Below are 56695 nucleotides of genomic sequence, written 5' to 3'. Positions count from 1 at the left end.
GGCCCTTGTTGGGGTGATTCTCGTACGGGACACAGACGTTGCGGCCCTCGGCGTTCCACTCCCAGCCGTGGAACGGGCAGACGAGATTCTCGCCGTCGACGTGACCGCCGTAGCCGAGGTGGGCGCCGAGATGCTCGCAGTAGGCATCGAACACCGAGACCCGACCCGACGCCGACCGCCACGCCACCATCTCGCGGCCGAAGTACTTCATCTTGTGCACCGCACCGACGCTGATCTCGGGTGACCACGCGACCTGGAACCAACCGGTGGGCTCCATCGACAGGGGTGGCGGTGCCATGGGCTACATCCTCCGGCATGTGCTGTGACGGCAGTAACACCACTGAACATAGAACCCTCTACGAAAAAATACAAGAGGGTTCTATGAAAACTGTGGGCCAGCTAGGATCGCGCTCATGACCATGCCCGCGCGCAGAGCGAACAAACGTGGTGTCGCCACCCGCGAGAGCATGATCGAGACGGCCATCGTCGCGCTTGCCACGGGCGATCCGGCGGCGGTGTCCGGCAACCGCATCGCCCGTGAGGTGGGGGTCACCTGGGGCGCGATCAAATACCAGTTCGGCGACATCGACGGCCTGTGGGCGGCGGTGCTGCGGCACACCGCGCAGCGGCGCGGCGACCTGCCCGCCACCAGCCAGGCCGGGGCCACCGTTGCCGACCGGGTCACCGCCCTCGTCGACGGCATGTTGTCAGGTCTGGGCACGCCCGAGGCGCTGGCCATCGAAACCCTGCGCGCCGCACTGCCCCGCGAGCAGGCCGAGCTCGAACGCGACTTTCCTTTGACGGCAGCGGAATTGGCTTCCTGGAAACCCGGCTGGGACGCCGCCTGCGCCCGCGCCTTCGCCGATCTGGCCGTCGACCCGGAGCGGGTGCGCCAGGTGGCTGCCCTGATGCCGGCCGCCCTGCGCGGTCTCACCTCCGAACGCGTCCTGGGCACCTACAGCAACCTCGACGACGCCCGCGCCGGTCTCATCGGCGCCGTCACCGTCTACCTCTCGGCCTGACCAGGTGACCGCGACGACAGTCGCGAGCAGTGAGGGCCGCCGGCGAGATGATCACCTGACGTCACCACTCCGGACCTGACGGAACGGCCGCCGTCCCAGAGCGGGTCGGCGGCCGTTCCATCCTCAGAGATCAGGAACTCTGCGGCACCTGGTAGCCCGCAGGCAGCATTGTCGACTTGTGTTCGATGAAGGCCTCGAGGCCCTCGGGTCCGCATTCGCGGCCGATGCCGGAGTTCTTGTAGCCACCGAACGGGGATCCCGGGTCGATGGCGTAGAAGTTGACGCCGAAGGTGCCGGTGCGGATCTTCTCGGAGATCTCGATGCCGCGTTCGACGTCGGCGGTCCACACGGAACCGGCGAGGCCGTAGTCGGAGTCGTTGGCGATGGCGATGGCCTCGTCGACGGTGTCGTAGGCGATGACAGAGACGACCGGGCCGAAGATCTCCTCCTGTGCGATGACCATGTCGTTGGTGACGCCGGTGAAGATGGTCGGGTTGAGGAAGAATCCGTTGTCCAGGCCCTCTGGGCGGCCACCGTCGAGCACTGCGGTGGCGCCCGCGGCCTTGCCTGCCTCGATGTAGCCCTCGATGCGCTGCCGCTGGCGTTCGCTGATCACGGGGCCGAGCTGGGCGGCCGGATCGTCGGGGGTGCCGACGGTCATCGTCTTGGCGGCGGCCACCATGGCCTCGACGATCTCGTCCTGGCGGCTGCGCGGCACCAGGACGCGGGTCTGGGCGACGCACGCCTGGCCGGTGTTGAACAGGCCGAAGAAGGCGAGCATGTAGCCGTGGGCGGCGATGTCGACGTCGTCGAGGACGATCGCGGCCGACTTGCCGCCGAGTTCCAGCGAGCAGCGCTTGAGGTTCTGCGCGCAGGAGGCGCCGATCGCCTTGCCCGCGGCGGTGGAGCCGGTGAACGTGATCTTGTCGACGCCGGGGTGGTCGACGAGAGCTTTGCCGGTCTCGGCGCCGCCCGGTACCACCGAGATCACACCTTCGGGGACGCCGGCCTCCACCATGATCTCGGCGAGCACGTTGGCGATCAGCGGGGTTTCGGGGGCGGGCTTGAGCACGATGGAGCAGCCGGCGGCGAGCGCGGCGCCGAACTTGTTGCACACCAGGAACAGCGGCACGTTCCATGCGGTGATCGCGCCGACGACGCCCGCCGGTTCGCGGGTGACGCGGGTGACGCCGAACAGGCCCTCGCGGTACTCGACCCACGCGTAGTCGCGGGCGGCCTGCGCGTAGGCGCGCAGCACGCCGGTGCCGGGAAGCTGCTGCAGCGTGGCGACGGCCGACGCCGGTGCACCCATCTCGGCCGACACGAGTGCGGTGATCTCGGCGCTGCGCTCCTCGATCAGCGCGGCGGCCCGGTCGAGGACGTCGGCGCGTTCGGCCGGCGGGACGCTGCTCCACACACCGGAGTCGAAGCTCGCGCGGGCTGCCTTGACCGCGGCGTCGACGTCGGCGGCGTCGGCCTCGGGGGTGGAGCCGACGCGCACGCCGGTGGCCGGGGAGAAGACCTCGAGGGTGGCGGCGGAGTGGGGATCGACCCACTGCCCACCGAGGTAGAGCTGGTTGTGGTCGCCGGCGCCGGGGATGGCGGCCGTTGCGGCCTCGACGGTTTCAGTCATTGAAGTGCGCGCTCCCTTGTGTTGTGACCCACTACACAATTCATAGTAGAACACGTTCTACTTTATGGGTAGGTGTGGGCTCGATGCGACGATTGAACCCATGACCGCAACGCTCGTCGCCAAGGGCCTCGCCGGTGGTTACGCCCACCGCGTCCTGTTCGACAATCTCGATCTGACCGTGGCTCCCGGCGACGTCATCGGGGTGGTCGGGGCCAACGGCGCGGGCAAGACGACGCTGCTGCGCGTCCTGGCCGGCGACCTGGCGCCGCTGGCGGGCACGGTGTCGCGGACCCCGCCCGACGCGTTCGTCGGCTGGCTGCCGCAGGAACACGAACGGGTCGCCGGGGAGACCGTCGCGCAGTACGTGGCCCGGCGCACCGGCTGTGCCGACGCCACGCGACGGATGGACGCCGCCGCGCAGGCGCTGTCGGAACCGGCCGCCCCGGGCGCCGACGATCCCAACGACGTCTACGCTGCCGCCCTCGATCACTGGCTTGCCACCGGTGCCGCGGACCTCGACGAGCGGCTGCCCGCGGTCCTCACCGAACTCGGTCTCGATGCCGAGGGTATCGATCCCGGCTCCGCGCTGATGACCTCGCTCTCGGGTGGGCAGGCGGCGCGTGTCGGGCTGGCCGCGCTGCTGTGTTCGCGTTTCGACATCGTGCTGCTCGACGAACCCACCAACGACCTCGACCTCGACGGTCTGGCCCGGCTCGAAGACGTGGTGCGCGGCCTGCGCGGCGGCGTGGTGCTGGTCAGCCACGACCGGGAGTTCCTCTCCCGCAGCGTGACCCGCGTCCTCGAACTCGACCTCGCCCAGCACACCAACACCGTCTACGGCGGTGGCTACGACAGCTACCTCGAAGAACGCGAGGTGGCCCGCCGGCACAAGCGGGAGGCGTACGAGGAGTTCGCCGAACAGAAGGCCGATCTCGTCGCCCGCGCCCGTAAACAACGCGAATGGTCGAGTCAGGGTGTGCGCAACGCGATCCGCAAGGCCCCCGACAATGACAAGATGAAGCGCCGCGCCGCCACCGAATCGAGTGAGAAGCAGGCGCAGAAGGTGCGGCAGATGGAAAGCCGCATCGCGCGCCTCGACGAAGTGGAGGAGCCGCGTAAGGAATGGGTGCTCGAATTCAGTATCGGTACCGCGCCGCGCTCGAGTTCGGTGGTCGCGACGCTGAACAATGCCGTTGTGCGGCAAGGGGATTTCACCTTCGGGCCGGTGTCGCTGCAGGTGAACGCGGGCGAACGGATCGGTATCACCGGCCCCAACGGCGCGGGCAAGACGACGTTGCTGCGGGTCCTGTTGGGGCACACGGCACCTGACGAAGGATCCGCCACTCTCGGCACCAACGTCGCCATCGGCGAGATCGACCAGGCGCGTGGACAATTCAACGGCCCCGAAACACTGACTGACCGCTTCGAACAATTGATGCCCGACATGACTATCGCCGACATCCGCACCCTGCTCGCCAAATTCGGGCTCAAGGCCGACCACGTCGGCCGCCCCTCCGCCGAACTCTCCCCGGGCGAGCGCACCCGCGCGGGCATGGCGCTGCTACAGGCTCGCGGCGTCAACGTCCTCGTCCTCGACGAACCCACCAACCACCTCGATCTGCCCGCCATCGAGCAACTCGAATCGGCCCTGGACTCCTACGACGGCACCGTCCTGCTGGTCACCCACGACCGCCGCATGCTCGACATCGTCCGCACCGACCGGCACTGGCATGTCGAGAACGGCCACGTCACCGAACGCTAGCCTCTCTGTACGGCACCGAAAGGTTGCTGTCAGTTCCGGATATCGGAGCTGACAGCAATGTCTATGTGCGAGGGCCACGGGCATGTCGAGAACGTCCGCGTCACTGCACACAGTCCGCGCGGCGTGCCAAGACGCATCATGTATAGCGATACTTTGGTACTATCACCACTTGTGATCGATCTATTAGTAGTTGATAGTGGGTAGACAGGAACCGAGTCTGCATCCCGCTGCCCGGGAGGCGCTGCGCGTTCTGGGTGCCCAGGTTCGCGCTGCCCGCATCGAGAAGCGGTGGACCGGCGCCGACCTGGCTCGTGCTGCGGGTGTCTCGCGCTACACGATCACGCAGATCGAGAACGGTGCGCCCTCAGTGGCGGTCGGGAACGTGCTCAGCGTGGCAGCCATCGCCGGTGTGCCATTGTTCGGTGCTGCCGATCGTGCGGAACTCGCAGTGATACGGGCCCGCGCGGAGGATCGCGTCGCCCTACTGCCGTCGCGGGTGGACAAGCCGAAGCGCCGAATGAGCGACGATGCCCTCGACTTCTGAAGCCTTCGTGTGGGTGTGGCTCCCGGGCAGTTCCGAGCCGGTCCCGGCCGGTCGGCTGGAGCTGCGGTCCGACGGACTTTGGTTCGGTTATGGGCGTGGGTATCTCGGCCGGGACAATGCAATGAGTCTGGCGCCGACGTTGCCACTGTGCGCGGACGAGTTCGGGCCGGCGGCGGACCTCGGGATGCCTGGTGCGCTTCGTGATGGCGCGCCGGATGCGTGGGGGAGGCGCGTGATACTGAATGCGCTGACTGCCGCACGGGGCCGCGATGTCGAAACCGGAGATCTCACCGAACTGACCTACCTACTGTCGTCGGGGTCGAATCGTCTGGGGGCAATCGATTTCCAGGCGAGCCCAGCGAGCTACGTCCCACGCGCGGACACCGCGACCCTCGACGAGTTGAGCCGGGCCGCGCAGATCGTCGACGACGGGGGCGAACTGCCGGCGTCGCTCGCCTCAGCACTCGTGCATGGCACCTCAATGGGTGGCGCGCGGCCAAAAGCCCTCATAACTGACGGCGACGCTGAGTATCTTGCGAAATTCAGTACGTCCGACGACATACTGCCTGTCGTCAAATCGGAAGCCGTCAGCATCGAACTGGCCCGTCATGTAGGGCTGAATGTTCCGGCAGCACGGCTGGTGCGGGCCGCCGGACGGGATGCACTGCTCATCGAGCGTTTCGACAGGCCGGGTGGCCGCACTCGTATTCCTGTCGTGTCCGCCTTGACGCTGTCGGGTCTCGGCGAGATGACCGCGAGATACGGCAGCTATGTCGACCTGCTGGCATCGCTGCGCGAATCAGGCTCCGACGCAGGCGAAGAGCTGTTCCGTCGTGTCGCGTTCAATATCGCCATCAGCAACACCGACGACCACCTGCGTAACCATGCCGCGTTCTGGAATGGGCGGACGCTGACGCTCACTCCCGCATACGATCTGTCGCCGATGAGCCGCACCGGTGAAACGGCAAGCCAGGCCATCGCGTACGGATCGGACGGTCAACGGGACAGTAACCTTGCGACGCTGGTGAGGTACTGCGGCGAATACGGATTGACGCATCGGAACGGTCTCGACATCGTCCAGGCCGTCGTGGCGGCGGTGCACGACAACTGGGCCCCTGCCGCCGACGTTGCGCAGCTTACGCAGGCGGAGCGTGCGGCGCTTTTCGGTCGTCAGTTCCTCAATCCGGGCAGTATCCGGGGATTGTGACACAGTTGACGAAAGGCACGTTCGATCGCGGTACCTGCCTGTGTTGAGAACATTGCTATCAGTTCCGGAAATCCGGAACTGATAGCAATATTTGTGCACGACATGCTATTTCGCGAACGCGACCGCGGCGGCGAGGCCGTCGATGGCGTCGTCGAGGATGCGGAGTTGGGTGTCGGCGTCGTCGGCCTCGAGGAGCAGTTGCCTGTCCGAGGAACCGATCGGTAGCCGGGCCGCCCAGCCGGCGACGCCGAGCTCGTCGGGGAGGTCTGCGTCGAGCATCTTCAGGTCGACGATGACGCGTTCGACGGGGTTGAGCGCGATCGCCGCGACGCGACGGTCGTCGGCGAAATCCTCCAGCAGCGTCGACACGCGGGCGCACAGCAACTCGAACGCGGCGCGATGCTCGACTGTCACCGGCGGTGTCGGCAGCGGTTGCACCGTCGCGCGTGGGTACGGGGCCTCGGGCAGCCATTCGACGACGCGGAAACGGTTGCCGCCCACGCAGGTCAGCGCCGCCTGCCCGTCGGGCCGGCGAGACATCTGGCCGATGTCGGCGTAGGTGCCGACCTCGTACCGGGCGTCGCCGCCCCCGACCTCGTGACCCTGGGAGATGAGCACCACCCCGAAGCCGGGCGGGCGCAGGATGGGCATGGGAGTGTCGCGGTCGGCCTCGCGCTGCTCGAGCAGTTCCCGGTACTCCTCCAGGGAGTCGGTGAGCAGTGCCCGGTAGCGGGGCTCAAAAATCCTCAGCGGCAACGACTCCCCGGGTAAGAGCGCGCGGCCCAGCGGGAACATCGGGATGGTCGCGGGCTCCCACCGGTCCACGCATACCTCCTACGCGGTGGGTTTCTGGTCGATCACGACCTCGAACTCGAGAAGATCGGCACCGGAGGCGACGGGGTTGCGCTGTTCGCCGGCGTGGGCCGCGCGTGCCGGGCCTTTGGCCCAGGCCTGGAAGTCCTCTTCGGTCTCCCAGTTGGTCACCACGAAGTAGCGGTCCTCGCCCTTGACCGGGCGCAGGAGCTGGAAACCGAGGAAACCGGGGGAGCCGTCGACGGAGTGCGCGCGGGCGTGAAAGCGCTTCTCCAGTTCGGGGCCCGCGCCCTCGGGAATCTTGATCGCGTTGATCTTCACCACTGCCATGCGATCCACCCTACTGCCGCGAACCCGCACCCCGATAGGTGCGGGAGCCACTTGCGCTCGCACCGGGCACGGGGCGCAGAGTGCCGTGCCCGGGCGTGCGGCGCGCCAGGGTTCGCGGGTGGTGCCGCATCGGCAGCGGAACAAGACGGATGTCCAATATTGTGATGGACGTGACTTCCAGTACGACAGCACCGGCGCCGGAAAAGTCTTGTGCGGATATCGGACTGCTCGATCACGGCGGGGACGACGGTCCGCTCGGCCCGATCGTGTTGCTGCACGGCCTGATGGGACGCGGGCGCACCTGGCGCAGGCAGATCCCGTGGCTGCGGCGCTACGGGCGGGTGTTCACCTTCGACGCGGCCTTCCACACCGGCGCCGGCGTCGACTATCCCGACGACCCGCGCGAGTTGTCCACCGAACGTTTCGTCGCCGATGTCGCCGAGATCCTCACGTGGATCGACCTCGGCCCGGCCGTACTCATCGGCCACTCGATGGGTGGCCTGCACGCCTGGTGCACCGCCGCGGCCTACCCGGAGATGGTGACCGCTCTGGTCGTCGAGGACATGGCCCCCGACTTCCGCGGCCAGACCACCCGGTCGTGGACGCCCTGGTTCAACAGCTGGCCCGACCGGTTCGCCTCACTCGGGGCGGCGGAGCAGATGTTCGGTCCTGTCGCGGGCCGCTACTTCTACGAGGCATTCGACGACGGCGCGCTGCACGGGTCCCTGGACATCTGGGCCGACATCGCCGAGGAATGGGGTGGCCGGCACTTCTGGGACGAATGGGCGGCGGTTGTCGCGCCGACGCTGGTCATCGAGGCCGGATACAGTGTCGCCCCGCCCGGCCAGATGGCGCGCATGTGCTCGACCAATCCGAACGCCCGGTACTTGAAGGTGCCGGGGGCCGGGCATCTCGTCCACGACGACGCCCCCGAGGTGTACCGCGGTGCGATCGAGGCGTTCCTGTCGATGCGGGAACCGCACTGAATCGGCGCCCGCGACGCTCGACTACGGAGTAGGTGACCACCGGGTGGCTCTCTGCCACCGTCGGTGCTGGTAGGGACCGCCGGGTGGCGTAGCGGGGGCGGTTGTTCGGCCACCCGGCGGTCTGGTGGAAGGTGCCTGTTTCGGCTCCGGAATAACTATCACCTGACCGGCGATCGGAGGCACGAGTAGAGCACTACCTGTGTTGTCGCTGGGCGCTACCTGTTCCGGTGAGTCGCCGGGGGCTGCCGGGCAGGTGTGACGAAAGATCCCGGTGCCATCAGGCACCGGGATCTGTCGGTAAGGCGGACCGCTGAGGCGGTCGGTGGAAGCCGTCAGTATGCGGCGGGAGCGCCGGCGACGGGTGCGATCGGTCCGCCGGTCAGGCGCCGGTAGCAGTGCACCAGGAACAGCTGGGCGACGGGCAGCGCGGCGATCATGCCGATACCGCAGAGCAGCGCGCCGACGAAGCTGATCGCCCACACCACCAGCAGCATGATGACCGCGTCGCCGATGTTGTTCTTGACCAACTCGAACGACGCCTTGATCGCGTCGACCGGGGACAGCCCCTTGTCGATGGCGTAGACCATGGCGAACTGGCAGAAGAACATCACGATGATGCCGCCGATGAACACGATGCTGCCGATCAGGACACCGACGATCACCAGCAGGGTGGTGAGGAACGCGGGCCCCAGGTTGCGGGGCACGAACACATCGGCCACGGAGATGTTCGCGCCGTCGGCGACCTTGAGGACTCCTGAGGTCAGACCCACCTGGATGACGAACACCAGGACCATGATCAGGAAATAGACCAGGAAGAAGCCGATCATGCCGCCGCCACTTGCGGTGCCGTCGTCGTTGGTCGAACCCAGCAGCGCGCCGAATGCCACCGCGTAGAGCACGATCATGCCGACGATGAGGGCGATCCCCGGCAGGATCAGGACGCCGAGTTTGGAGGTGAACTGCGACCACGACCAGCTGAACGCGGTACCCACGTCGACCTTCTGCGGGGTGCCCGGACCGCCCGGATAGCCACCCGGTGCCCCGTACTGGGGGTTGCCGTACGCGGACTGCCCACCCTGGGGAGCGCCGTACTGGCCGCCGCCGAACGAACCCTGGCCGTACTGGCCACCCGACGGCTGGCCGTACTGGCCCGGATTCGGCTGTCCATACTGGCCACCGCCGGGCTGTCCGTACTGGCCGCCACCGGGCTGACCGTATTGGCCGCCGCCGGGTTGGTTGCCGGGCTGACCGTATTGGCCGCCGCCGGGCTGACCGTACTGGCCACCGCCGGGCTGGCTGCCGGGCTGACCGTACTGGCCACCGCCGGGCTGGCCGTAGGAACCGGGCTGTCCGTACTGCCCCGGATTGCCGCCCTGGTAGGGATCATTGCCCCCGGGGTTGGAACCCGACGGCGGAGGAGTTGGGGGGTAAGTCATAGCTCGCGACAGTATCAATATCTGTGAGCCGGTGGGTAAACCCGACAAGGCAATTCATTCGATCGTGGCCAAACTGGACAACACAGGTCGGTGCTGTGGTAGCGATCACCGGCCGTCACCCTCTCCTACCAGGCAAAACAGTCCGGACTTCGTGATCTCGACGAGCCCGTCCGACAGTAACGAATCGAGTGCCCGGTCGCGCTGGGCGGTGTCCGAGGTCCACACCACATCCAGACTTCCCCGCGGTACCGGATCCGCCGATCCGCGCAGCACGTCCAGCAGCAGGCCCCGCACCTGACGATCGGTGCCCGCGAACTTCTGCGTCCTGCGCGGCGGACCCGTATGCGCCGGCCGACCGCGTCGGACCCACCGGCAGTCCGTCAGCGGGCATTCGTCGCACCGCGGCTTGCGGGCCGTGCACACCAGCGCGCCGAGTTCCATCAACGCCGCCGAAAACACCGGCGCATCAACCGAATACGAGCCGTCGGCGGCCCGCGGCAGCAATACCTCGGCATCGTCGAGATCGCGCTTACCCGGATTACCCGGCTCCGCCCGCCCGTGCACCGCGCGCGCGATCACCCGCCGCACATTGGTGTCGACGACCGGCACCGCCTGCCCGTACGCGAAGCACGCCACCGCCCGAGCCGTGTAATCGCCGATCCCCGGCAACGACAACAACGTCTCCACATCGTCGGGCACCACATCGCCGTGCTCGGCCGCCAGCACCTGCGCGCACGCATGCAGCCGCAGCGCCCGGCGCGGATAGCCCAGCTTGCCCCACGCCCTCAGCACATCACCCGGTGATGCCGCGGCCATCGCCGACGGCACCGGCCAGCGGCGCACCCACTCCGACCACGGATCCAGCACCCGCGCCACCGGCGTCTGCTGCAACATGATCTCGCTGACCAGGATCTCCCAGCCGCTGCGACCCGGCTCCCGCCACGGAAGATCACGTTTGCTGACATCGAACCAGCCCAGAAGAGTGGCCGGTGGCACACTATTTGACATGACCGAAGGACTCAGCCCAAGAGAAGCCTGGCAGGTACTGCGAGCAGGCAACGAACGTTTCGTGTCCGGGGAATCGATACATCCCAGCCAGGGTATCGAGGATCGTGAACGCCTCGTCATGGGGCAGCACCCCCACGTCGTCCTGTTCGGCTGCGGCGACTCCCGCCTTGCCGCCGAGATCATCTTCGACCAGGGCCTCGGCGACATGTTCGTCGTCCGTACCGCCGGACACGTCATCGACTCCGCCGTACTCGGATCGCTCGAATACGCACCCGAAGTCCTGTCGGTCCCGCTGATCGTGATCCTCGGCCACGACAGTTGCGGCGCCATCGCCGCCACCCTCAGCGCCCTCGACGACCTCCAGATCCCGACCGGCTACATCCGCGACGTCGTCGAGAAGGTGGCCCCCAGCATCCTCGCCGGCCGCAGCGAGGGCCTGTCCCGCGTCGACGAATTCGAGGCCCGTCACGTCGTCGAGACCGGCCGCATCCTGATGCAGCGCAGCCGCATCATCGCCGACCGCGTCAACTCCGGAAAACTCGCCATCGTCGGCCTTACCTACAACCTCGACCAGGGCAAGATCCACGTCCGGGGTGTCTTCGGCGACATCGGCGAAGTGACGATCGAACCGGTATAGGATGCGGCGGGCCTGAGTTTTCGGCCCCTTGACCCCCGTTCTTCCTCCCTCGCTCGACGGTCGCAAGCTCCCTTACTCGCTCAGTCGTCCAGAACGGGGCGGGTCCAAAAACTCAACCCGCCTGGGCGGCCAAGCATGTGGTCGGCCAGGCATCGGCCTCTTGCTGTGTTTATGCGGCGGGCCTGATCTGGGCCCTTGTTCCCAAATCAACCCGCCTGGGCGGCCAAGCATGTGGTTGGCCTGGCATCGGCCTGTTGCGGCGCTTCTTGTGGGGTGGGGTCTGTTGTGTCGGCTAATAGCGCATGGTTGTCCCAATTCACTCTCGACACGCCGTGTCACGTCAGCGAGGTAGTCGGGGGTGGCCGATAGCGTTGACCGGGTGATCGAACCGAACGGCCCGCTGCCTCCCGAAGTGTATTGGCGACGACGTATCCTCGCCGGCGTCCTCGCGCTCGGTGTCGTGGCCGTGATCATCGGACTGATCGTGTGGACCACCACCGGTGGAGGCGATTCCGGACCGGGCAACACCGCGAACTCGGCGTCGGCGTCGGCCTCGAAACCGCCCGCCACCACCGAACCCGCGGACGAGAGCGTCGACGAACGCGTCACCGGCGGCGGCACCGGCGGGGGCGCGGCAGCGGGCGGATCGGCCGAATCGACGACGCCCAGCGCCACCCCGTCGAGCACCACCACCAGTGCACCCGCCCCCGGGCCGGTACCCGCGTCCGGAATGTGCCCCGACGAGAACATCTCCGTCGTGCTCTACACCGACAAGCCCACCTACACCGTCGGCAGCCAGCCCGTCTTCACCATCGTCGTCACCAACGCCGGCCTCAGCGAATGCTCCCGCGACGTGGGCAAGTCGGCGCAGAACGTCGTCGTGCGCACCCTCGACGGCACCCGCACCCTGTGGACCGCACGCGACTGCTCCCCGGTCAAAACCCCCGACAACCGGACCCTCAAACCGGCCCAGCAGGTCCGCGACACCATCACCTGGTCCGGCACCACCAGCAACCCCGGCTGCAACAAGCCCCGCGTCCCGGTGCCCGCCGGCCAGTACCAGGCCGTCGGCAAGATCGGCGAGAAGGAATCGTCCCCGATCACCTTCAACGTGGTGAAGCCCGCAGAGCGCTGACGTGGTGCTGATGCGGTGTTGATGCGGCGGGCCTGATGTGGGCCCTTGTTCCCCTGTCTTCCTCAGTCGTTCGCGCAGGCTCCTTCGTCGCCTGGCTCACTCCTTCGTCCAGACAGGGGCCGGGCCCGAATCAACCCGCCGTGCTGATGCGGCCAAAACATGGTGTCGCCCTGGCAGCGGCCTGTTGCTGATGCATGACGTGTGAGGTCATCGACCCGCCTCACTTGTGGTCATAGCCTGGGATCACGACAGGTGAAGGGAGCGAACGATGTTGGGACGGCGAACCCAGGCTCGGGTGTTGTGGATGTTCGTGCACGCGGACAAGGTGCTGACCAACTTCTACATCGTGTACGCGCTGACCGCGGCACCGGCGGTCCTGGTTCTCACCGACAATCCCGTGTTGCACCGCGCGATGTGGTGGTCGCTCATTCTCGGTGCCATCGCGCTCGCGGTGCTCGGCGTCATCATGGCCGTCGGCATGGGTGTCATCGTCAGCAGAGGTGAATCACTCGACTTCGACTGGTTCCGCAGCCACTTCGTCCCGGACACCGAAAACGGCAGCGGTCAAGCCTATTCCGGGCCGGGACGAGTGGACGGGATCGGTGAGGCCGCCTCATGAGGAGGCGGGAACCTGCCGAGCCGTGTAGATGTCGAGCCAGGCCAGGGTGATCGTCGCGATCGGACCGGCAAAGGTCACCAGAATCCATACGACGACGGGCATATGGCCGTGGATGCCGCCACCGGCGGTCCTGCTGATCGACTCCGCCAGGCCCCACACCCCGGTGAACGCGATGCACACGGCGGCCAGATCCCGGTGCGCCTCGGCGAGCCGGAACTGGTGCCGCACACCGAGGACGCACGCGCCGATGAACGCGCCGGTCATCGGCAGGAAGGTGAGGATCAGCGCCACCTTGAGGAGCGGATGCGTGTAGTCCGCGGAACTGAGGTATCCGACAAGCAGAATGGCACCCAGCGAGCCGATGCTCGTGCCGATCGCGACGGCAGGGCCGCCCAGCCGCCGGATCAACCACAACCGGTCCGACGTCACCCGGTGCGCCGGCCAAAACAACGACACCACACCGCTTCCGGCGACAATGACCGCCGAGATGACAAAGACCTTGAGGACAGCGATCCACGCGGACTCCATCAGATCACCCATGCTGATGGTCGCGCCGTCCCAATACCAGTAGGCCAACGCGGTCGCGGTCACGCCCGCGGCGCCGGCGGCGACCCGAAGGGGGCTGGGCGGCTTGATGACTCGTGACGTCATTCCGACGGCCGCGGCATTCCAGCCCAGCCCGAAAGGCCGCGCGACAAAGATTCTGAACAGACCCGGCTCCGCCATGACAACATCCCCCGATGCGTTGTGAAAACGTATTCTGGTGCGTCCGTACCGTTTGGTACAGGACACGGTGCAACCATCAAAACAGAGTCACGGAGCCGCCTCAAGCGCGTTTTCGGATGAACCGCAGAGGTGTTTCAGGTGCGTCGGCAATCTGACGCGTGGGTATTCTTTGTGGGGACTGGCTATTCGTACCGTTCGATGCTCGACTCGGCGAGCCGGGACAGGCCCTCACGGATGTGGCGCGCCCAGATGGAGCCGATGCCCTCGACGGCCTGCAGGTCGGCCGACGAACTGGCCAGCAGTGCCTGCAGGGAGCCGAAACTGCGGACCAGGCGGTCGACGTGCGCGAACTGCAGCCGCGAGATCCGGGCCAGCAGCCGGTAGCCCCGCGGGCGCATCGCGGTGTCCTGGGCGTCGATGGTGGTGGGATAGCCGAACGCGCCGGCCAGCAGAGTCAGGTCGAGCAGGTCGGCGTCCGAGAGCGCCTCGATGGTTTCCAGGGCCTGCCGCACCTCCTCGGTGGTGGCCGGCTCGGGGCTGGCGTAGTAGTCGCGCACCAGCAGCTCCCGCATGGTGTCGTTGTCGTGGATCAGTTCTTCGAGCTGCAGGCTCACCTGGCGGCCGTTGACGCCGAGTTCGAGCACGTACTCGTCGATCTCCACCGACACCCGGCGCACCATCTCCATGCGCTGCGCTGTCGACATCGCGTCGCGCAGCAGCACATAGTCCTCGATCTCGGCGCGCGATAGTGCCGCGATCACCTCGTCGAGACGCGACTTGTAGCGTTCGAGCGTCGACAGGGCGACGTTGGCGCGGGACAGGATCGGGTCGGGGCTTTCGACGACGCGCCGCACACCGTCGACGTAGATGCTGACGATCGACATCGATGCGCTCACCGAGATCACCGGATGGCCGGTCTGTACGGCGGTGCGTTCGGCTGCGCGGTGGCGGGTTCCGGATTCCTCGGTGGGAATCGACGGGTCGGGCACGAGCTGTACGTTGGCGCGCAGGATCCGCTCGCCGTCCGTGGACAGCACCACCGCGCCGTCCATCTTGGCCAGCTCACGCAGCCGGGTGGGGGCGAAGGCGACGTCGAGGCGGAAGCCGCCGTCGCAGATCTTCTCGACCTCCTCGTCGTGGCCGAGGACGATCAGGGCGCCCGTCCCGCCGCGCAGAATCCGTTCGAGGCCGTCACGGAGCCCGGTGCCCGGCGCGACACGGGCCAGGGTTTCCCGCGTCAGTGCGTCGCGGGCCGTCCCGTGTTTGTCAGTGTCGGGCACCTTGTGCCACCTCCTTGTGAGTCGGCTAATAGCGTATCCACTCATGAGAAGTGAATTCGCTGTGCCCGCCGACCTCGACCCGGTGACCCGCCACCCCAAGGCCGCCAAGCCCGGCGAGCCGGTGGGTATGCACAACGCCACCTGCTACGGCTGCGGCGACAGGTCGCCGCACGGCCTGAACATCGTCAACATCGCCGGGGAGGGCTTCACCGTGCACGCGGACATGCGGGTGGAACCGTGGATGGAGGGCGGCCCCGGCGTCATCCACGGCGGCCTGCTGTCGACGGCGTTCGACGAGGTGATGGGGGCGGTGCCCAAACTTGTCGCCGGGGCGGCCGTCACCGGGCACCTCGAGATCGACTACCTCAAGCCGGTGCCGGTCGGCTCGGTGGTGCGCATCGACGCCGAACTGCTGGGTATGAAGGGCCGCAAGATCTACACCAAAGGCGTTGCGCACCTTGTTGACTCGGATGAACCGCTGGCGATCTCGCATGCCCTGTTCATTACCATCAAAGGGCGCGAACACTTCTCGGCCTACGTGGAGAACAGCCAGGCCGCCGACGAATACCGCCCTTACTTCGCGCCCTGAAAGCACGTTCGCAACAGGCCGACGCCAAGGTAACGACATGTTTGGTCGCGTGGTCAGATCAGGCGGAGCGACCCGTTCTGGAGCGACGACACGCGAGCGAGGTACGAGCCCCGCGTGGTCGGAGTGAAGAACGGGGCCGGCGGAGCCTGATCTGACCGTACAGATTCACCGGTCAGATCAGGCGGAGCGACCCGTTCTGGAGCGACGACACGCGAGCGAGGTACGAGCCCCGCGTGGTCGGAGTGAAGAACGGGGCCGGCGGAGCCTGATCTGACCGTACAGATTCACCGGTCAGATCAGGCGGAGCGACCCGTTCTGGAGCGACGACACGCGAGCGAGGTACGAGCCCCGCGTGGTCGGAGTGAAGAACGGGGCCGGCGGAGCCTGATCTGACCGCAATCACTAGAGCCAATCCCGGCGGCGGAAGGTGAGATACAGGATGGCCACGGTCGCGACGATCAGGGCCGAGCTGACGATGAAACCCGTGGTCGACGAGAAGCCGGGGAACGGCACGTTCTGGCCGTAGAAGCCGGTGATCGCGGTGGGCACGGCGACGATCGCCGCCCACGAGGTGAGCTTCTTCATCACCGTGTTCAGTCGGGCGTCGGCCAGGGACAGACTGGTCTCGAACACGGTCGCGATCATGTCGCGCAACGATTCGGTCCATTCGGCCGCGCGCAGGGCGTGGTCGTACAGGTCGGAGAAGTGCGGGTCGAGTTCGGGTGGCGCGTGGTTGTCGATGCGCCGCCGCTGGATGGTGGCGAGAACCTCGCGCATCGGTAGGACGACGCGGCGCAGGATCACCAGGTCGCGCCTGACGTTGTAGCTGCGGCGCTGCAGGTCATGGGAGCGGCCGTCGGCGTCGAAGAGCAGGTCTTCGAGGTCTTCGATCTGGTCGTCGAGGACCTGGACGGCGTCGAAGTGTCCGTCGACGACGAGGTCGAGCAGTCCGTGCAGGAGTGCCCCGACTCCGTACTGCTGTCCGCCGGTGTCTTCCCAGCGGCGCATCAGTTCGTCGAGGTCGAATCCTGGGCCGCGGCGCACGGTGATGAGGGCGTTGCCCTTGATGAATACGGAGATGCGGTGCAGGTCGAAGGTTTCGGCGCGACGGGACCCGATCGCGCCACCGCGGTTCGGCGAGAACTCCGAATCGTCCGAATCATCCTCGGATGCAGGGAATTTGGGGGACACCGCGTACACCATCAGGAAGGTGTGGGTGGCGTAGGCGACTGTCTTGACCCGTTCGGCGGCCGACAGCGTGTCCTCAATGGCGAACGGCGACAGGTCGAGCTCGGTGGCCAGTTCCGACAGCGTCGCATGCGTCGGGTTCTCCAGGTCGGCCCAGACCAGCACGTCCGGGTCGTCGCGGTACCGGTCGATGGTGTCGAGGGTGAAGCCGTCGACGCGGGTGCCGCCGCGCCAGATCTGGCCCCGGATCCGTTCGTCTTCAGAAGGGGGCATCGGCGACCTCCGGCGCGGTGCCGTCGGTGGACTGCTTTCCGTTGACGCGCCGCGTCGCGCGTCCGCCGCCCGCGATGATCGCCTCGCCGAGGTTGTTCACCCGGGTGACCCTGATGCCGGCGGGGAGCTTCTCGTCGGTGCCGGCCGGGATGATGGCGCGGGCGAAGCCCAGTCGTTTGGCCTCGGCGAGACGCCTGGCGATGCCGGTGACGCGGCGCACCTCGCCGGCCAGGCCGAGTTCGCCGATGACGACGGTGTCCTGGGGTACGGGGGAGCGTTTGACGAACGAGGCCACCGCCATCGCGGCGGCGAGGTCGACGGCGGGTTCGGTGACCTTCATGCCGCCGACCGTCGACACGTACACCTCCTGCTTGCCCACCTTCGGGTATCCGTTGGCCTGCAGGACGGCCAGGATCATCGCGATGCGCTGCGCGTCGAGACCGGACACGGCGCGGCGCGGGTTGTGCAGGTCGTCGCCGTTGGCGAGGGCCTGTACCTCGCCGACGAGGGCGCGTTTTCCGTCCATCGTGACCATCGTGACCGACCCGAACACGTCCGCACCCCGCTGGTGCAGGAAGATCCCCGACGGGTCGGGCACCTCGTGGATGCCGTCGTCGTGTTGTTCGAAACAGCCGACCTCGTCGGAGGCGCCGAAGCGGTTCTTGATGCCGCGGATCATGCGGAGCGTGGAATGCTTGTCGCCTTCGAATGACAGGACGACGTCGACGAGATGTTCCAGGGAGCGCGGACCGGCCAGGTTGCCGTCCTTGGTGACGTGTCCGACGAGCACCACGGCGATTCCGCGGTTCTTGGCCAGTGACACCAGAGCTGTTGTGACGGCGCGGATCTGGGTGACGCCGCCGGTGACGCCGTCGACGCCGGTGGCCACGACGGTCTGAACGGAGTCGACGATCAGCAGGGTGGGGGCGACGGCGTCGACGTGACCGAGGATGGTCGACAGGTCGGTCTCGGATGCGAGGAAGATGTTCTCGTGCACGGCGTCTGTGCGTTCGGCGCGCAGTCGGACCTGCCCGGCCGACTCCTCGCCGGTGATGTACAGCGCCGTATTGCCGCGCCGTGCCCAATGTTTCACTGTTTCGAGCAGCAGCGTGGACTTGCCGACGCCGGGCTCTCCGGCGAGCAGGATGACCGAGCCGGGCACCACTCCCGAGCCGAGAACGCGGTCGAATTCGCCGATCCCGGTGGGCACTGCGACGGATGTGGTGGCGTCGATGTCGGTGATCCGCCGTGCCGGGCTCGACGGGGCGACGGAGGTTGCCGAGCGTGATGTCGGGGCCGGGCCGCTCTCGGCGATCGTGCCCCAGTCGCCGCATTCCGGGCAGCGCCCGACCCATTTGGGCGGCGTGTACCCGCATGCGGAACAGGCGTAACTGATCTTCGGTTTGGCCACCAGATCACCCTAATCGCCGCCTACGACAGAGCCGTCCCGACAGGACCCCGGACACGAAAAACCCGGTGAGACGACATTGTCATCTCACCGGGTTTCGAGGCTCATCGCCTGGCGGCTCTTCACACCTCAACCAGCGGTTACACGTCACGACCCCGGACCCGCGAGTGGGCGCCGAGAACCCGCGATCCGCGAGCGGGTGCCGAGAACCCGGTCCGGCGGGCCGTCGTGTTCTGGACTGAGGAGCGGGAGGGAGCTTGCGACCGAGTGCGACGAGGGAAGAACACGACTCCCGGCCCGCAGGACCCGCGATCCGCGAGCGAAGCGAGCGGGCGCCTACAACTCAGTGTTCAGCGTCTCCGCCGCGGACCTTGTCCTGGCGTTTGAGGTTGGGGCCGCCGTTGAGGGGGACGGGGACCCTGACCTCGCCGGCCTTCTCGAACTTGAAGACGAGTTGGGTGCTGATGCCCGCGCGGACGGTGTCGCCGGCGCCGGTGAGGGTGACCTTGAGCTTGTCGGCCGATTCGTCGGAGGCCTCTTCGGTCGAGGTGGGGCTCGCCGAGGTGGAGGTGGGTGCGGCCGATGAGCTGGGGGTGCTCGTCTCGGTCGTCTCCTCGCTTCCGGGGATGGCTTCGGGGTCGCCGGCGAGCAGCGCCTGCCCGGGGTTGATGGTGGCGTCGCCACTGATGGTGACGGTGCCGCGGGGCGCGGTCACCGATACCAGTTTGTCGATGACGGTGGCGCTCTGGTTGCTGATGCTGAAGGCGATGTCGTACGGACCGCCGGCGTCGGCGGTGGCCTTGGCGTCGCCGGTGGGCCAGACGATGGTGACGTCGCGAAGCAGCAGCGGGCCGAGTTTCGCGGAGCCGCCGTTGACGGCGGGTTCCTGACTGGTGGTCTGTGACACCTGACCCGCGCTGCAGGCGGAGGTGCCCAGCGCGATGGCCAGGCCGAACGCACCGACCGCGGCGGCGCTCATCAGACGCCGTGTCCTGTTGTGAAGCTGTGACACCCGTTCCTCCAAGGTCCTCAGATGAAGGTGGTGTGCGAAACGCGCACACTCTGCACTACGCAGCGTAGTGGGCGGGTGGAGGGTTAGTCCTGCCGGGTCACAGATTGGTCGCCGGATTGTTGTCCCGAGAGCGCTTTGAACAGTCGTGAAACAGGCACTTGCGTGGCGTGGGTCACGGTGGTATGCGACCTTGGGAAACCTGGGTGAAAGCGCCTGTGCGGCAGGCCGTCAGTGCCTTGACCTGCACTGTTGGTGAACTGCTCTGAACGGGGCGTGTTAGACTGGCCTCACTCGAAAGGGGCATAGAACATTGAATTTCAAAGTTGGCGACACCGTTGTGTATCCCCGTCACGGTGCGGCTCGTGTTGCGGACATCGTGACGCGGACCATCAAGGGTGAGCAGATCGAATATCTCGTTCTCAAGGTGGCCGATGGCGACATGACGGTTCAGATCCCGTCGTCGAAGCTTCAGGATGTCGGTGTCCGCGACGTCGTGGGGCAAGAGGGTCTCGACAAGGTCTTCCAGGTTCTGCGGGCCCCGCACACCGAGGAGCCCACCAACTGGGCGCGCCGGTTCAAGGCCAACCAGGAGAAGCTCAACTCGGGCGACATCATCAAGGTTGCCGAGATCGTGCGTGACCTGTGGCGTCGTGAGCAGGATCGGGGTCTGTCGGCGGGTGAGAAGAGCATCCTGACGCGTGCGCGCCGGGTGCTCGTGGATGAGCTGTCGCTGGCGCAGAACACGGACGACGAGAAGGCCACGAGCATTCTCGACGAGGTTCTGGCCGCGGCTTCGTAGGTTTGGTGTCTGACGCCGGACTGGCGGGCGGTTCGGCCCGCGTAGGGGTGATTGTTCCGGCCGCCGGATCCGGTGTCCGGCTCGGGGAGGATTCCCCGAAAGCGTTTGTCGATCTCGGCGGTTCGACGATTCTGGAGCGTTGTGTCTCCGGCGTCGTCGGCGCCGGGATCGACGCATTTGTGGTGGTGGTTGTTCCCGCCGAGTTGGTCGGTCATGCCCGTGAGTTGTTGCCGGGTGTGACGGTGGTGCCCGGTGGTGCCCATCGCAGCGAGTCGGTGCGTGCCGGTCTCGACGCATGCGGCGACGCCGATGTGATCCTGGTGCACGATGCGGCCCGTCCGCTGACTCCGCCGGGGGTGTTCCGCCGGGTGCTCGACGCGGTGCTGGCCGGGCATGAGGCGGTGGTTCCCGGGCTGCCCGTCGTAGACACCCTTAAACGAGTAGACACCCTTAAACGAGTCGTGCCGGGCGACGGTGCCGAGGCCGTCACCGAAACCGTCGACAGGGAGCCGTTGCGCGCCGTTGCGACCCCGCAGGGTTTTACCCGTGACGCACTGCTGCGCGCCCACGCCGACGACGGGGGTCTGGCCACTGACGACGCGGGGCTGGCCGAACGCTGCGGGATCGAGGTAGCGGTGGTGCCGGGTGATGCGCTGGGGTTCAAGATCACCACGCCGTGGGATCTGCGGATCGCCAGGATGTTGGTGTCGTGAGAGCGGGTGTGTTGTGAGGGTCGGTATCGGGACGGACGCGCATCGCGTCGACGCGGGGTCCGACTGCTGGATGGTCGGTCTGCTTTTCCCGGGGGAGCCGGGTTGTGAGGGACACTCCGACGGTGACGTGGGTGCGCACGCGCTGTGTGATGCGGTGTTGTCGGCCGCGGGGCTGGGCGATCTGGGGTCGGTGTTCGGCACCGGGCGCCCCGAGTGGGCAGGGGTGAGCGGTGTCGAGATGCTCCGGCATGTGGCCTCGCTCGTCGATGCCGCCGGGCTCGTGGTGGTGAACGGCGCGGTGCAGGTGATCGGGAACCGGCCGAAGATCGGTCCGCGTCGCGAGGAAGCGCAGCGGGTGCTCGGCGCGGCGCTCGGCGCACCGGTGTCGGTGTCGGCAACCACCACCGACGGTCTGGGGATGACGGGCCGCGGCGAAGGGGTGGCAGCGATGGCCACCGCTCTGGTCACCGAGTCGGATACTTCCGGGCGATAAGTTTCCAGAGGTCGTGTTTAGGTCTCACGGCCGCCGGGTATGCCCCCGAACATGACACTCATAGATCATGAACACCACGACAGTGAAAACTACGGCACCGGAACCGGTCTGAGCCGGGTGGACAGCCAGACCGTCATCGCCACGCTGCAGGAGCGGCTCAGCGCACTCAACGACCTGCACCTGACACTCAAGCACGTGCACTGGAACGTCGTCGGACCCAACTTCATCTCCGTCCACGAAATGCTCGACCCGCAGGTCGCACTGGTACGTGGCTACGCGGACGAGTTGGCCGAGCGGATCTCGACCCTCGGTGGTTCGCCCGACGGCACGCCCGACGCCATCGAGAAGGATCGCTCGTGGGACAACTACGAGTTGCGGCGGGCCCCTGCGCAGAAGCATCTCGCGGCGCTGGATGCGGTCTACGCCGGCATCATCGCCTCGCACCGCGCCGCCATCGACGTGACCGGCCCCATCGATCCGGTGACCCAGGACATCGTCATCACCCAGACTGCGGAATTGGAGAAATTTCAGTGGTTCATCCACGCGCATCTGGCCCGGGATGCCGAGTGACCGCGGGGTTCGGCCCTATTGAGGACGTGCCGAGTCAGGGAAGGGAGAACGGCAATGCGTGAACAGCCCGACCGTCGCGCGGCGGCCTTTCTGGTCGCCCCGGAAGGTACCGAGCAGGTCGAACTGACCGAACCATGGCAGGCTGCCGAGGAGGCCGGAGCCGGGCCGCGGTTGATCTCGACCGCACCCGGGAAGATCCAGGCGTTCAATCACCTTGATCGTGCGGACGAATTCACCGTGGACCAGACCGTCGACACGGCCGACCCGGCGGACTACGACGTACTGGTGTTGCCCGGAGGTGTCGCCAACCCCGACTACCTCCGGACTCAGGACGCGGCGCTCCGGTTCGTCCGGGGATTCTTCGAACAGGGCAAACCTGTCGCGGTGATCTGCCACGGTCCGTGGACGTTGATCGATGCCGGGGTGGTCGACGGCCGGACGATGACGTCGTGGCCGAGTCTGCGCACCGACCTCACCAATGCGGGTGCCACCTGGGTCGACGAATCCGTCGTGGTGTGCACAGAAGGGCCCAACGCACTGGTGTCGAGTCGCCGGCCCGACGATCTGCCCGAGTTCTGTTCGGCACTGCGGGTTCAACTGGCGTAGCGGGTCCGGCCGGTATGCGTCCGTGGCCTCGGGTGGGGAGCTGACCGGGTAAGATTGCGCGTCGTGACCTTGCGCCTGTTTGATTCCGCTGCCCGGGAGGTACGTGACTTCGTTCCGTACCGCGACGGATTGGCGTCGATCTACCTGTGCGGCGCAACGGTTCAGGGAGTTCCGCACATCGGTCACGTGCGCAGCGGTATCGCGTTCGACGTTCTGCGCCGCTGGCTGGCGTACGGCGGTCTCGACGTGCTGTTCGTGCGCAACGTGACCGACATCGACGACAAGATCCTGCGCAAGGCCGCCGAGGCCGGCAGGCCGTGGTGGGAGTGGGCCGCCACCCACGAGCGCGAGTTCACCAGCGCCTACGACGCGCTCGGTGTGCTGCCGCCGTCGGCGGAGCCGCGGGCCACGGGCTTCGTGACGCAGATGGTCGAGTACATGCAGCGCATCATCGACCGGGGGCACGGCTATGCCGCCGACGGCAACGTGTATTTCGATGTGCGTAACCTGCCCGACTACGGGGCGCTGAGCGGGCACCGGCTCGAGGACGTCCATCAGGGTGAGAGCGTGGGCACCGGCAAGCGTGATCCGCGTGACTTCACGCTGTGGAAGGCGGCCAAGCCGGGCGAGCCGTCGTGGCCGACGCCGTGGGGTCCGGGCCGGCCGGGCTGGCACCTCGAATGCACCGCGATGGCCACCTCACTGCTCGGTGAGCGGTTTGACATCCATTGCGGTGGAATGGATCTGATCTTCCCGCACCATGAGAACGAGATCGCGCAGGCCCGTGGTGCCGGCGACGGTTTCGCGAACTACTGGCTGCACAACGGCTGGGTCACCATGGGCGGCGAGAAGATGTCCAAGTCGCTGGGCAATGTGGTGTCGATCCCGGCGATGCTGCGCAAGGTGCGGCCGGTGGAGCTGCGCTACTACCTGGGCAGCGCCCACTACCGCTCGATGCTGGAGTACTCCGATGGCGCGCTGGCCGAGGCCGCCGCAGGGTACCGGCGCATCGAGTCCTTCCTGCACCGAGTGGCCGAGCGGGTCGGCGAGGTGAAGGTCGGCGAGGTGTCGGCGGAGTTCGCGGCGGCACTCGACGACGACCTCGGGGTTCCCGCCGCACTTGCCGTGGTGCACAACGCGGTTCGCCACGGCAACACCGAACTCGAATCGGGCGACGGTGCGGCGGCCGCGCAGACCGCGTCGGCAGTGCGGGCGATGACCGGGGTGCTGGGCGTCGATCCGCTCGACGAGCGGTGGGCGGCGGCGGGCGACGATTCGTCGGCGACGTCGGCGCTGGACGTGCTGGTGCGGGCCGAACTCGACCGGCGGTCGCAGGCTCGTGCCGAAAAGGACTGGGCCACTGCGGATGCGGTGCGTGACCGGCTGGCGCGGGCGGGTATCGAGGTCACCGACACACCCGACGGGGCCAAGTGGTCCCTCAAGGAACCGACTCTGAAGGGGAACGTCTGATGGCCGGTAACTCCAAGCGGCGCGGCGCGATCCGCAAAGAGGGCACCAAGAAGGGGCAGGTCGCGGGGTCCGGCGGTCAGCGCCGGCGTGGTCTGGAAGGGCGCGGTGCGACGCCCAAGGCAGTCGACCGGCCGTACCATCCGGCCCACAAGCGGGCCAATGCAAACGCGAAACGTGCTGCGGGACGCCCTAATACGCGTAAGTCCGAAGGTGGTCCCGAGTACGTCGTCGGCCGCAACCCGGTGCTGGAATGCCTGCGCGCGGGGGTGCCGGCGACGGCGCTGTACGTGGCGATCAACTCCGACCCGGACGATCGGGTGTCAGAGTCGGTGGCCCTGGCCGCGGACAAGGGCATCGCGATCCTGGAGGCCACAAAGCCCGAACTCGACCGGATCTCCATCAATGGTCTGCATCAGGGTGTGGCACTTCAGGTTCCGGAGTACCGCTACACCCATCCCGACGACCTGATGGCGCAGGCCCAGGCCAGCGGCACGCCGCCGCTGCTGGTTGCCCTCGACAACATCACCGACCCGAGAAACCTTGGCGCCGTGATCCGTTCGGTGGCCGCGTTCGGCGGGCACGGGGTGCTGATCCCGCAGCGGCGCAGCGCCAGTGTCACCGCGGTCGCCTGGCGTACCAGCGCCGGTGCCGCCGCCCGGCTGCCCGTCGCTCAGGCCACCAATCTCACTCGCACACTGAAGGATTGGGCGTCGAACGGGGTACAGCTCGTCGGTCTCGACGCCGGCGGCGATGTGACCCTCGACGAGTACGACGGTTCTGGGCCCACCGTGATCGTGGTCGGCTCGGAGGGCAAGGGGCTCTCACGTCTGGTGCGCGAGAGCTGCGATTCGATCCTGTCGATCCCGATGGCCGGTGAGGTGGAGAGCCTCAACGCTTCCGTTGCCGCCGGCGTGGTGCTGGCCGAATTCGCCCGGCAGCGGCGCCTGTCCTGAACCCCACCGATAAGCCCTGGCATCACAATAATTGCGATGCCAGGGCATATTCGTGGGGTTTGTGACCGGTTGCGATTTCGGCGACCTACTCGGCGTCGATCAGCGCCTTCTCCATCGTGCCCGAAGTCTTCCCGTTCCAGCTGCCGTCGAGCGACACGACCGAGATGTGGCCTTCGCCGATCGCGGTGCTGTCCGCGTTCTTCACGGTCTCCTTGCACGGTGCGATGGCGCCGAACTCGTAGGTGCCGCCGTTCTTGCCGACAGCGGTGGCGCTCGTGGGGGTCTTGGCGCCGAAATTGATCGCGGTGCACTTGCCGAGCACGTTCACCTGGGTGGACTTGGGCGCCTGGCCGGCCTCGAGATGCGGGTAGTTCACGTTCAGCAGCAGCGACGGGGTGATCAGCTCACGTTTGCGGAGTTCGCCGACGAGGCGCACCGAGAAATCGGCGGCACCTTTGAACTGAGGGCAGCTCTTGCCGGTGGTGAGGCAGGCCAGGGTGAGCACCTCGCTGACCGCGATCGCGGGCTTACCCAGCCGGTTCGCCACGACCGCCGCGTTGGTTGTGCCCGAATGGACCGCGGTCACGGTGTCGTTCTGGCCGAAGTTGACACCGGACAGCACGATGTCGGGGCCGTCCGGCCAGTAGTTCTTCGGGAGGAACTCGCTGACGGCGAGCGCGGCGGAATCCGAAGGCGAGGCACTCGGCGAGCCCTCGGCCGCCGTCGTGGGTGCCACGCACGGCGCCTTCGCCGCGCAGACACCGAAGACCTTGCCGCCGGACGGGGCTGAACCGCAGTCGCTTTCGAAGCCCTTGGGCGGGGTGACGGCCTGGACGGTCACGGGACCGGTCAGTGTGAGCCTGCTGCCCTGCCCGCTCTGCACCGTCCACGGGCCCACCACCAGCACGTCGGCGCCGGCCGAGCAGAAGGCCTTGCGCAGGTTGTAGATGCCGAGGCCGTCGCTTCCGGTGGGGGACTGCCCCTGGATCGAGTCGTCGTCGACGAGCATCACCTTCAGCCCGGACACCCCCTCACCCTGGGAGACGGTCTGCGATGCCCCCGACTGGGATGCGGACGAAGAGGAATCGTCCGACGACCCGCAGGCCGCGAGCGCCGCCGCAGCGAGTAGGACGGCCGCGGCCGCTGACAACGGACGTGCTACATGAAACATAGAATCACCTTTTCCACTCACCCGACCCGTTCATTACGCGTGGCTAATGTATCGGCGATGTGATGCTCTTCAAGTGAAAACCAGCCAGTAACTTGGAGTACGTTTCAAGTTTTGAGTGATCCTGCCGGGATAACCGTGACCTGCGTCGATGCGCATTTCGGCGCTCGCGGGCCGGTGTCGGAGTTGCCCGGGTTCCCGATTCTCGGCGCGGACTCCGGTTTCCGGTGCGGGCGCGAATTCGCCGGGATATACATTTGACTGATGACAACGCTCAGCAGCATCGTGTCCACGGACCTCGGCCTGGTCGAGGGCGTCCACGGGCGACGCACTCGCAAGGGGACGATCAGCTGGAAGGGTATTCCCTTCGCGGCAGCCCCGATCGCGGCCAACCGGTTCCGCGCACCGCAGCCCGCGGCCCCGTGGACCGGGGTGCGCCCGGCCAAGGAGTACGGCAAGGCCGCCGTCCAGGACAAGCGGTTCACCGCGATCGGCCCCGGCAAGTACCAGCCGACCGGGGAGGACTGCCTCACCCTCAACGTGTTCTCACCCGCCACCGTACGTTCGACGCCGCGGCCGGTGATGGTGTTCATCCACGGCGGCGCCTACATCCTCGGCACCACCGCCACCCCGCTGTACGACGGCGCCGCACTCGCCCGCACCCAGGACGTGGTGGTGGTGACCGTGCAGTACCGCTTCGGCGCGTTCGGCTACCTCGACTTCTCGGCGTACTCCACCGATGAGCGCACCTTCGACAGCAACATCGGTATCCGCGACCACATTGCCGCCCTGGAATGGGTGCAGCGCAACATCGCCGCATTCGGCGGCGACGCGGGCAACGTGACCGTTTTCGGCGAGAGCGCCGGCGGATCCGCGGTGCTGGCGCTGATGGCCAGCCCCGCGGCCGAAGGCCTGTTCCACGCGGCAATCGCCGAAAGCCCGGCCCCAGAACTGGTCGTCAAACGTGCCGACGCCCGCGTCTATGCCGACGCGTTCCTGCGGATCCTGGAGAACCCCGAATACCGGGCGGGCGGCCGCGACGAGGAGCCGATCAGCCCCGAACGGGCCCGGCAGTTACTGACCAAGGCGTCGTCGGCGGACCTGCACAAGGCCGGATCCCGGCTGATGGGGTACGCCAAGGACACCGACGTCGTCTCACCGGTTCCCTACGGACCGGTCGTCGGTGACGATGTGCTGCCGACGGCACCGCTGGCGGTGGCCCAGGAGGGCGGATTGCTGCCCGTGCCGCTGATCATCGGCACCAACCACGACGAGGGACAGTTGTTCGCCAAGGCCTGGAACATCCTGCCGTCGGCGGAGAAGACGGTCATCGACGCCGCCGGCATCGACAGCTGGAACGAGATCTCGGCGCTGTACGAGACCGGCGGCCCCGACGGCATCCGGTTGTCGGCGGACGCGGTGTTCTGGGCGCCATCGGTGACGATCGCCGACGGCCACAGCGCCGTCGCCCCCACCTACGTGTACCGGTACGACTACGCCACCAGGGTGCTGAAGAAGACCGGTTTCGGTGCGACGCATGCGATGGAACTGTTCGCGGTGTTCGGGGCGTTCCGCAGTGCCCTCGGCGCGGGAATCGCGGCCGGGTCGTGGCGTTCGGCCGAGCGGGTCACCCGCACCGTGCAGCGGCACTGGGGCAGCTTCGCGATGTCGCACGCGCCTGTCGCCGGTTGGCCCAAATACACGACCAACCAGCGTCGTGTCCTCGTGATCGATGAGCGGCCGCACGTCCGGACCGATCCCGGCGGGGAGCGGCGCCAAGCCTGGCAGAAGGCGCATGCGGCACGCGTGTCCTAGGTGGTCCCGCGTCTGTACAGCTTGGCAGAAGGCGCATGCGGCACGTGTGTAGCTGCCTGTGACGCCCGGAGCCGGGCGTCACAGGTCGTCGTGGGTGGACCTGGCGAGTTCGTTGATATAGGTGGCATCCGACGGGGGATCGGCGGCCAGGAACGACAGCACCAGCGGGTTGAACAGTTCGGGGGACTCGGCGGGCAGCAGATGCGTCCCGGGCAGTACCGCGAACCTGCCGTGCGGCAGGGTACGGGCAAGCTCCAACCCGTGCCCGACATCGATTCCGCAGGTGTCCGAGGCGACGACCAGAGCGGGCGCCTGCACGCCCGCGAACTCGGCGGTGCTGTACGCGGGGCCAGGGAGCATCAGGTCGACGGCCTTTGCCAGATAGCTCTCGAAATGCCTGGGACCGTCGGGTGAGAACTGTTGGTACAGCTCGCTGAGCAGGTCGACGAGGATGGGGTCGCGGCGGGCCAATGGCCGCAGGAACTCGTCGAGGTCGACGCTGTCGGAATTGATGTAACCGCAGGTCATAACCAGCTTGCGGACCAGCTCGGGCCGGGCCTGCGCCACCAGCAGGGCCACGCACGTACTGTCGCCCCAGCCGACGAGGTTGGCCGGTTTGCCGACGACGGTCTCTAGATAGGTGATGATCTGCCCGGCTGTGCCGGCGAAGGTGTATGGGCCGTCGACGTCGGGGCTGTGACCGTGCCCGATACGTTCGGGGACGTACAGATCCAGCCCGGCGTCACCGAAGTCGAGGATCTGCGCCGCCCACGCCGCCGACGTCGAGAACACGCTGTGCAGCAGCACAGTCGCCGGTCCCGCCGGGTTGCCGGTGTGCAGGTGCCAGATAGGGTTACCGCCGATGTCGACGTACTCCCCACCGTCTCGGCGCTCGCCGATTGCCACGGACATGACGACCATGGTGACAGACGCTGGAGTGCCGGTGGAACACGATTGTGGAAAGAACCGGCAACTATCGTGATCGACATGCGAAACACGCGGAGGACAGAGGCGGTGCGTCGGCGTGTCCGGGTGTCGGTGGCGATCGCTGCCGTGTGCGTCGTGTCCGGCGCAGCCGCGTGTGGTGACTCGGGCGACGACACCGCGGATACGGGTCTCTCGGTGGCCACTTCCTCCGCGGCGCCGGCGCCGACCGAATCCTCTGCGGCGCTTACGCCGACCGAACCCCCCGTTGAGCCGTCCCCCGCGCCGGTGTACAAGCCGCCGTACATCGACCATGTGCAGTGGGTCGAGACGGAGGTGGGGCCGAGCCTGCAGATCTATCCGACGGTCTCGGGACGCAACACCTCCGATCCCACGGCGGGGGATGAGGCGTGGTCGGAGGTGCGCAAGCTCGACGCGAGCGCCGACAGTCCGGGGATGCGGGCACAATTCGACTGTCATTGGACGTTCGCGCGTCTGGTCGACCCGGACAAGACGAGCTGGAACCTGGAGCCGCGGCGGCCAGTGGTCACGACTGACGAAATGATCTCCGCCAGATGCAATCCCGGGTTCGCTGAGGAGCCTGGAAACTGATCGGACCTGCACGGTCGGAGGTGGTGGCGTCAGGTGTCGAAAGGTCACCGGACCCTTCGCGACGCTCGCTCGTTCCTCGCATCGCCCTCAGGGATCAAGAGGGGTGGTTGGGTCGGCCACGGTGATCAAGGTGGTCGGCGCTGGGTGGTTACTGTTCGGTGTTCCAGTCGATCTGGGCGGCGAGGTCGAGGAGACGACGGCGGCGGGTGGGGTTGGTGGCGCCCACCCAGGAGATGAGGCCGTGGACGTGGGCGCGGAAATCGGGGTGGCCGTGGTGGTTCTGGCTGTCGGGGCCGTGGTGAACGGCGTTGTGCAGCAAGGCGCGTAGGGCGTCGTAGTCGGCGCGGGAGACCTGGGGGCGGTCGTTGACAACCAGGCCGGCCAGGCGTTGCTGCTGGTGGGCGTACATGATGCGGACCTTGCCGGGGTGGGCGGTGAAACCGCAGTCCTCAACGATGGCGAGCACCACCCGGAGCGTCTTGTGGGCGTCGATACTGTCACCGGAGACGGCGATGTCGTCACCATATCGGGTGTACTGCAGGTCATTTCGCTTCGCGTAGCCGTCGATGCGGCGGTCGAGTCTGCGCAGCACCAGATTCGCCAGGTGTGGGGAGGTGGGAGCGCCCTGGGGAAGATGACTGCGGCGCAACAGGTCCCGGTGCTCCCAGTCGATGCCGTGCAGCTGATCGGCGGGAGTGGTGGTGGTGCACAGGTCGGCAAGCACCCGGGCGATGTGTGGCGGATAGCCCGCCGAGGTGAACACCGCGCGCACCGCCGATATCCCGATCGACTCGAAGCAGTGTCGCAGATCGACCCGTACGACGGCGGCACGGTCGGCGTGCGGCCACGCGAACGCCGCCGTCGACGAACCGCGCACAAAGCCGCGGGCCGCCGGATGCGCCGGGATGTGCTCGACGACGCGCCGCAGAAGACGCCGCTGCGTTTCGCGTAGCAGGGGTTTGGGGGCTTCGATGATCCGGTGCCCGCCACGTTTCTCGCGGCGGGTGATGCGGTAGTGCTGCAACGGGTATCGCGCGTGCTCCAGCCACCGCCCGCGGTCGGCGAGCCAATCCAGTTCGCCCACGGTCAGATTGAGCCAGAATGCCAGCTCCTCGTAGCCGGCGATGGGTGGCAGGCCGTGGCGCATTCCCGTAGGTGGTTGCGGTTCAGCGGGTTGCAGCCGCAGCCTGGTGTCCGGCGGGGGCGGCGGTGGGTCGGGCCGGCGCCACGGTTGCAGCGCCTCACCGATGAACGCCGCCACATTGTCCGGCCGGTCGGGGGACAAGGCCAGGGCGTCGGTGGCGACCCGGTCGGCGACCACGTGCGGCAGTGCGAAGCGCCGGGGTGTGGTGGCGGCGAGAGCGGCGTGGACAGCGCCACGGATCCGAGGGTAGGTCCAGTCGGTGATCGCGTCGGCGGCATGGGTTGCGACAGCGCGCAACTCATCGCCTGACAGTTCATTCGGTGTCATGGCCGGGTCCCGGTCGGCACCCAGGGCCCCGTCCGTCTCCCCTCGCTCGGGGTCGCAGGCTCCCCGCTCACCCGGTCGTCGAGACGAGGCCGGCCCGGCCGAACTCATCATTGTCACCCTCCCCGTCGGTCCTGAGACGATCGTCCGAGTGCGGAGTCCGGGTGCTGTGACCTCACACCGGTGTTCGCGGTGCCATCCGGCACGCACAGCGTGCGGCGTGGCTCCGGCCGCGGGGTCTTGCTGTGAACTGCACCCAGGGGTTACCCCTGAGACGGATCTCTCGATCCACTCTCACAGCACCCGGTCTCCACCCGCAGACCCTACCGGCTCCGTCGTTCGGCAAGTCGGTGAACCAGTGCCTGTGTCCAGTACAGTAAGGCCGATGGTAGCCATGGAACGTGTTGTCGCCACCGAGTCGGGGCTGGTCGGGGGCCGTCGTGGTCGCGGCAAGAGCATCACCTGGCGGGGAATCCCGTTCGCCGCTCCGCCGCTCGGCGAGAACCGGTTCCGGGCCCCGCAGCCGGCGGACCAGTGGCGCGGGGTGCGCGAGTGCGATGCCTACGGCGCCGCGCTGTTCCAGGAGAAGTACCTGACGCTCACCACCCCGCTCAAGCTGCAGCCGATGAGCGAGGACTGCCTCACCCTCAACGTGTTCTCACCCGACTCGGTGCCGTCGGCGCCGCGGCCGGTGATGGTGTTCATCCACGGCGGCGGGTTCCTGATGGGCATGGCCGCCACCCCGATCTACGACGGCACCCACCTCGCCCGCAACCAGGACGTGGTGGTGGTGACCATCCAGTACCGGTTCGGGCCGTTCGGCTTCCTCGACCTCACCGACTACGCCACGCCCGATCGGCCGTTCGAGACCAATCTCGGGCTGCGTGATCAGATCGCCGCGCTCGACTGGGTACGGCGCAACATCGCCGCATTCGGCGGCGACCCCGGCAACGTCACCGTGTTCGGGGAGAGCGCAGGCGGCACCTCGGTGACGGCGCTGCTTGCCGCACCCGCCGCGAAGGGACTGTTCACCGGCGCGATCGCCGAAAGCCCGGCCCCCGAACTCGTCGTCGAACAGGACACCGCTCGCATCATCGCCGCCGAGTTCCTGCGGCTCCTCGATGACCCGGCCCGCGTGCCGGGAGCACCGCACGACGGGCGGCCGTTTCCCGCGGAGCAGGCCCGGAGGTTGCTGTCGCGGGCGTCGGGGCGCACCATCCATGAGACCGGCAAGAAGCTGATGGACTACGCGCAGAAGGTGGACATCGGGGTGTTCCTGCCACTGGCCCCGATCGTCGGCGACGACATCCTGCCGCAGTCCCCGCTGCAGGCGGCCTGTGCCGGTGTCACCCACCCGATTCCGCTGATCATCGGCAACAACCGTGAGGAGGGGGCGCTGTTCTCCCGCTTCTTCGACCTGACGCCGGCGGTGGAGAAGACGGTGCACAAGCTCGCCGGGACCGAGGGCGGCGATGCGATCCGCGCCGTCTACAGCGCGGAGAAAGGCGACAGGTCACGATTGGCGGGGGACTTCCTTTTCTGGGGCCCCACCAGCGTGTTCGTCGACGGCCACAGCGCGGTGGCACCCACCTTCCACTACCGCTACGACTACGTGACCCGGCTGCTCAAGGCCAGCGGGTTCGGCGCCACCCACACCACCGAGATGCTCGCGGTGTTCGGGTCGCTGAAGACGTACGTCGCCGGGTTCCTGGCCATCGCCGACTGGCGGTCGGTGAGCAGGCTGGTCGGCGAGGTCCAGGGGCGGTGGGGCGGGTTTGCCCGGCATCGCGACCCCGGCCGGGACTGGCCCGCCTACACCACCACCGATCGGCAGGTCATGATCATCGACGACCCCAGCCGCGTCGACGCCGATCCCGACGCCGGTCGTCGCGAGGTGTGGCAGCGGCTGCATTCGTCGGACGTGCCCGGCTGAGCCACGCTCAGCGGGTGGCCCAGACCCGGCGGCGGCCGATGATGCGGCAGACGGCGTAGATGATGAACGAGATAGTGGTGACGAACACCGACACCGGCAGGCCCGGGGCCAGGGAGAGCACCACTCCGCCGATCGCGGCGACCTCGGCGAACAGGACCGCCAGGCCCGTCACGACAGCCGGGTTGGCGCTCACCCGGGAGGCCGCGGCGGCCGGGGTGATCATCAGCGACATCACCAGCAGCGCGCCGATGATCTGCACCGCCTGCGCGACCGCGAGGGCCATCAGCACCGCGAACACCACCGACAGCAGTCGGATCGGCACGCCGTGCGCCTGCGCGACGCGCGGGTCGAGGGAGGCGAACAGCAGCGGCCGGTAGATGATCGCCATGCCCACCAGCACGATCACCGTGGTGATCGCCGCCGCCACCAGCCCGGAGGTGGTGACACTGACGACCTGCCCGGTGAGCAGTGCGAACGCGGTGGTGGTGCGGCCGTCGTAGAGGGCGATGAACAGCACGCCCAGACCGAGGCCGAACGCCATCAGGACGCCGATCACCGAGTCGCGTTCGCGGGCCTTGTTACCGAGGAAACCGAAGATCGCCGCGGCCACCACGGCGCCGCCGACACCGCCGATGTTGACGCTCACCCCGAGCAACAGGGCGGCGGCCGCGCCGGTCAGCGACAGTTCACCCACCCCGTGCACCGCGAACGACATCTGCCGGACCACCACGAGCGGCCCGATGATCCCGCCCATCAGCGCGACCAGCGCCAGCGCCAGCAACGACTGGTGCACGAAGTCGCGTTGCAGCAGGTCGGCTGTCTGCGAGAAGTCCCAGAACTGGTGCAGTTCGACGCGGGAGGCCGCGAGCGGCGCGCTCATGCGGCACCGTCGGAGTGCTGGGCGTCGCCCTGGCAGTGATGGCTGTACTCGCCGCCGACCACCAGCAGCCGGCCGCCCACCCGGATCACCTCGATGTCGCTGCCGTAGAGCTCCGAGAGGGTCTCGGTGGTCATCACCTCGTCGGGCGGTCCGATGCGGAACTGCCCGCCCACCAGGTAGAGCACCCGGTCGACGTGCGGCAGCACCGGGTTGATCTCGTGGGTCACGAACACCACGGCGGTGTTCGCCGACCGCCGCCGGGCGTCGATCAGGTCGACGACCAGTTGCTGGTTGGCGGGGTCGAGACTGGCGAGCGGTTCGTCGCACAGCAGGAGCGTCGGGTCGGCGGTGAGGGCCTGGGCCACCCGCAGGCGCTGCTGCTCGCCGCCGGAGAGCACCCCGAGCGGGGCGTCGGCGTACTGTCGCGCACCGACCTGTGCCAGCGCGTCGTCGACGAGTCTGCGGCGCCGGGCCCAGCCACGCAGCCCGACCCCCCACGCCCCGCCGTCGACGCCGAAGCCGACCAGGTCGCGGCCGCGCAAGGCCATCGCATCGGAGTCGTCGGCGTGCTGCTGCGGGATATACCCGACGGCCTCGGTGACCTCCACGGTGCCCGAGCTGAGCGGGTATTGGTGCAGGAGCGTACGCAGAAACGAGGTCTTGCCCGAGCCGTTGGGGCCGAGGACGGCTATCCACTCGCCGGGTTCGACGGTCAGGTCGAGGCCGTCCCACAGGACGCGGTCGCCGAACGCCAGTCGCGCTTGATGGAACCGGGCCACATACTCGTCGGGCTGCTGGGGTGAAGGGCTGTTCACGGGACTATTGTGCGGTGCCGAGCGCGTCGGTGAGCGACCGGATCTGTGCGCGCTGCCAGTCGATGTAGCTGATGACACCCTTCGGCAGGGTCTCGGTCAGCTCGACCACCGGCACCTTCGCCGACCTCGCGGTCTTCATCAGTGCCTCGGTAACAGGGTCGATCGCCTGCGCGTTGACGACGAAGGCCTTCACCTGACGGCTGCGGAGCAGGTCCTCGAGGGCGGCGCGGTCGGCGGCCGAGGGGGACTGGCCCGCCTCGACCGACTTGGTGAAGCCGGCGGGCGCGACATCCGACAGCCCGGCCTCGGTGAGGAGATATCCGGCCAGTGGTTCGGTCTGGGCGACCTTGGCGCCGCCGTGCGCCTCCTTGATGTCGTCGAGGGCGTCGCTCAGCGTCTCGATCTGCTTGTCGAAGCGGTCGGCGTTGGCCCGGTAGGTGGCCGCGTCGTCGGGATCCTTCTCGGCGAGGGCATCGGCGAGCTTGTCCGCGACGTCGCTCACCAGGTCGAGGTCGTAGAAGACGTGTTCGTTGGCGGTTCCGCTGTGGTCGTGATCGTGGTCCTCATCGTCATTGTGGTCGTCCCCGCTGTCGCCGCTGTGGAGCTTGAAGGCGTTGACGACGGTGGCGTCGCTGCTCGCGGACGCGTCATCGAGGTACTCGTCGTAGTGGCCGCCGTTCATCAGGATGATGTCGGCGTCGGCCACCTCGGCGGTGTCGGAGGCGGGTGGCTCGAACTCGTGCGGGTCGCCCTGGGCGTTGCTGAACAGGGCCGTGACCTTGGCCTTGTCGCCGGCGACTGCCGTGGCCACCGCACCCCACACGTCGGTGGAGGTGACGATGGTGGGGGTGCCCGACGCCGCTGTGCCGCCGTCGTCGCCCGAACATCCGGACAGGGCCAGTGCGCCCGCCCCGATCAACGCCGTCGCACCGACGAGTGCCCGCCGCTTCATGCTTACCGCCTTACGCAAATGAAAACCGTTACCGAGAACAGTGTAGGGGACGAAAGGCCCGCCGACGAATCGGGCAGGAAGATTGCGCCGGGCTGTGACATGCGCCGGGCCTCGGTTCGTGGGCCCTCGGGTCCCCGTTCTTCCTCCGTCGTTCACGCGGGCTCCTTCGTCGCCCGGCTCACTCCGTCGTCCAGAACGGGGCGGGCCCACCAACCGAACCCGGCTGGATCCACGTGGGCTATTAAGGTGGTGGACATGTCCGTGCTCCCGGTGCCGCGTCGTGTCGCACTGATCTCCGTGCACACCTCGCCGCTGGCGCAGCCCGGAACCGGCGACGCCGGCGGGATGAACGTGTACGTGTGGCAGACCGCCACCCGGCTGGCCCGGCGCGGAGTGGAGGTGGAGATCTTCACCCGCGCCACCTCGTCGTCCGACGCGCCCGTCGTCGAGGCAGCGCCCGGCGTGCTCGTGCGCCACGTGGTGGCCGGCCCGTTCGAGGGTCTGGACAAGCAGGATCTGCCCGGTCAGCTGTGCGCGTTCACCGCCGGTGTGCTGCGCGCGGAGGCCATGAACGATCCCGGCTACTACGACCTGATCCATTCTCATTACTGGTTGTCGGGGCAGGTGGGTTGGCTGGCCCGGGACCGCTGGAGCGTGCCGCTGGTACACACCGCGCACACCCTCGCCGCCGTCAAGAACGCCTCCCTCGCCAAAGGTGACACCGCCGAACCGCGCCTGCGGGAGATCGGCGAACAGCAGGTGGTGGACGAGGCCGACCGTCTCGTCGCCAACACCGCCACCGAGGCCGCGGAACTCGCCGCCATGTACGGCGCCGACCCCGAACGCATCGACATCGTCACCCCCGGCGCCGACCTCGACTGCTACACAACGGGTTCCAAGGCCAAGGCGCGTGCCGAACTGGGCCTGGACCCGGGGGAGCGGATCGTCACCTTCGTCGGGCGCATCCAGCCGCTCAAGGCCCCCGACGTGCTGCTGGCCGCCGCGGCGCCGCTGATCCACCGGTCGTGGCAACCCGATTCGGGGGTGCCGCCACTGCGGGTGCTGATCGTCGGCGGCCCGTCCGGCACCGGACTCGAACGTCCGGGCGTCCTGATCGAGCAGGCCGCGCAGCTCGGCATCTCCGAGGCCGTCACCTTCCTGCCGCCGCAACCGTCGGCACGGCTCGCCGACGTGTACCGGGCATCGGATCTTGTTGCCGTGCCCAGTTATTCGGAAAGCTTTGGGCTGGTTGCCATTGAGGCGCAGGCCTGTGGCACACCGGTGATCGCGGCCCGCGTCGGCGGTCTCGGGGTGGCCGTCGCCGACGGGACCAGTGGCCTGCTCGTCGACGGTCACGAGATCGACGCCTGGACTTCGGCGCTGGAAAGCCTGCTGTGGCAACCTGATCGGCTGGCGGAGCTGGCGGCGTCGGCACGCGGGCACGCCGAACAGTTCTCCTGGGAACACACCGCCGACCGGTTGCTGCGCAGCTACGGGCAGGCGATGCGGTCCCTGGAGTCGTCGAAACATGCTGTGCTGAAAGAGCATCTGAATCACAAGGGAGCCCTCGGGCTCGACGGCATCGGGCAGCGGGTGCGCCGCAGCTGGCTGCGGCGGCGGAATCGCGTCGGTGCCTGATCCTGTCGGCGCGCACGACGCCCGAACCATATCGTCGAGAGGGAACGGAATCCTTATGGGATACAGGGAGATCGCCCAGGTTGTCGAGGCCTCGCTCACCGAACGTGAGATCGACTACAGCACAAAGAGTTCCGGTGGTGCTCAGGCCGAGCATTTCGTGGTCGAACTGCCGGGGGAGAAGAAGCTCAAGACCACCGTGCTGCTGACCGCCGAACAACACGGGCTGCGGGTGGAGGCGTTCGTGTGCCGGCGTCCCGACGAGGATTTCGAGGAGGTGTACAAGTACCTGCTCAAACGCAACCGGCGCATCTACGGGGTCGCCTACACCCTCGACAACGTCGGCGACATCTATCTCGTCGGCCGGATCTCGGCGGCAGCGGTGACCGGCGACGAGATCGACCGCATCCTCGGCCAGGTCCTCGAAGCCGCCGACGGCGACTTCAACGTCCTCCTCGAGATCGGCTTTCATACCTCCATTCAGCGCGAATGGGCGTGGCGGGTCTCCCGCGGCGAACCCCTGCACAACCTGCGCGCCTTCGAGCACATCATCGACAAGGACGCGCTGCCCGCCCCCGGCGAACCGCTGCCCGGCGAGACCGGCCACGAGAATCTTCCGATATAGGGACTGCCGAGGGCAATATGCCCTCGGCAGTGGCTATATCGACAGAAAGTTGCAGGCAGTGGGCTGGCGGGTGTCCGGTTTGCGGTACTCTCGCGGCGGTCTGCGTCACATCGTTGCAATCGCTGTTGATACGATTGCCACCGCGAAACCCACTACTCGGAGGTCTGATGAGCTTCAAGAACCCGTATCCCGACGTCGAGATCCCCAACGTCAGCGTGTATGACTTCCTCTTCGGCTCCATCGCCGACGAGGACCTGGATCGGGTCGCACTCGTTGATCCCAAATCGGGCGCCGAGACCACCTACCGGGCGCTGATCGGGCAGATCAACGCCGCCGCCGGCGCGCTCGCCGCCCGCGGCATCGGGGTCGGCGACGTCGTGGGCATCCTGTCGCCGAACGTTCCCGCGTTCGCCACCGTGTTCCACGGCGTGCTGCGCTCGGGCGCCACCGCGACCACCCTGAACGCGCTGTTCACCGCCAACGAGATCGAGAAGCAGCTCAAGGACTCCAAGGCCAAGCTGCTGATCACCGTCTCGCCGCTGTACGAGCACGCCGCCGAGGCCGCCAAGCGGGTCGGGCTGGCCGACGAGAACCTGATCGTGCTCGACGGCGAGGGCCTGGAGAAGTCCGGCCACCCGAACGCGGTCGACCTGCTGGCCCCGAACCACCCCGCCCCCGAGGTGTCGTTCGACCCCGCCACCCACATCGCGGTCCTGCCCTACAGCTCCGGTACCACCGGAAACCCCAAGGGTGTCAAGCTGTCCCACACCAACCTGGTGGCCAATGTGGCGCAGATCCAGCCGCTGCAGGCGATGAACTCGGACGACGCCATCATCGCGGTGCTGCCGTTCTTCCACATCTACGGCATGACGGTGCTGCTCAACGCGGCGCTGTTCGCTCGCGCCCGGCTGGTCATCATGCCCAAGTTCGACCTGGTCGAGTTCCTGGAGAACATCCAGAACCACAAGGTCACCTACGCGTTCATCGCGCCGCCGGTGGCCGTCGCGCTGGCCAAGCACCCGATCGTCGACAACTACGACCTGTCGTCGCTGCACACCATGCTCTCCGGCGCGGCCTCGCTCGACGCCGAACTCGGCAACGCCGTCGCCAAGCGCCTGAACCTGCACATGCTGCAGGGCTACGGCATGAGCGAGCTGTCGCCGGTCAGCCACCTGATCCCCACCGACTCGCGGGCCGTGCTCGGCAAGGACGAGCCGCCGCTGTCCTCGATCGGCTGGGCCGTGCCCAACACCGAGAACAAGCTGATCGACCCGGCCACCGGCAACGAGATCAGCATCCCCGAAGAAGGCGTCTCCGAGCCCGGTGAGCTGTGGGTGAAGGGCCCGAACGTGATGCTCGGCTACCTGAACAATGATCAGGCCACCGCCGACACCATCGACGCCGACGGCTTCCTGCACACCGGCGACATGGCCACCGTCGACGCCGACGGCTGCGTCTACATCGTCGACCGGCTCAAGGAGCTCATCAAGTACAAGGGCTACCAGGTGCCGCCGGCCGAGCTCGAGGCGCTGCTGCTGACCAACGACAAGATCGCCGACGCCGCGGTCATCGGTGTCATCGAGGAGGAGACCGGCGAGGAGATCCCGAAGGCATTCGTGGTTCGCCAGCCCGGTGCCGAGATCGACGAGGCCGAGGTGATGGCGTTCGTCGCCGAGCGGGTCGCCCCGTACAAGAAGGTCCGCGTCGTCGAGTTCATCGACGTGGTGCCCAAGTCGGCATCCGGCAAGATCCTGCGCAAGGACTTGCGTAAGTAGGTTCTTGCGTGTCGATGGCGGGTGATCTGTGTAGATCACCCGCCATCGATGTCGCAGGTTCTGCTATCCGAACACCACCCCGGCGGCAGGAGCCGGCCCGCTCTGCGGGATAAGCAGCACCGGAGCGAAGAGGTTGACGGTCATGGCCTTCTTCGGTGGCCTGCCAGGTACCGCCGTACTGACCGTCAACGTCGAAGGACGCGCCGGTCATGTACTCGCCGCCCTCGGTGATCAGGTAGACCGCCAGGATCCCTTCGCTGTTCGGATTGCGGTGGGTCAGCCTTGGCCGAGTGTGGGTAATGCCGCCATGTCGACTCCTTGAAGACCGCTGATCTGTTCGTGTTCTCGACGGTAACATACCACCGGTCTTTACATAAGAGGCTGGTGGTCTATACGGCGGGGTGTACTCTTACGTGCCTCCGGGGATCAGGCCGTGAACGAAGTCGCCCACGGAAGGAACGCGCGTATGACGACGACCGGCTTGACGCGGTCGACGTGCACGACGCAATCCCAGCCGTAGACGGTGCCCAGATTGCTCTCCCCGCTGACGAACGGACCGTCGGGCGTAAGCGAACGAAGTTCCGGCGCGACATCGGGGGTGTCCGGGACTTCGGGGGTTCCGGTATCACCGAGCGTTGAGCGCAGTTCCTGAGCGACATCGGGGCGAACCTCGACGATCGCGCTGAGCACGGTCGACGGCGGGCTGGGGAGTTGGATGCGGTCCGTCGACGTGCTGTCCGGGTTGCCCTTCAGCCAACTCGCCGATATCGGTACCCCGAGATCGGGAAAGTGCTTCCGGAACGGGGCGGTTTCATGGCCGACAGGCCCCCAGGCCGTAGTGGTCTCCGGTGCCGACTCCGGTTCTCCGGTCGAGCATGCGGTGAGGGCCAGGGCCAAGCACGTCAATACGACCTTGGCAGTGGTGCGGAGCTTCACGATCGGTGTCTTCTCCTCGGTGATGGTGTCGCTATGCGACTTAAGCGGCAAGCACTGACTCGGTGAAGGCCTCGATGCGGCGGGTCAGGTCGGCGATGCGCTCGGCCCGGATGGCGTCGAGGTCGGTGCCCTTGTGATAGGCGGGTGGGAGCTGGCGGGCGTTGCGGGAGCAGCGGAACGTCTTGCAGACGAGCACGCCGACGGTGTCGCCGCGACGGCCGGCGGGACCGGCCCGGCGGGCCGAGTACAGGACTGCCTCGTCGGTGAGGTTGACGTCGTGACACCACGAACACATCGCCCGCGCACGGGGTTTGGCGTCGGCGCGGGTCAACAGCAGGGTGACGACGCCGTCCTCGCGCGGGACGACCACGTAGGAGCGTTTGGGCAGCTTCGGGTCACGCCAGCCGTAGAACTCGAGCGTGTCGAAGTCGACGTCGTCGAAGTCGGGGGCGAAGGTGACCTTCTTGACCTCGCTGCGCGTGGCGCCCTGGAATGAGGACAGGATGTCTTGGCGGGTAACAGGTTTCATGACAGATCCGTTCGATGGACCCGGTGGCCGGTGCCGACTCGGGTGAGTGAGGTGAGGACAGCGTCGCCCCGCCGGCCCGAGGGGCCGGCTGCGGGGCGCGATCATCTGCCGAGGGCGCACGCGGCGCCGGCGGACTCCTCAACTCGAACGAACATCACCGGATCAGTGTAGACCGCATCGGTAGGGGCCGTCGGGGTGCCCGGCCGGGACCTGTGGTGGCGTCGTGCGGTCGTCTCGCCGGACCCTTCGAGACCCTTGCTCCTTCGTCGCTTCGGCCTCAGGGATCAAGATGTGTGGTCGCTTCGGGCTCGGGGATCACGATGGAGGGAGTTCGTCGCGGGTGGGCGGACGTTCGGTGGACAGTTCCTCGAGAGAACCCTCGGGGGTTCCGGTGCGCTTGTGATGCCAGTACGTCAGCGCCCACAGGATGACGCCGAGCAGCAGCAGCCAGCCGGCGACCTTGTACTGGTCGGTATCGCGGCCGGTGATCGGCAGGGTGAGGTAGAAGCACGTGACGGCACCGGCGGCGGCGACTCCGGTGTAGGTGTGGAAATGCTTGTGCTCCACCTTGTCCCGGCGTAGCACCAGCACCGAGATATTGACGACGGTGAACACCGCGAGCAGCAGCAACGAGGTCGTGCCGCCGAGCAGGCCCACCACCGAACTGTCCGGGTCGGCGCTGACGTACACCAGCAGGCACAGGGCGACGACCGTGGTGAAGACGATCGCCGCCACCGGGGTGCGCCTCCGGGGGTGCACATACGACAGGAATTGCGGCAGCACACCATTTTTCGACATGCCGTACAGCAGACGGCCGGCCATCATCATGTTGATCAGTGCGGTGTTGGCGACGGCGAACATCGAGATCCACGGCAGCAGATCGCCGATCGGGAAGTCGGGGGCGGCGGCCTTCACCACGTCCGACAGCGGTGTCTCACTCCCGGCCAGATCGCCGACCGGGACGATTGCGACAGCCGCGATGGAGATCAGCACGTAGATCACCGCGGTGATCCCGAGACCGGTGAGCATCACGCGCGGGAAGATCTTGACCGGATCCTTGGTCTCCTCGGCCATATTCACCGAATCCTCGAAACCCACGAGTGCGAAGAACGCCAACGACGTGGCCGCGGTGACCGCGATGAACGCGTTCTTGTCGCCGGGGGATTCGAAGGCGACCACCGAGCCCCAGTCGGCGCCGTCGCCGTCGGTGATCAGGAACCACCATCCGATGCACAGCACCAGCGCCAGCCCGCTCAGCTCGACGAGCGTCAGCACCACGTTGGCGCCCACCCCTTCGGCGACACCGCGGAAATTCACGAACATCACCAACAGCAGGAATCCGATGGCCAGGAACATCAGCACCGGATCGTCCTTGGCGGGTGTGTCGCCGTCGCTGAACGCGGTCATCGTGAAATTGGCAAACGCACGGGAAGCCGTTGCGGCGGAGGTGATTCCCGAACACATCACCGTGAACAACACGATGAAGGTGACAAAATGGATGCCGAACGCCTTGTGCACATAGAGTGCGGCGCCGGCCGCCTGCGGATACTTGGTGACCAGTTCCAGGTAGGAGAAGGCGGTGAGGGTGGCGACGGCGAAAGCCACCAGGAACGGCAGCCAGGCGGCACCGCCCACCTCCCCGGCGACCTGGCCGGTCAGGGCGTAGACACCGGTGCCCAGCATGTCACCGACGATGAACAACAACAGAAGTTTTGTTCCGATAACGCGTTTCAGTTCGGGTTTGGCGGCGTCAGGCGCGCCGGTGTCCGCGCTTGTGCTCATGGGTTGAAACGCTAGACGCGCTTCGCGTGGCTCAACACCTCTGTGCACAAACGTGACGATGTCTTTACTTTTCGCGGATGGAATCGGTCTATGCAGGTGCATAGGGGGATCTCAACGTCGGGTAGACGCCGTGGCGGGTTTCTGCAGCGATCGTTGAAGCATGAACACGGAAACCGCGAATACACCGACTGTTGATTCTCCGCGAAAAGCGCTCGCGATAGAGGCTGTGGGACTGACCAAACGGTTCCGGTCCCGAACGGCCGTCGACGGTGCGACGCTGAGCATTCCGGCGGGGACCGTCACCGGTCTGGTCGGCCCCAACGGGGCGGGAAAGACCACGCTGCTGGCCATGCTGCTGGGACTGGTCCGCCCCACCTCGGGCACGGCTAGCGTACTCGGTGAACCGGTGTCGAGGCCGGCACGGTACCTACCGAAAGTCGGGTCGCTCATCGAGACCCCCGCATTTCATCCGGCCGTCGGCGGGCGCGACAACCTGCGCGCGCTCGCCGCGCTGACCGGGCAACCCCCGACCGACCTCGACGACCTCATCGACCTCGTCGGCCTCGCCGGTCGTGGCAACGATCCGGTCGGCAGCTACTCGCTCGGCATGAAACAGCGTCTCGGGATCGCCGCCGCGCTGCTCGGCGATCCCGAACTGGTGATTCTCGATGAACCCACCAACGGGCTCGATCCCGTCGGTATGGCAGATGTCCGCGACATCGTCACCACCATCGCCGCCCGCGGCGCCACCGTCATCGTCTCCTCGCATCTGCTCAGCGAACTGGAACAGATGTGCGACTGGCTGGTGATCCTGCGCCTCGGCGGGCTCCTCTACGAAGGTCCGGCGTCAGGATTCACGGACGGCGGCGCCGTGCTGCGTGCCGTCCCCGCCGATCCGGCCGGCATCGCCGAACTGTCCCGTATCGCAGTGGGATTCGGTTTGCCGGTCACCGACGACGGCGACGGATTGCGTATCGACGTCGCCGGTGCCGAGGACCCGTGCCAGGTCGCCGCGACGCTCAACGAGCGCGCGCACGGCCACGGAATCATCTTGCGCGAGCTGCATATCCGGCGCCCGGACCTGCAGAGCCGGTACCTGGAACTCGTCGCGTCCTGAAATCGCTCGCATCCCGAATTCATAAGAGCCGTAAGGAAACCGAGACAATGTTCACCGCACTCACCCGATCCGCCCACTCCGAGTGGATACTGCTCGACCGGCCGCGGCTGTGGTATTCGGTGCTGCCGCTCGCCGCCGTACTCGCCGTCGGCGCCACCTGGCTGGTCACCGCCGCCGCGGGTGACGGTCCCCGCGGTATCGCCGCCGTCGACGGCGCGACATCGGCGGTCATGTCGGCCACCGGATTCGTGGCGCTGCTGGTGGCCGCGGCCTTCGCGGCACCGGCCGGCAATCAGATCGACCGCGGCCTGACCCGGGCGGCGCTGACCCGGCAGCCCCGGCGTATCGCGCTGGAAACCGGCAAGCTCACCAGCCGGCTCGGGGTCGCCGCGATCACCGCGGTCACCGCCCTGGTGGCGGGCGCGGTCACCGCGCGCGTCGTCGCCCCGCACTACGGTTATTCGACGGCCGGCTGGTTCGGCGCCGACGGCCTCGGGGACATCGCCTCCGACGCCGCGCGACTGGGGCTGTTCATCCTCATGTACGCCGCCATCGGCACCACGCTCGCCGTGATCATCCGGTCCACCCCCATCACCCTGGCAGTGCTGCTGCTGTGGTTCGGCCCCATCGAGAACGTCCTCGGCGAGGGCCACGACTGGGCGCAGCGCTGGTTTCCCGGTCTGGTGATGCGCAGCCTGGTGAACCCCGGCGCACCTGACTCACTCGCCACGCACACGGTGCTGTGGACCTCGGCGATCTACCTGGCCGTGTGCGCGGTCGTCGCCGGTGTGGTGCTGGCCCGCCGCGACGTCACGAACTGAAACAGCCCAGAACCCTTAACGGCCCAGAACCGAAACATGAAGGAACCCGATCATGTCCACGCACACCTCCGGATCCCGGAGACTCTCCCGCAAAGCCCGGCGCGGTGTCCTGATTGTCCACATCGTGAGCAGCGTCGGCTGGATCGGCGTCAACCTGGCGATGCTGGCACTCGCAGTCACCGCAGTCACCAGTGACTCCGGCGCGACGGTCTCGGCATCCATCATGGCGATCACGGTGATCGTGCCGCCGGTGGTGCCCGCGCTGGCCGCCGTCACGCTCGCCAGTGGGGTGGTGCTGGGGCTCGGCACGTCGTGGGGTGTTGTCACCTACTGGTGGGTGGCCGTCAAGCTGGCCATCTCGGTGATCCTCACCGTGCTCGTGGCTGTGCTGCTGACACCGAACGCCCTGACGATCGACGTGCCGGACCCGGTGGGTACCGGCGGCGACGTTCGAGGTGCCGTCGCGGTCACCGACTTTCTGTTCCCGCCGGTCGTGTCCACCGTCGCGCTGCTGGTGGCCACCTGGTTGTCGGTGGTCAAGCCGGGTGGCAAGGTCGGACGCGGCAGCAAGTCGGGCGGCAGGGCGCACCCGGTCCGGCGCCGTGACGTCCGCGCCGACTCGGTCGCATGATCCGGGTAGGTGCCAAGATGAGAAGCATGTCCGACGTCGAGGCGATGCGACCGGACCGGCGCGCGGGGCTGAGTCCGGTGGCCGTCGACGGCGCGATCGCGGTGGTGCTCGTTGCCCTCGTCGCCGGCGCGTCCCAGTCCATCGCCGGCGTCACCGCAACCGGGGTGGCGTTCGGTGTGGTGGGGGCGCTCGCCATCACCGCCACCGCCTACCTGCCGATGGTGCCGGCGGTCGTGGTGCCCGCCTGTCTGTTCGGCTACCTGGCCACCGGGAATCCCGGTGGACCCGCGCTGCTCGTCGGACCGGTCACCATGGCGATCCTCGGCTATCGGGCACCCAAACCCATTGTCGCGGTGGGGGTTGTGCTGGTGATCGCGGCCGTCGCCGGTGGCCGCGTCGTCGGCTTCGCCGAACTCGGTCCCATCGGCACCGCCGGACCCGCCTGGGCGATCGCGGTGGCGTTGGTCGGTGTCACCGTCCGCACCCAGGTGGACAGGCGAGCCGAACGCCGCAGGCAGCATGACCTGCTACGCCGTCAGGCGGTGACCGGTGAACGCCTGCGCATCGCCCGCGACCTGCACGACTCCGTCGCCCATGCGCTGGCCAGCATCAACGTCCAATCGACCGTGGCCGACCGGCTCCTCGAGCGGGATCCGGCCAAGGCCCGCGAAGCGCTCGCCGCCATCCGGGGCGCCTCCGGCGATGCCCTTGACGAGCTCGGCTGGCTGCTGAATTCGTTGCGTGAGAACAGTGTCGACGAGGACGCTGTCGACGAGAATCACGAACCCGGCGCAAGTATCGACGGCATCGGTGAGCTGATCGCCCGCGCCCGCAACGACGGACTCACCGTCACCTACCAACGCGACCCGGCCGTCGACGGTCTACCTATCGCGCGGCAGGTCAGCGCCGCCGCATACCGGGTCGTCCAGGAAGCGCTGAGCAACGTGACCCGGCATGCGGGTCCGGCTGCCAGGGTGCGTGTCCACGTCGAACATCACGGCGCGACCTTGCGTGTCGGGATCACCGACGACGGGCGGGCCGGGGGACCGGCCGCACCACGCGGGACCGGCGTCGGACTCATCGGAATGGCCGAGCGGGTCCAATCGACCGGCGGCACACTCGACGTGGGACCACGATCGCCGGGCTTCGCCGTGCAGGCGACCTGGCCGCTCCCGCACGTGGGGGCGCCATGATCCGGGTCCTCGTCGTCGACGATCAGACGTTGGTGCGCACCGGTTTTCGTACGGTGCTCGACCTCGAAGACGACATCGATGTCATCGGTGAGGCCGCCGACGGGGATGAGGCGCTGGCGCGTACCCGTGCACTGCGCCCCGACGTCGTCGTGATGGACATCCGGATGCCGCGCACCAACGGCATCGAAGCGACCCGGCAGATCACCGCCGACCCCGGCCTCGCCGGCGTCAAAGTCCTCATCCTCACCACCTTCGAAATGGACGAATACGTCTTCGACGCACTCGACGCGGGAGCGAGCGGCTTTCTGCTCAAACACGCCTCGGCCGACGAACTCATCAATGCCGTCCGCACCATCGCCACCGGTGAGGCGTTGCTCTCGGCGCATCAGGTGCAGCGGCTGGTGGCCGCGTTCGCCTCCCGTAACCGTGCGGCCGGGGCGGGTCCGGGTGTCGCTGCTCTCACCGACCGCGAACGCGAGGCGGTGCGCCTGGTCGCGGCAGGTTCGACCAACGAACAGATCGCGCAGCGCTGGGTGGTCAGTGCCGGGACCGTCCGCACCCATCTCAGCCGGGCGATGACCAAACTTCACGCTCGCGACCGTGCCCAGCTCGTGGTCATCGCCTACCGGACAGGTCTGGCCGAACCGCCCGGGTGACCGCTCTATTCGCCGAGGATGCCGGCGATGCGGGCGCCCCAGTGTTCGTGTGCCGACTGTCGTGGCACGCCGACGGCCCGGCCGATGGTGGCCCAGCTCGTGGACATCGTGCGCAGGACCAGGACGGTCTCGGTGCCGTCGAGTCCTGCCGCATCCTCCGAAAAGGAGCTCCGCCCGAGTCCGAGGTGGTGCCGTCATGGAGGAATCTCGCCGGACCCCTCGCTCGTACCTCGCTTCGGCCTCGGGGATCAAGTTGGTGGGTTGTTTGTTCCCGGCTTCGGTTTCGGGGATCAAGAACGTGGGTCGCTGGGCTTCTGCACCGTCGTCGGGGTCGCCGACGTGGCGTTCGGCGCTGTCGGGACGAACCCGTCGGCCGATGTGGGCAACGCCGATGTGGAAAACTCATCGGCATGAGCAACGGCACCCTGATTTTGATGCGGCATGGCGAGAGCGAATGGAATGCGTCCAACCAGTTCACCGGCTGGGTCGACGTCGCGCTCACGGAGAAGGGCACCGCGGAGGCGGTGCGGGCGGGTGAACTGCTCGTCGAGCACGACCTGCTGCCCGACGTGCTGTACACCTCGCTGCTGCGCCGGGCCATCGCGACCGCGCAGATCGCGCTCGACAAGGCCGACCGGCACTGGATTCCGGTGGTCCGGGACTGGCGCCTGAACGAACGCCACTACGGTGCGCTGCAGGGGCTCAACAAGGCCGACACCCTGGAGAAGTACGGCAACGAGCAGTTCATGCTGTGGCGCCGCAGCTACGACACCCCGCCGCCGGCCATCGACGCCGACGCCGAGTACAGCCAGAGCCACGACCCGCGGTACGCCGATCTCGACGAGGTGCCGCTGACCGAATGCCTCAAGGACGTCGTCGAACGACTCATCCCGTACTTCACCGAGACCATCGCCGCCGACCTGCGGGCCGGTAAGACCGTGCTCGTCGCCGCCCACGGCAACTCGCTGCGGGCACTGGTCAAGCACCTCGACGGCATCTCCGACGCCGACATCGCCGGCCTGAACATCCCCACCGGCAACCCGCTGCGCTACGACCTCGACGACGACCTCAAGCCGCTCAACCCTGGCGGCACCTACCTCGATCCGGAGGCAGCCGCGGCCGGTGCCGCAGCCGTCGCCGCCCAAGGCCAGAAGAAGTAGCTGCCCAGAAGAAGTAGTCGCGGAGAAGTAGCCGCGGAAGAAGTAGTCGCAGAAAGCAGCGCTGTCCGCGACGTCGTGATGCCCCCGCCGGTTGTCCGGTGGGGGCATCACGCTCTCGAGCCTCATCTGCAACATCAACCGGGCCGCACGGTGGTGTGATGCGGGCTACATTGGACGTATGGGCGAAACGGGGACGGTTCAGATCAAGCATGTGCCGGCGCAGGAGCGATATGAGGCTTATGTGGCGGCGGAGGACGGTACCGATGTGCAGGTCGGCTACCTCGATTACGTAACGGAGATCGAGCAGGTGGTGCTCACCCACACGGTGGTCTTCGAGCGGTTCAGCGGACACGGATACGCGGGCCAACTGGTCAAGGCGGTGCTCGACGACATCCGGCCCTCGGGTAACAAGGTGGTCCCCGTGTGCTCCTACGTGGAGTCCTACGTCGGTAAACACCCCGAGTACGCCGACATGGCGGTCTCGGTGCCCCGCTGACGCGGCTCGGGTGCCCGGAACGGGTTGACGCCGCGCGGGCCGGAGAGATCCGGGCCTTCCGGGGTGCCTGAAGGATCTCGTGGGCGCTTTCGGGGTGTGCAGGGCGTCCGGGATCTTGTGGGTTGTGGAACTCTACGTGAACAGCGGCCGAACTCGCCCGCATGGCGTGCGTCGGCCGTTCGCCGGGCCGTAAGGTGCAGATTGTGACCGTTGCTTTGGTTCTTGGCGCGATCGCACTGGCATTGGTTGTCGGCGTTGCTGTCGGTGCACTGGTCGTGGGGCCCCGCTTGGGAGGCTCCCGCGGCGCGGCCCCGGCCACCGTGCAGCCCGTACCCGCCATCGTGCATCTCGAGGCGGCCGACTCGCCGCGGGCGGTTCCCGAGGAGGCCGAGCTGCGCGAGGCCGACGTCATCGGCCTCACTCCCGACGGCCGCATGACCCGGGCGGGCCTGCTCGGGCTGATCCTTCGCAACTCCGAAACGGCGGTCGCCGTCGTCGACGAGTTCCGCGATGTCGTGCTGTACAACCATCGCGCCGTCGAACTGGGTATGGTGCGTGACCGGCTGCTCGCCGAAGTCGTGTGGCGAGCCGCCAAGGACGTCCTTGACATCGCCTCGTCGGACATCGCCTCGTCGGACATTGCCTCGTCGGGCACCGCCCAGTCGGACACCGGTTCCTCGGGGACCACCGCGGAAAAGCGGTTCGAGTTCACCCCCAGCCCGTCGACACTGGGATTCGTCTCCACCGGCCGGGCCACCGCCCGCAACGTCGACTCCGTGGGATGTCTGGTCCGGCTCGCCGTCGGCGGCGACGGCAAACACGACGAACGGTACGCGGTCGTGTACGGCGTCGATGACACCGAACACGCCCGGGTGGAGGCCACCCGCCGCGACTTCGTCGCCAACGTCTCGCACGAACTCAAGACGCCTGTCGGTGCCATCGGCCTGCTCGGCGAGGCACTGCTCGAATCGGCCGACGACATCGACGCGGTCAGCCATTTCGGCAAACAGGTGGTGGGCGAGGCCGCCCGGCTCGGCACGATGGTCAACGAACTACTGTCACTGTCGCGGCTGCAGAGCGGCCGGACCGAGGAGCTCAGCAGCGTCGACGTCGACGAACTGGTCGACGAGGCGCTCGAGTCCGCGGCTCTCACCGCGGACGCCGCCGGAATCAAGCTGCAGGCCGACGCACCGATCGGGCTCACCATCCGCGGCGACCGGATGCTGCTGCTGACTGCCCTCAACAACCTCATCGTCAACGCCATCGCCTACTCGCCGGAGAACACGATGGTCTCGGTCAGCCGCAGGCGCACTGTCACCGACGGCGTCCCGATGGTGTCGATCGCCGTCACCGACCGCGGCATCGGAATCGCGCCCGCCGACCAGCAGCGCGTGTTCGAGCGGTTCTTCCGCGTCGACAAGGCACGGTCGCGGCTCACCGGCGGCACCGGGCTGGGGCTGGCGATCGTCAAACACGTCGCGGCCAACCACGACGGGACGATCGCGCTGTGGAGCAAACCCGGCACCGGGTCGACATTCACGCTCAGCATCCCGCAGGAAGTCCTCGGCCCCGACGACGGTGACCCCGACGACGATGACCCTGACGACGATGACCTCGGTGACAACAGCGTCGGCGCTGACCGTGCGGACGGGGACCCCGCCGGGGCATCCCGGGCCGCTGACACCACGGGCGGGTCGGTGCCGGCCAAGTGATCAGCGACGCCCGCCCCCGATTTTTCCCGAATTTTTGATCAGAGGACAGAAGGAATCTATCTGTGACGCACGTATTGATCGTCGAGGACGAGGAAGCCTTGGCCGATCCGCTGGCATTTCTGCTGCGCAAGGAGGGTTTCGAGGCCAGCGTGATCAACGACGGAGCGCAGGCGCTGGCAGCGTTCGACCGGATCAACCCCGACATCGTGCTGCTCGACGTGATGCTGCCGGGGATGTCGGGCACCGAGATCTGCCGGGCGCTGCGGGCCAAGTCCGGTGTCCCCGTGATCATGGTGACCGCCCGTGACTCGGAGATCGACAAGGTCGTCGGACTCGAGCTCGGCGCCGATGACTATGTCACCAAACCGTATTCGGCACGAGAACTGATCGCCCGGATCCGGGCGGTGCTGCGCCGCGGCGGCGACCCCGCCGATGACGAGACCGCCGTGGTGGTGCTCGAGGCCGGGCCGGTGCGGATGGATGTGGACCGGCACACCGTGGCCGTCAACGGGGATCCGATCACGTTGCCGCTCAAGGAGTTCGACCTCCTTGAATACCTGATGCGCAATGCCGGCCGGGTGCTCACCCGGGGTCAGCTCATCGACCGGGTGTGGGGCGCCGACTATGTCGGTGACACCAAAACCCTTGACGTGCATGTGAAACGGCTCCGCGCCAAGATCGAGCCCGACCCGGGGTCACCCAAGCATCTGGTGACCGTGCGGGGGCTGGGGTACAAGCTCGAGCCCTAGGCATTCTCGGACCGCTGCCATCCTTGAGCCGTTGCCGAGTTGGGAGCCTCGTGTCGCCGGACCCAACGCGTCCCTCGCTCCTTCGTCGCTTCGGCCTCAGGGATCAAGATGTGTGGTTGCGTCGGGGTCGGGGATCAAGGTGTGTGGTTGCGTCGGGGTCGGGATCAAGAGGTGTGGTCGCTTCGGCCTTGGGATCAAGGTGTGTGGCTGCGTCGGGTTCGGGGATCGAGGGGACTCAGTCGTCGAGGCGTTCGTACTTGATGTCGGTGTCGCGGCGGTTGGTGGCGGCGGCGGTGGCGGGGTGAATGGCGATGAGGCCCAGCCCGTTCCGGCGTTTGCAGACTTCGGCGAGGGCGTCGTAGGCGGCCTGGCCGATGAGTTCGATCAGCTCGGGCGCGTACGACTGCCACACCTGGGTGGCCCCGACATGGGCGTCGGGTGAACCCGAGCAGTACCACTTCAGGTCGTGGCCGCCCTCGCCCCAGCCGCGCCGGTCGTATTCGGTGATGGTGGTCTTGAGGACCTGGGTGCCGTCGGGCCGTTCCACCCAGTCCTGTTCGCGGCGGACCGGAAGTTGCCAGCACACATCGGGTTTCACGGTCAGCGGTTCGAGTCCCTTGCGCAGGGCCATCGCATGCAGCGCGCAGCCGGGGCCCTTGGCGAAGTCGGGCCGGTTCAGGAAGATGCACGCGCCCTTGTAGGTGCGGGTCTTGAGGGCCGGTTCGTCGTCGAGGTCACCCTCTTCGAGGTAGCCGCGCGGGCCGACCGGATCTTTGCCGGAGCCCTTCTTGTAGAACTGCCAGTCGTCCTCGGTCAGCATCGACATGCCCTTGGCGAGCCGTTTGCGGTCGGCCTTGTCCGACAGGTACGCCCCGTGTGTGCAGCAGCCGTCGGATTCGCGCCCGTCGACGATGCCCTGGCAGGCGGGGGTGCCGAAGACACACGTCCAGTGCGACAGCAGCCAGGTGAGGTCGGCGCTGATCATGTGTTCGGGGTCGTCGGGATCAGCGAACTCATACCATTCGCGCGCGAAGTCGAGGCCGACTTCGGGGGTGGGGCGCATGCGTGCGCTCGTTCGGGTGTTCGCCACGGTGACAACGGTAACGCCGAGGGTGCGGTGCGTGCCTAATCAGAGGGGACCCGACCACCTGATTCGCAGGATTCGGCCCGGTTGCGGGCGATGTCCGATTCGCGCGAATCTGCCGGGCATTTCGCGAGCCGCTGTTGTAACGGCGGTACGACGCAGTAGCGTTGCCGGAGTGCGCTTAGGAGTACTCGATGTGGGCAGTAATACGGTCCACCTGCTGGTTGTCGACGCCCATCGCGGCGGTCATCCCACCCCGATGAGTTCGACGAAGGCGGTTTTGCGCCTCGCCGAGCAGATCGACGCGGACGGAAGGCTCACCGACCGGGCTGCGGGCAAACTCGTCGAGTCGGTCGACGAGTTCACCCACATCGCCACGTCATCGGGATGTGAGCAGATCATGGCGTTCGCCACTTCCGCGGTGCGCGATGCGACCAACTGTGACGAGGTTCTCGCCGAGGTCGCCGCCAAGACGGGCGTCACGGTCGACGTGCTGTCGGGCACCGACGAGGCGCGGCTGACTTCGCTGGCCGTGCGCCGCTGGTACGGCTGGAGCGCGGGCCGCATCCTCGCCCTCGACATCGGCGGTGGTTCGCTGGAGATGTCCAACGGTGTCGACGAGGAACCGGATGTCGCGCTGTCGCTGCCGCTCGGCGCGGGCAGGCTCACCCGCGAGTGGCTGCCCGACGACCCGCCGGACCGCCGACGGATCTCTGTCCTGCGCGATTGGCTCGACGCCGAACTGAAGGTCGCCGCCAAACAGCTCTCGGACTGCGGCAAACCCGATCTGGTGGCGGCCACGTCCAAGACGTTCCGCAGCCTGGCCCGGCTCACCGGCGCGGCGCCCTCGAGCGCCGGTCCCCGGGTGCGGCGGGAGCTGACCTCGAGCGGGCTGCGGCAGCTGATCGCGTTCATCTCGCGGATGACCACGTCCGATCGCGCTGAACTCGAAGGCGTCAGCAGCGACCGTGCCGGCCAGATCGTCGCGGGCGCGCTCGTCGCGGAGGCCGCGATGCGGGCCCTGGACATCGATACACTGGAAATCTGCCCGTGGGCTCTGCGGGAGGGAGTGATCCTGCGGCGGCTCGATACAGGGCTTCAGTAGGTCTGGACTTCAGTAGGCCGGGGCTGCGGAAGAGCCGGGTTCGACAGGCCGGGTTCCAGGTGTGTCGGCGGGTGATCCGGCCGGACTTCGGTAGGTTGGGGCGTCGGCATTCGAAGAACGTAGTGCAGAAGCTTTAAGATGTTGAACGCGGTTGTCGGAGAAACTTTGGGAGAACGCACGCAATGGTGAACGAGGACGCAGATTCCCGGCCCATTTCCGTATCCGAGCTGTTGGCACGTCATCAGGGCGATGCCGATACGACCACCTCGGCCAAGGACAGCCGTAACCGGCGCCGGGCCGGACGTGACGGCGCGGTGTCGATGGCCGAGTTGACCGGGGAGGTGCCGCGGGTCTCCTCCGATCCGACCGCCGAGCCTCGGCACATCTCTTTCCCGCGCGCCGATCGTCCCGCCGACCGGCAGCCCCCCACCGGTGGTGCGCTCACCTCCAGCGGAATGCCCACCTACAGTCCCGCGGCCGCGCAGGCGCCGGAACCGGACGCCGACAACGAGGCGACCGGGATCATCGAGCGCGTTCACGAGACCGGACCCGAGTCGGGCGAGCTGTCCGGCGCCGGCGAATCCGTCGTTTCCGAGCCCGAGATCCCCGCAGCGACCGAGCCCACCAAGGTCACCGCGGCCGACGAGGACGGTGACTTCGACTCGTACCGGTCGTTCTCCGACGTCGAGGTCGAACCCGAGGTGAAGCAGCCCCGGCGCGGGCTGTTCGGCCGGCGCAAGGCCCGCGGCGGCGACCGTCAGGAGCCGGACGAGGCCGACGGCCCGACCGAGGCGATCGCCAAGACCTTCGACCGCACCGAACCCGTCGGCGCGGTGACGCCGAACGAGCGCACCGACATCATCGACCGCACCGGCACCGAGGCCCCGTCGCCGGCGGAACTCACCGACCGGACCGAGGTCATCGATCGGACCGATGCCCCGGATGCAACCGCCGCAGCCACCGATACCGGCGATCTGCCGGACGACCTCGAGCGCACGGGGGTCATCGACCACCCAGACGATCTCGAACGGACCGGCGTCATCGAGCGGACCGGGTTCGGCACACCGGACGAACCGGCCGACCGCGGCGACGCGGGGAAGCCGGGCACCGGCGGACCCTCCGAATACCTCGCCAATCTGTACTCGGGTGCTCCTGGCGCCGGTGGGTCCGGCAGCGGCGACGATCTGCGGCCCGGCGAGACCACCGAGGTCATCGCACCGGTCGGCGACGACGCACCGGCGGCCGCGGCGCCCTCACCCAATGCCTACCGGCTCGACCCGCCCCAGGCACCCGGAAAGCAGGCCCCCGGAAAGCAGGCACCCGGAGACGACACCCCGGACGACCAGGCATCCGGCACCGACCTGTCCGGTGAGGACGGCGAAGCCGGGACCGTCGCGCACGATTTCGGAGATCTGACCGACGACGAACCCGAGATCGACCCCGCGACCCGGGCCGCGCAGGCACGTGCGGCGCGGGCCGGCGCCGCCAAGACCGCAGGCGGGAAGAAGAAGCTCTTCGGCCGGAAGTCCGCCGCGGCGGACGGCACCGCTGCCGACGATGACACCTGGACGGATGCCTACGGGACAGACAGGTTCGGCTCAGACGATGAGTCCGTCGCCGAGCAGGAGCACGATCTCGCGGCGGACGACGCCGGTGAGCCCGCCGGGTCCGCGGCCAAGACACTCGCGGAGAAGACCTCCGCCGCGAAGAAGGCCGCCCAGCAGAAGATGCAGGACCCGAAGGGGGCCGACGCCGGCCACGAGCGGTCGCCGGCGGTGGCGTGGGCGCTCGTGATCGGTGAGTCCATCCTCGGTATCGCCGTCGGTATCGGCCTGTTCTGGGGATTCAAGCGCCTCTGGGAGTGGAACGTTCCGTTCGCGCTGGTGCTGTCGGTGGTGGTGATCTTCAGCATCGTCACCCTCACCCACGTCGTGCGGCGGTCGCGCGACCTGGCCACCACCTTGCTGGCGGTGGGTGTCGGGCTGCTGGTGACCATCGGCCCGCTGGTGTTGCTCGCGACGTGACGTCCGAGCCGCTCGCACTCCGGCGAACAGGGGGCCGTCCTGTCGTGCGGCCGGAGATCCCGGTGGGATTGTCCACCGCGTCGGTGTACCCGCAGAACACGGAGGCAGCGTTCCAGTACGCGGCCGAACTGGGCTTCGACGGCATCGAACTGATGGTGTGGGGTGACCCGATCAGCCAGGACGTCGCGCACGTCGAGTATCTTTCGTCGCGCTATCAGGTGCCGATCCTGTCGATCCACGCGCCGTGCCTGATCATCTCGCAGCGGGTGTGGGGCAAGGATCCGGTGCCCAAGCTGGCGCGCGCGGTGCACGCCGCGGAGGACCTCGGCGCGCCCACCGTCGTCGTGCATCCGCCGTTCCGCTGGCAGCGCTACTACGTCGACGCCTTCGACGACATCGTCGGCGAGCTCGAGGACGACAGCGGCGTGGCAGTCGCGGTGGAGAACATGTTCCCGATGCGCGCCGACCGGTTGTTCGGTGCGGGGGAGCGGTCGGCGCGGCGGCTGTCGCGGCGCGGCGGCGGTCCGGGCGCGGCGGCGTCGGCGTTCGGCAAGTCCATCGACCCCACCGACGACGGGTACCGCAACTACACCCTCGATCTGTCGCACACGGCGATGGCCGGCGCCGACGCCCAGGCGATGTTCACCCGGATGGGCGCCGAGCTCACCCACCTGCACCTGGCCGACGGCAGCGGCGCCGCCCACGACGAGCATCTGCTGCCCGGCGACGGCACCCAGCCGTGTGCGACGATCTGTCGCCAACTGGCCGCGAGCGATTTTGACGGCGCGGTAGTGCTGGAGATCACGACGAGCTCAGCACGCACCAAACCGGAGCGGGCGGCGATGCTGGCCCGGGCGCTCGACTTCGCCCGCACCCACCTGGCACG

55 protein-coding genes (1 of these 55 cut by a window edge) are annotated in these 56695 nt (G+C 67.6%); 34 read left to right on the top strand and 21 right to left on the bottom strand.

The window, feature by feature from the left end; all coding sequences use genetic code 11:
• Positions 1-298 carry the 5' end (the start) of a Rieske 2Fe-2S domain-containing protein gene (locus GOAMR_RS18800; protein ID WP_005191585.1) on the bottom strand. It extends 785 nt beyond the left edge of the window, so only the first 298 of its 1083 coding nucleotides appear in the window; it begins with the start codon at positions 296-298; its stop codon lies beyond the left edge, outside the window.
• A gap of 115 nt (positions 299-413) precedes the next feature.
• On the opposite strand from GOAMR_RS18800, the gene GOAMR_RS18795 reads away from it, so the two are divergent.
• Positions 414-1022 carry a TetR/AcrR family transcriptional regulator gene (locus tag GOAMR_RS18795; protein ID WP_005191583.1) on the top strand — a complete coding sequence of 203 codons (609 nt, stop codon included), beginning with the start codon at positions 414-416 and terminating at the stop codon, positions 1020-1022.
• A 130-nt stretch (positions 1023-1152) separates the two neighbouring features.
• Here the strand turns inward: GOAMR_RS18795 and GOAMR_RS18790 are convergent, their stop codons facing one another.
• Positions 1153-2655 carry an aldehyde dehydrogenase gene (locus GOAMR_RS18790; protein WP_005191582.1) on the bottom strand — a complete coding sequence of 501 codons (1503 nt, stop codon included), beginning with the start codon at positions 2653-2655 and terminating at the stop codon, positions 1153-1155.
• Positions 2656-2755: 100 nt separating this feature from the next.
• Here GOAMR_RS18790 and GOAMR_RS18785 point away from each other — a divergent pair, with 100 nt between their 5' ends.
• The 3 genes from GOAMR_RS18785 (at position 2756) to GOAMR_RS18775 (ending at position 6168) form a co-directional block, all read left to right on the top strand.
• Complete coding sequence (locus GOAMR_RS18785; RefSeq protein WP_005191580.1) at positions 2756-4417, top strand: ABC-F family ATP-binding cassette domain-containing protein; 1662 nt, start codon at positions 2756-2758, stop codon at positions 4415-4417.
• Between the two features lie 196 nt (positions 4418-4613).
• The gene (locus GOAMR_RS18780; protein WP_005191578.1) at positions 4614-4961 is read left to right on the top strand and encodes a helix-turn-helix domain-containing protein; all 348 of its coding nucleotides are present in this window, start codon (positions 4614-4616) and stop codon (positions 4959-4961) included.
• A complete protein-coding gene (locus tag GOAMR_RS18775; protein ID WP_005191575.1) occupies positions 4945-6168 on the top strand; it encodes a type II toxin-antitoxin system HipA family toxin in 1224 nt (407 codons plus the stop codon). Before GOAMR_RS18780 ends, GOAMR_RS18775 begins: the two co-directional genes overlap by 17 nt.
• 105 nt (positions 6169-6273) lie before the next feature.
• On the opposite strand, the gene GOAMR_RS18770 is transcribed toward GOAMR_RS18775, so the two are convergent.
• Positions 6274-6993, bottom strand: coding sequence for an LON peptidase substrate-binding domain-containing protein (locus GOAMR_RS18770; protein ID WP_005191574.1), 720 nt, complete (start codon positions 6991-6993; stop codon positions 6274-6276).
• A 9-nt stretch (positions 6994-7002) separates the two neighbouring features.
• Positions 7003-7311 carry an antibiotic biosynthesis monooxygenase family protein gene (locus GOAMR_RS18765; protein ID WP_005191573.1) on the bottom strand — a complete coding sequence of 103 codons (309 nt, stop codon included), beginning with the start codon at positions 7309-7311 and terminating at the stop codon, positions 7003-7005.
• A gap of 164 nt (positions 7312-7475) precedes the next feature.
• Here GOAMR_RS18765 and GOAMR_RS18760 point away from each other — a divergent pair, with 164 nt between their 5' ends.
• A complete protein-coding gene (locus tag GOAMR_RS18760; RefSeq protein WP_050942801.1) occupies positions 7476-8297 on the top strand; it encodes an alpha/beta fold hydrolase in 822 nt (273 codons plus the stop codon).
• A 332-nt stretch (positions 8298-8629) separates the two neighbouring features.
• Here the strand turns inward: GOAMR_RS18760 and GOAMR_RS18755 are convergent, their stop codons facing one another.
• A complete protein-coding gene (locus GOAMR_RS18755; RefSeq protein ID WP_005191571.1) occupies positions 8630-9733 on the bottom strand; it encodes a DUF2189 domain-containing protein in 1104 nt (367 codons plus the stop codon).
• 105 nt (positions 9734-9838) lie between these two features.
• Positions 9839-10741, bottom strand: a complete 903-nt coding sequence (locus GOAMR_RS18750; RefSeq protein WP_040515824.1) for an iron-sulfur binding domain-containing protein — start codon at positions 10739-10741, stop codon at positions 9839-9841.
• Here GOAMR_RS18750 and GOAMR_RS18745 point away from each other — a divergent pair.
• The 3 genes from GOAMR_RS18745 to GOAMR_RS18735 all read left to right on the top strand — a co-directional run bounded on the left by GOAMR_RS18745 (position 10740) and on the right by GOAMR_RS18735 (position 13132).
• On the top strand, positions 10740-11378 hold the full coding sequence (locus GOAMR_RS18745) for a carbonic anhydrase (protein WP_005191569.1): 639 nt from the start codon (positions 10740-10742) through the stop codon (positions 11376-11378). The genes GOAMR_RS18750 and GOAMR_RS18745 overlap by 2 nt on opposite strands.
• A 379-nt stretch (positions 11379-11757) precedes the next feature.
• Positions 11758-12513 carry a hypothetical protein gene (locus tag GOAMR_RS18740; RefSeq protein WP_005191568.1) on the top strand — a complete coding sequence of 252 codons (756 nt, stop codon included), beginning with the start codon at positions 11758-11760 and terminating at the stop codon, positions 12511-12513.
• Positions 12514-12781: 268 nt separating this feature from the next.
• The gene (locus GOAMR_RS18735) at positions 12782-13132 is read left to right on the top strand and encodes a hypothetical protein (protein ID WP_005191567.1); all 351 of its coding nucleotides are present in this window, start codon (positions 12782-12784) and stop codon (positions 13130-13132) included.
• On the opposite strand, the gene GOAMR_RS18730 is transcribed toward GOAMR_RS18735, so the two are convergent.
• Entirely contained in the window at positions 13127-13858 is a 732-nt protein-coding gene (locus tag GOAMR_RS18730; RefSeq protein ID WP_005191565.1) for a hypothetical protein, read from the bottom strand. The two genes, GOAMR_RS18735 and GOAMR_RS18730, sit on opposite strands and share 6 nt — an antisense overlap.
• Before the next feature lie 182 nt (positions 13859-14040).
• A complete protein-coding gene (disA, locus tag GOAMR_RS18725; protein ID WP_005191564.1) occupies positions 14041-15138 on the bottom strand; it encodes a DNA integrity scanning diadenylate cyclase DisA in 1098 nt (365 codons plus the stop codon).
• 43 nt (positions 15139-15181) lie between these two features.
• Here disA and GOAMR_RS18720 point away from each other — a divergent pair, with 43 nt between their 5' ends.
• Positions 15182-15727: a PaaI family thioesterase gene (locus GOAMR_RS18720; protein WP_040515823.1), complete on the top strand. Its 546-nt coding sequence runs from the start codon at positions 15182-15184 to the stop codon at positions 15725-15727.
• Between the two features lie 402 nt (positions 15728-16129).
• Here GOAMR_RS18720 and GOAMR_RS18715 read toward each other — a convergent pair whose 3' ends face one another.
• From GOAMR_RS18715 to GOAMR_RS18705, 3 genes are all read right to left on the bottom strand, one after another.
• Positions 16130-17188 (bottom strand): magnesium transporter CorA family protein, encoded by a 1059-nt coding sequence (locus GOAMR_RS18715; protein ID WP_005191559.1) that lies wholly within the window; start codon positions 17186-17188, stop codon positions 16130-16132.
• Complete coding sequence (gene radA, locus GOAMR_RS18710; RefSeq protein WP_005191557.1) at positions 17175-18599, bottom strand: DNA repair protein RadA; 1425 nt, start codon at positions 18597-18599, stop codon at positions 17175-17177. The genes GOAMR_RS18715 and radA overlap by 14 nt, the downstream gene beginning before the upstream one ends.
• A gap of 340 nt (positions 18600-18939) precedes the next feature.
• A complete protein-coding gene (locus tag GOAMR_RS18705; protein ID WP_005191556.1) occupies positions 18940-19575 on the bottom strand; it encodes a hypothetical protein in 636 nt (211 codons plus the stop codon).
• A 343-nt stretch (positions 19576-19918) separates the two neighbouring features.
• Here GOAMR_RS18705 and GOAMR_RS18700 point away from each other — a divergent pair, with 343 nt between their 5' ends.
• The 7 genes from GOAMR_RS18700 to rlmB all read left to right on the top strand — a co-directional run bounded on the left by GOAMR_RS18700 (position 19919) and on the right by rlmB (position 25212).
• A complete protein-coding gene (locus GOAMR_RS18700; protein ID WP_005191554.1) occupies positions 19919-20407 on the top strand; it encodes a CarD family transcriptional regulator in 489 nt (162 codons plus the stop codon).
• Between the two features lie 5 nt (positions 20408-20412).
• Positions 20413-21120 carry a 2-C-methyl-D-erythritol 4-phosphate cytidylyltransferase gene (gene ispD / locus GOAMR_RS18695; protein WP_005191552.1) on the top strand — a complete coding sequence of 236 codons (708 nt, stop codon included), beginning with the start codon at positions 20413-20415 and terminating at the stop codon, positions 21118-21120.
• Positions 21121-21133: 13 nt separating this feature from the next.
• A complete protein-coding gene (ispF, locus tag GOAMR_RS18690) occupies positions 21134-21613 on the top strand; it encodes a 2-C-methyl-D-erythritol 2,4-cyclodiphosphate synthase (RefSeq protein ID WP_005191550.1) in 480 nt (159 codons plus the stop codon).
• Positions 21614-21664: 51 nt separating this feature from the next.
• On the top strand, positions 21665-22183 hold the full coding sequence (locus GOAMR_RS18685; RefSeq protein ID WP_005191548.1) for a Dps family protein: 519 nt from the start codon (positions 21665-21667) through the stop codon (positions 22181-22183).
• A 54-nt stretch (positions 22184-22237) separates the two neighbouring features.
• Positions 22238-22789 (top strand): type 1 glutamine amidotransferase domain-containing protein, encoded by a 552-nt coding sequence (locus GOAMR_RS18680; RefSeq protein WP_005191547.1) that lies wholly within the window; start codon positions 22238-22240, stop codon positions 22787-22789.
• Between the two features lie 63 nt (positions 22790-22852).
• A complete protein-coding gene (cysS, locus tag GOAMR_RS18675; RefSeq protein ID WP_040515821.1) occupies positions 22853-24259 on the top strand; it encodes a cysteine--tRNA ligase in 1407 nt (468 codons plus the stop codon).
• Positions 24259-25212, top strand: coding sequence for a 23S rRNA (guanosine(2251)-2'-O)-methyltransferase RlmB (rlmB, locus tag GOAMR_RS18670; protein WP_005191545.1), 954 nt, complete (start codon positions 24259-24261; stop codon positions 25210-25212). Before cysS ends, rlmB begins: the two co-directional genes overlap by 1 nt.
• Before the next feature lie 85 nt (positions 25213-25297).
• On the opposite strand, the gene GOAMR_RS18665 is transcribed toward rlmB, so the two are convergent.
• Positions 25298-26383, bottom strand: coding sequence for a 5'/3'-nucleotidase SurE (locus GOAMR_RS18665; protein ID WP_005191544.1), 1086 nt, complete (start codon positions 26381-26383; stop codon positions 25298-25300).
• Between the two features lie 261 nt (positions 26384-26644).
• On the opposite strand from GOAMR_RS18665, the gene GOAMR_RS18660 reads away from it, so the two are divergent.
• The gene (locus tag GOAMR_RS18660) at positions 26645-28195 is read left to right on the top strand and encodes a carboxylesterase/lipase family protein (RefSeq protein WP_005191542.1); all 1551 of its coding nucleotides are present in this window, start codon (positions 26645-26647) and stop codon (positions 28193-28195) included.
• Between the two features lie 78 nt (positions 28196-28273).
• Here GOAMR_RS18660 and GOAMR_RS18655 read toward each other — a convergent pair whose 3' ends face one another.
• On the bottom strand, positions 28274-29116 hold the full coding sequence (locus GOAMR_RS18655; RefSeq protein WP_005191541.1) for an alpha/beta fold hydrolase: 843 nt from the start codon (positions 29114-29116) through the stop codon (positions 28274-28276).
• A gap of 66 nt (positions 29117-29182) precedes the next feature.
• Here GOAMR_RS18655 and GOAMR_RS18650 point away from each other — a divergent pair, with 66 nt between their 5' ends.
• On the top strand, positions 29183-29731 hold the full coding sequence (locus GOAMR_RS18650) for a DUF2599 domain-containing protein (RefSeq protein WP_050942807.1): 549 nt from the start codon (positions 29183-29185) through the stop codon (positions 29729-29731).
• A gap of 148 nt (positions 29732-29879) precedes the next feature.
• Here the strand turns inward: GOAMR_RS18650 and GOAMR_RS18645 are convergent, their stop codons facing one another.
• The gene (locus GOAMR_RS18645; protein ID WP_040515819.1) at positions 29880-31202 is read right to left on the bottom strand and encodes a reverse transcriptase family protein; all 1323 of its coding nucleotides are present in this window, start codon (positions 31200-31202) and stop codon (positions 29880-29882) included.
• 382 nt (positions 31203-31584) lie between these two features.
• On the opposite strand from GOAMR_RS18645, the gene GOAMR_RS18640 reads away from it, so the two are divergent.
• Positions 31585-33132 (top strand): carboxylesterase/lipase family protein, encoded by a 1548-nt coding sequence (locus GOAMR_RS18640; protein WP_040515818.1) that lies wholly within the window; start codon positions 31585-31587, stop codon positions 33130-33132.
• Between the two features lie 7 nt (positions 33133-33139).
• Here GOAMR_RS18640 and GOAMR_RS18635 read toward each other — a convergent pair whose 3' ends face one another.
• The 3 genes from GOAMR_RS18635 to GOAMR_RS18625 are packed head-to-tail and all read right to left on the bottom strand — an operon-like array spanning position 33140 to position 35779.
• On the bottom strand, positions 33140-34012 hold the full coding sequence (locus GOAMR_RS18635; protein ID WP_005191537.1) for a metal ABC transporter permease: 873 nt from the start codon (positions 34010-34012) through the stop codon (positions 33140-33142).
• Positions 34009-34827, bottom strand: coding sequence for a metal ABC transporter ATP-binding protein (locus tag GOAMR_RS18630; protein WP_050942799.1), 819 nt, complete (start codon positions 34825-34827; stop codon positions 34009-34011). The genes GOAMR_RS18635 and GOAMR_RS18630 overlap by 4 nt, the downstream gene beginning before the upstream one ends.
• 4 nt (positions 34828-34831) lie before the next feature.
• The gene (locus GOAMR_RS18625) at positions 34832-35779 is read right to left on the bottom strand and encodes a metal ABC transporter solute-binding protein, Zn/Mn family (protein ID WP_005191533.1); all 948 of its coding nucleotides are present in this window, start codon (positions 35777-35779) and stop codon (positions 34832-34834) included.
• Positions 35780-36034: 255 nt separating this feature from the next.
• On the opposite strand from GOAMR_RS18625, the gene mshA reads away from it, so the two are divergent.
• From mshA to GOAMR_RS18610, 3 genes are all read left to right on the top strand, one after another.
• Entirely contained in the window at positions 36035-37417 is a 1383-nt protein-coding gene (gene mshA / locus GOAMR_RS18620) for a D-inositol-3-phosphate glycosyltransferase (RefSeq protein WP_005191531.1), read from the top strand.
• Positions 37418-37472: 55 nt separating this feature from the next.
• A complete protein-coding gene (locus GOAMR_RS18615) occupies positions 37473-38039 on the top strand; it encodes a type III secretion system chaperone family protein (RefSeq protein WP_005191529.1) in 567 nt (188 codons plus the stop codon).
• 167 nt (positions 38040-38206) lie between these two features.
• On the top strand, positions 38207-39814 hold the full coding sequence (locus GOAMR_RS18610) for an AMP-binding protein (protein ID WP_005191528.1): 1608 nt from the start codon (positions 38207-38209) through the stop codon (positions 39812-39814).
• A 426-nt stretch (positions 39815-40240) separates the two neighbouring features.
• On the opposite strand, the gene GOAMR_RS23795 is transcribed toward GOAMR_RS18610, so the two are convergent.
• The 3 genes from GOAMR_RS23795 to GOAMR_RS18595 form a co-directional block, all read right to left on the bottom strand.
• Positions 40241-40750 carry a hypothetical protein gene (locus GOAMR_RS23795; protein ID WP_138943807.1) on the bottom strand — a complete coding sequence of 170 codons (510 nt, stop codon included), beginning with the start codon at positions 40748-40750 and terminating at the stop codon, positions 40241-40243.
• A gap of 40 nt (positions 40751-40790) precedes the next feature.
• A complete protein-coding gene (locus GOAMR_RS18600) occupies positions 40791-41279 on the bottom strand; it encodes an FBP domain-containing protein (RefSeq protein ID WP_005191524.1) in 489 nt (162 codons plus the stop codon).
• Between the two features lie 315 nt (positions 41280-41594).
• On the bottom strand, positions 41595-43061 hold the full coding sequence (locus tag GOAMR_RS18595; RefSeq protein WP_040515817.1) for an APC family permease: 1467 nt from the start codon (positions 43059-43061) through the stop codon (positions 41595-41597).
• Positions 43062-43287: 226 nt separating this feature from the next.
• On the opposite strand from GOAMR_RS18595, the gene GOAMR_RS18590 reads away from it, so the two are divergent.
• The 9 genes from GOAMR_RS18590 to GOAMR_RS18550 all read left to right on the top strand — a co-directional run bounded on the left by GOAMR_RS18590 (position 43288) and on the right by GOAMR_RS18550 (position 51596).
• Positions 43288-44178 (top strand): ABC transporter ATP-binding protein, encoded by an 891-nt coding sequence (locus GOAMR_RS18590; protein WP_005191519.1) that lies wholly within the window; start codon positions 43288-43290, stop codon positions 44176-44178.
• 47 nt (positions 44179-44225) lie between these two features.
• On the top strand, positions 44226-44999 hold the full coding sequence (locus tag GOAMR_RS18585; protein WP_005191517.1) for a hypothetical protein: 774 nt from the start codon (positions 44226-44228) through the stop codon (positions 44997-44999).
• 52 nt (positions 45000-45051) lie between these two features.
• Positions 45052-45630: a hypothetical protein gene (locus GOAMR_RS18580; RefSeq protein WP_005191516.1), complete on the top strand. Its 579-nt coding sequence runs from the start codon at positions 45052-45054 to the stop codon at positions 45628-45630.
• A gap of 17 nt (positions 45631-45647) precedes the next feature.
• Positions 45648-46823: a sensor histidine kinase gene (locus GOAMR_RS23790; protein ID WP_138943806.1), complete on the top strand. Its 1176-nt coding sequence runs from the start codon at positions 45648-45650 to the stop codon at positions 46821-46823.
• Entirely contained in the window at positions 46820-47479 is a 660-nt protein-coding gene (locus GOAMR_RS18570; RefSeq protein WP_005191512.1) for a response regulator transcription factor, read from the top strand. Before GOAMR_RS23790 ends, GOAMR_RS18570 begins: the two co-directional genes overlap by 4 nt.
• A gap of 410 nt (positions 47480-47889) precedes the next feature.
• On the top strand, positions 47890-48639 hold the full coding sequence (locus GOAMR_RS18565) for a phosphoglyceromutase (protein WP_005191510.1): 750 nt from the start codon (positions 47890-47892) through the stop codon (positions 48637-48639).
• Between the two features lie 178 nt (positions 48640-48817).
• Positions 48818-49135 carry a GNAT family N-acetyltransferase gene (locus GOAMR_RS18560; protein ID WP_005191509.1) on the top strand — a complete coding sequence of 106 codons (318 nt, stop codon included), beginning with the start codon at positions 48818-48820 and terminating at the stop codon, positions 49133-49135.
• A gap of 203 nt (positions 49136-49338) precedes the next feature.
• The gene (locus tag GOAMR_RS18555; protein WP_005191504.1) at positions 49339-50847 is read left to right on the top strand and encodes a sensor histidine kinase; all 1509 of its coding nucleotides are present in this window, start codon (positions 49339-49341) and stop codon (positions 50845-50847) included.
• A 62-nt stretch (positions 50848-50909) separates the two neighbouring features.
• The gene (locus GOAMR_RS18550; RefSeq protein ID WP_005191502.1) at positions 50910-51596 is read left to right on the top strand and encodes a winged helix-turn-helix domain-containing protein; all 687 of its coding nucleotides are present in this window, start codon (positions 50910-50912) and stop codon (positions 51594-51596) included.
• Between the two features lie 235 nt (positions 51597-51831).
• Here GOAMR_RS18550 and GOAMR_RS18545 read toward each other — a convergent pair whose 3' ends face one another.
• Positions 51832-52659 (bottom strand): DUF3109 family protein, encoded by an 828-nt coding sequence (locus GOAMR_RS18545; RefSeq protein WP_005191501.1) that lies wholly within the window; start codon positions 52657-52659, stop codon positions 51832-51834.
• Positions 52660-52855: 196 nt separating this feature from the next.
• On the opposite strand from GOAMR_RS18545, the gene GOAMR_RS18540 reads away from it, so the two are divergent.
• From GOAMR_RS18540 to GOAMR_RS18530, 3 genes are all read left to right on the top strand, one after another.
• Complete coding sequence (locus tag GOAMR_RS18540; protein ID WP_170319188.1) at positions 52856-53785, top strand: Ppx/GppA family phosphatase; 930 nt, start codon at positions 52856-52858, stop codon at positions 53783-53785.
• Between the two features lie 182 nt (positions 53786-53967).
• Positions 53968-55809, top strand: a complete 1842-nt coding sequence (locus tag GOAMR_RS23785) for an Rv0497 family membrane protein (RefSeq protein ID WP_005191498.1) — start codon at positions 53968-53970, stop codon at positions 55807-55809.
• Positions 55810-55871: 62 nt separating this feature from the next.
• A partial coding sequence (locus GOAMR_RS18530; RefSeq protein WP_306302443.1) for a sugar phosphate isomerase/epimerase family protein occupies positions 55872-56695 on the top strand: 824 nt, incomplete at its 3' end.

It is taken from the genome of Gordonia amarae NBRC 15530 (assembly GCF_000241345.1).
Classification (GTDB): Bacteria; Actinomycetota; Actinomycetes; order Mycobacteriales; family Mycobacteriaceae; genus Gordonia; species Gordonia amarae.
Note: the sequence above shows the minus strand (reverse complement) of the source record. Positions and strands in the feature narration are given on the sequence as shown.

Bases quoted from the DNA above. Each gene is read 5' to 3' on its own strand.
- GOAMR_RS18635 (WP_005191537.1), bottom strand. From the start codon at position 34,012: ATGAGCGCGCCGCTCGCGGCCTCCCGCGTCGAACTGCACCAGTTCTGG.
- GOAMR_RS23785 (WP_005191498.1), top strand. From the start codon at position 53,968: ATGGTGAACGAGGACGCAGATTCCCGGCCCATTTCCGTATCCGAGCTG.
- GOAMR_RS18730 (WP_005191565.1), bottom strand. From the start codon at position 13,858: ATGGCGGAGCCGGGTCTGTTCAGAATCTTTGTCGCGCGGCCTTTCGGG.
- GOAMR_RS18600 (WP_005191524.1), bottom strand. From the start codon at position 41,279: ATGAAACCTGTTACCCGCCAAGACATCCTGTCCTCATTCCAGGGCGCC.
- GOAMR_RS18610 (WP_005191528.1), top strand. From the start codon at position 38,207: ATGAGCTTCAAGAACCCGTATCCCGACGTCGAGATCCCCAACGTCAGC.
- GOAMR_RS18660 (WP_005191542.1), top strand. From the start codon at position 26,645: ATGACAACGCTCAGCAGCATCGTGTCCACGGACCTCGGCCTGGTCGAG.
- GOAMR_RS18745 (WP_005191569.1), top strand. From the start codon at position 10,740: ATGACCGAAGGACTCAGCCCAAGAGAAGCCTGGCAGGTACTGCGAGCA.
- GOAMR_RS18665 (WP_005191544.1), bottom strand. From the start codon at position 26,383: ATGTTTCATGTAGCACGTCCGTTGTCAGCGGCCGCGGCCGTCCTACTC.
- GOAMR_RS18720 (WP_040515823.1), top strand. From the start codon at position 15,182: ATGAGAAGTGAATTCGCTGTGCCCGCCGACCTCGACCCGGTGACCCGC.
- GOAMR_RS18795 (WP_005191583.1), top strand. From the start codon at position 414: ATGACCATGCCCGCGCGCAGAGCGAACAAACGTGGTGTCGCCACCCGC.
- GOAMR_RS23790 (WP_138943806.1), top strand. From the start codon at position 45,648: ATGAGAAGCATGTCCGACGTCGAGGCGATGCGACCGGACCGGCGCGCG.
- GOAMR_RS18580 (WP_005191516.1), top strand. From the start codon at position 45,052: ATGTCCACGCACACCTCCGGATCCCGGAGACTCTCCCGCAAAGCCCGG.
- GOAMR_RS18570 (WP_005191512.1), top strand. From the start codon at position 46,820: ATGATCCGGGTCCTCGTCGTCGACGATCAGACGTTGGTGCGCACCGGT.
- GOAMR_RS18755 (WP_005191571.1), bottom strand. From the start codon at position 9,733: ATGACTTACCCCCCAACTCCTCCGCCGTCGGGTTCCAACCCCGGGGGC.
- GOAMR_RS18790 (WP_005191582.1), bottom strand. From the start codon at position 2,655: ATGACTGAAACCGTCGAGGCCGCAACGGCCGCCATCCCCGGCGCCGGC.
- GOAMR_RS18565 (WP_005191510.1), top strand. From the start codon at position 47,890: ATGAGCAACGGCACCCTGATTTTGATGCGGCATGGCGAGAGCGAATGG.
- GOAMR_RS18750 (WP_040515824.1), bottom strand. From the start codon at position 10,741: ATGTCAAATAGTGTGCCACCGGCCACTCTTCTGGGCTGGTTCGATGTC.
- GOAMR_RS18625 (WP_005191533.1), bottom strand. From the start codon at position 35,779: ATGAAGCGGCGGGCACTCGTCGGTGCGACGGCGTTGATCGGGGCGGGC.
- GOAMR_RS18705 (WP_005191556.1), bottom strand. From the start codon at position 19,575: ATGAGCGCCGCCGCGGTCGGTGCGTTCGGCCTGGCCATCGCGCTGGGC.
- GOAMR_RS18775 (WP_005191575.1), top strand. From the start codon at position 4,945: ATGCCCTCGACTTCTGAAGCCTTCGTGTGGGTGTGGCTCCCGGGCAGT.
- GOAMR_RS18615 (WP_005191529.1), top strand. From the start codon at position 37,473: ATGGGATACAGGGAGATCGCCCAGGTTGTCGAGGCCTCGCTCACCGAA.
- GOAMR_RS18680 (WP_005191547.1), top strand. From the start codon at position 22,238: ATGCGTGAACAGCCCGACCGTCGCGCGGCGGCCTTTCTGGTCGCCCCG.
- GOAMR_RS18560 (WP_005191509.1), top strand. From the start codon at position 48,818: ATGGGCGAAACGGGGACGGTTCAGATCAAGCATGTGCCGGCGCAGGAG.
- GOAMR_RS18785 (WP_005191580.1), top strand. From the start codon at position 2,756: ATGACCGCAACGCTCGTCGCCAAGGGCCTCGCCGGTGGTTACGCCCAC.
- GOAMR_RS18765 (WP_005191573.1), bottom strand. From the start codon at position 7,311: ATGGCAGTGGTGAAGATCAACGCGATCAAGATTCCCGAGGGCGCGGGC.
- GOAMR_RS18595 (WP_040515817.1), bottom strand. From the start codon at position 43,061: ATGAGCACAAGCGCGGACACCGGCGCGCCTGACGCCGCCAAACCCGAA.
- GOAMR_RS18735 (WP_005191567.1), top strand. From the start codon at position 12,782: ATGTTGGGACGGCGAACCCAGGCTCGGGTGTTGTGGATGTTCGTGCAC.
- GOAMR_RS18685 (WP_005191548.1), top strand. From the start codon at position 21,665: ATGACACTCATAGATCATGAACACCACGACAGTGAAAACTACGGCACC.
- mshA (WP_005191531.1), top strand. From the start codon at position 36,035: ATGTCCGTGCTCCCGGTGCCGCGTCGTGTCGCACTGATCTCCGTGCAC.
- GOAMR_RS18715 (WP_005191559.1), bottom strand. From the start codon at position 17,188: ATGCCCCCTTCTGAAGACGAACGGATCCGGGGCCAGATCTGGCGCGGC.
- GOAMR_RS18650 (WP_050942807.1), top strand. From the start codon at position 29,183: ATGCGAAACACGCGGAGGACAGAGGCGGTGCGTCGGCGTGTCCGGGTG.
- GOAMR_RS18640 (WP_040515818.1), top strand. From the start codon at position 31,585: ATGGTAGCCATGGAACGTGTTGTCGCCACCGAGTCGGGGCTGGTCGGG.
- GOAMR_RS18655 (WP_005191541.1), bottom strand. From the start codon at position 29,116: ATGGTCGTCATGTCCGTGGCAATCGGCGAGCGCCGAGACGGTGGGGAG.
- GOAMR_RS18760 (WP_050942801.1), top strand. From the start codon at position 7,476: ATGGACGTGACTTCCAGTACGACAGCACCGGCGCCGGAAAAGTCTTGT.
- GOAMR_RS18545 (WP_005191501.1), bottom strand. From the start codon at position 52,659: ATGCGCCCCACCCCCGAAGTCGGCCTCGACTTCGCGCGCGAATGGTAT.
- GOAMR_RS18645 (WP_040515819.1), bottom strand. From the start codon at position 31,202: ATGACACCGAATGAACTGTCAGGCGATGAGTTGCGCGCTGTCGCAACC.
- GOAMR_RS18585 (WP_005191517.1), top strand. From the start codon at position 44,226: ATGTTCACCGCACTCACCCGATCCGCCCACTCCGAGTGGATACTGCTC.
- rlmB (WP_005191545.1), top strand. From the start codon at position 24,259: ATGGCCGGTAACTCCAAGCGGCGCGGCGCGATCCGCAAAGAGGGCACC.